The 45,276-nt window shown below is 72.0% G+C and carries 42 protein-coding genes (1 of these 42 cut by a window edge); 33 read left to right on the forward strand and 9 right to left on the reverse strand.

Annotated elements, in window-relative coordinates; genetic code table 11:
• Positions 1-50, reverse strand: partial view of a fibronectin type III domain-containing protein gene (locus AC1DPN_RS18675; protein ID WP_477086277.1) — the start only. Its footprint begins 3,874 nt before the window's first position; 50 of the gene's 3,924 nt are visible here — the first part of the coding sequence; its start codon is at positions 48-50; its stop codon lies off the left edge, out of view.
• A 235-nt stretch (positions 51-285) separates the two neighbouring features.
• On the reverse strand, positions 286-504 hold the full coding sequence (locus AC1DPN_RS18680) for an RNA-binding S4 domain-containing protein (protein WP_477086278.1): 219 nt from the start codon (positions 502-504) through the stop codon (positions 286-288).
• A 79-nt stretch (positions 505-583) separates the two neighbouring features.
• Between AC1DPN_RS18680 and hisD the strand changes: the two genes are divergently transcribed.
• From hisD to AC1DPN_RS18735, 11 genes are all read left to right on the forward strand, one after another.
• Positions 584-1,906: a histidinol dehydrogenase gene (hisD, locus tag AC1DPN_RS18685; protein WP_477086279.1), complete on the forward strand. Its 1,323-nt coding sequence runs from the start codon at positions 584-586 to the stop codon at positions 1,904-1,906.
• Positions 1,907-1,979: 73 nt separating this feature from the next.
• On the forward strand, positions 1,980-3,002 hold the full coding sequence (locus AC1DPN_RS18690) for a 3-oxoacyl-ACP synthase III (RefSeq protein WP_477086280.1): 1,023 nt from the start codon (positions 1,980-1,982) through the stop codon (positions 3,000-3,002).
• Complete coding sequence (locus tag AC1DPN_RS18695) at positions 2,999-5,599, forward strand: alpha/beta fold hydrolase (protein WP_477086281.1); 2,601 nt, start codon at positions 2,999-3,001, stop codon at positions 5,597-5,599. The genes AC1DPN_RS18690 and AC1DPN_RS18695 overlap by 4 nt, the downstream gene beginning before the upstream one ends.
• Positions 5,596-6,585, forward strand: coding sequence for an NAD-dependent epimerase/dehydratase family protein (locus tag AC1DPN_RS18700; protein WP_477086282.1), 990 nt, complete (start codon positions 5,596-5,598; stop codon positions 6,583-6,585). The genes AC1DPN_RS18695 and AC1DPN_RS18700 overlap by 4 nt, the downstream gene beginning before the upstream one ends.
• Positions 6,586-6,594: 9 nt before the next feature.
• Positions 6,595-7,728, forward strand: coding sequence for a histidinol-phosphate transaminase (locus AC1DPN_RS18705; RefSeq protein ID WP_477086283.1), 1,134 nt, complete (start codon positions 6,595-6,597; stop codon positions 7,726-7,728).
• Positions 7,725-8,345 (forward strand): imidazoleglycerol-phosphate dehydratase HisB, encoded by a 621-nt coding sequence (hisB, locus tag AC1DPN_RS18710; RefSeq protein ID WP_477086284.1) that lies wholly within the window; start codon positions 7,725-7,727, stop codon positions 8,343-8,345. The genes AC1DPN_RS18705 and hisB overlap by 4 nt, the downstream gene beginning before the upstream one ends.
• Positions 8,342-8,833, forward strand: a complete 492-nt coding sequence (locus AC1DPN_RS18715) for a hypothetical protein (protein ID WP_477086285.1) — start codon at positions 8,342-8,344, stop codon at positions 8,831-8,833. Before hisB ends, AC1DPN_RS18715 begins: the two co-directional genes overlap by 4 nt.
• A gap of 15 nt (positions 8,834-8,848) precedes the next feature.
• The gene (locus tag AC1DPN_RS18720; protein WP_477086286.1) at positions 8,849-10,555 is read left to right on the forward strand and encodes a cation:proton antiporter; all 1,707 of its coding nucleotides are present in this window, start codon (positions 8,849-8,851) and stop codon (positions 10,553-10,555) included.
• A gap of 281 nt (positions 10,556-10,836) precedes the next feature.
• A complete protein-coding gene (locus AC1DPN_RS18725) occupies positions 10,837-11,463 on the forward strand; it encodes a type 1 glutamine amidotransferase family protein (protein ID WP_477086287.1) in 627 nt (208 codons plus the stop codon).
• A gap of 2 nt (positions 11,464-11,465) precedes the next feature.
• A complete protein-coding gene (gene priA / locus AC1DPN_RS18730; RefSeq protein WP_477086288.1) occupies positions 11,466-12,218 on the forward strand; it encodes a bifunctional 1-(5-phosphoribosyl)-5-((5-phosphoribosylamino)methylideneamino)imidazole-4-carboxamide isomerase/phosphoribosylanthranilate isomerase PriA in 753 nt (250 codons plus the stop codon).
• A gap of 2 nt (positions 12,219-12,220) precedes the next feature.
• Entirely contained in the window at positions 12,221-12,952 is a 732-nt protein-coding gene (locus tag AC1DPN_RS18735; RefSeq protein ID WP_477086289.1) for an SseB family protein, read from the forward strand.
• On the opposite strand, the gene AC1DPN_RS18740 is transcribed toward AC1DPN_RS18735, so the two are convergent.
• The 3 genes from AC1DPN_RS18740 to AC1DPN_RS18750 are packed head-to-tail and all read right to left on the reverse strand — an operon-like array spanning position 12,953 to position 14,732.
• Positions 12,953-13,354: a spore germination protein GerW family protein gene (locus tag AC1DPN_RS18740; RefSeq protein ID WP_477086290.1), complete on the reverse strand. Its 402-nt coding sequence runs from the start codon at positions 13,352-13,354 to the stop codon at positions 12,953-12,955.
• A gap of 17 nt (positions 13,355-13,371) precedes the next feature.
• The gene (locus AC1DPN_RS18745) at positions 13,372-14,097 is read right to left on the reverse strand and encodes a S1C family serine protease (protein ID WP_477086291.1); all 726 of its coding nucleotides are present in this window, start codon (positions 14,095-14,097) and stop codon (positions 13,372-13,374) included.
• A complete protein-coding gene (locus tag AC1DPN_RS18750) occupies positions 14,094-14,732 on the reverse strand; it encodes a hypothetical protein (protein WP_477086292.1) in 639 nt (212 codons plus the stop codon). The genes AC1DPN_RS18745 and AC1DPN_RS18750 overlap by 4 nt, the downstream gene beginning before the upstream one ends.
• 115 nt (positions 14,733-14,847) lie before the next feature.
• On the opposite strand from AC1DPN_RS18750, the gene AC1DPN_RS18755 reads away from it, so the two are divergent.
• Positions 14,848-16,215 carry an MFS transporter gene (locus AC1DPN_RS18755; protein WP_477086293.1) on the forward strand — a complete coding sequence of 456 codons (1,368 nt, stop codon included), beginning with the start codon at positions 14,848-14,850 and terminating at the stop codon, positions 16,213-16,215.
• A 19-nt stretch (positions 16,216-16,234) separates the two neighbouring features.
• Here AC1DPN_RS18755 and AC1DPN_RS18760 read toward each other — a convergent pair whose 3' ends face one another.
• Entirely contained in the window at positions 16,235-16,594 is a 360-nt protein-coding gene (locus tag AC1DPN_RS18760; RefSeq protein WP_477086294.1) for a DUF1844 domain-containing protein, read from the reverse strand.
• Positions 16,595-16,975: 381 nt separating this feature from the next.
• On the opposite strand from AC1DPN_RS18760, the gene infC reads away from it, so the two are divergent.
• The 10 genes from infC (at position 16,976) to AC1DPN_RS18810 (ending at position 30,682) form a co-directional block, all read left to right on the forward strand.
• The gene (gene infC, locus AC1DPN_RS18765; RefSeq protein ID WP_477086320.1) at positions 16,976-18,067 is read left to right on the forward strand and encodes a translation initiation factor IF-3; all 1,092 of its coding nucleotides are present in this window, start codon (positions 16,976-16,978) and stop codon (positions 18,065-18,067) included.
• 94 nt (positions 18,068-18,161) lie between these two features.
• Positions 18,162-18,356 carry a 50S ribosomal protein L35 gene (gene rpmI, locus AC1DPN_RS18770; RefSeq protein WP_477086295.1) on the forward strand — a complete coding sequence of 65 codons (195 nt, stop codon included), beginning with the start codon at positions 18,162-18,164 and terminating at the stop codon, positions 18,354-18,356.
• Between the two features lie 63 nt (positions 18,357-18,419).
• Complete coding sequence (gene rplT / locus AC1DPN_RS18775; RefSeq protein ID WP_477086296.1) at positions 18,420-18,803, forward strand: 50S ribosomal protein L20; 384 nt, start codon at positions 18,420-18,422, stop codon at positions 18,801-18,803.
• A gap of 169 nt (positions 18,804-18,972) precedes the next feature.
• Positions 18,973-19,617 carry a hypothetical protein gene (locus tag AC1DPN_RS18780; RefSeq protein ID WP_477086297.1) on the forward strand — a complete coding sequence of 215 codons (645 nt, stop codon included), beginning with the start codon at positions 18,973-18,975 and terminating at the stop codon, positions 19,615-19,617.
• A gap of 36 nt (positions 19,618-19,653) precedes the next feature.
• Positions 19,654-20,475: a TrmH family RNA methyltransferase gene (locus AC1DPN_RS18785; RefSeq protein ID WP_477086298.1), complete on the forward strand. Its 822-nt coding sequence runs from the start codon at positions 19,654-19,656 to the stop codon at positions 20,473-20,475.
• Entirely contained in the window at positions 20,472-21,113 is a 642-nt protein-coding gene (gene thpR / locus AC1DPN_RS18790; protein WP_477086299.1) for an RNA 2',3'-cyclic phosphodiesterase, read from the forward strand. Before AC1DPN_RS18785 ends, thpR begins: the two co-directional genes overlap by 4 nt.
• Before the next feature lie 196 nt (positions 21,114-21,309).
• Complete coding sequence (gene pheS, locus AC1DPN_RS18795; protein ID WP_477086300.1) at positions 21,310-22,368, forward strand: phenylalanine--tRNA ligase subunit alpha; 1,059 nt, start codon at positions 21,310-21,312, stop codon at positions 22,366-22,368.
• The gene (gene pheT, locus AC1DPN_RS18800) at positions 22,368-24,935 is read left to right on the forward strand and encodes a phenylalanine--tRNA ligase subunit beta (protein ID WP_477086301.1); all 2,568 of its coding nucleotides are present in this window, start codon (positions 22,368-22,370) and stop codon (positions 24,933-24,935) included. Before pheS ends, pheT begins: the two co-directional genes overlap by 1 nt.
• A gap of 217 nt (positions 24,936-25,152) precedes the next feature.
• Complete coding sequence (locus AC1DPN_RS18805; protein WP_477086302.1) at positions 25,153-30,051, forward strand: ExeM/NucH family extracellular endonuclease; 4,899 nt, start codon at positions 25,153-25,155, stop codon at positions 30,049-30,051.
• A 148-nt stretch (positions 30,052-30,199) separates the two neighbouring features.
• Entirely contained in the window at positions 30,200-30,682 is a 483-nt protein-coding gene (locus AC1DPN_RS18810) for an N-acetyltransferase family protein (protein ID WP_477086303.1), read from the forward strand.
• Positions 30,683-30,770: 88 nt separating this feature from the next.
• Here AC1DPN_RS18810 and AC1DPN_RS18815 read toward each other — a convergent pair whose 3' ends face one another.
• From AC1DPN_RS18815 to AC1DPN_RS18825, 3 genes are read right to left on the reverse strand one after another with little or no spacing between them, the layout of a single operon-like run.
• A complete protein-coding gene (locus tag AC1DPN_RS18815) occupies positions 30,771-31,340 on the reverse strand; it encodes a dienelactone hydrolase family protein (RefSeq protein ID WP_477086304.1) in 570 nt (189 codons plus the stop codon).
• A 43-nt stretch (positions 31,341-31,383) separates the two neighbouring features.
• Positions 31,384-32,142: a DsbA family oxidoreductase gene (locus AC1DPN_RS18820; RefSeq protein ID WP_477086305.1), complete on the reverse strand. Its 759-nt coding sequence runs from the start codon at positions 32,140-32,142 to the stop codon at positions 31,384-31,386.
• Positions 32,139-33,122, reverse strand: a complete 984-nt coding sequence (locus AC1DPN_RS18825; protein WP_477086306.1) for a quinone oxidoreductase family protein — start codon at positions 33,120-33,122, stop codon at positions 32,139-32,141. Before AC1DPN_RS18825 ends, AC1DPN_RS18820 begins: the two co-directional genes overlap by 4 nt.
• A gap of 82 nt (positions 33,123-33,204) precedes the next feature.
• Here AC1DPN_RS18825 and argC point away from each other — a divergent pair, with 82 nt between their 5' ends.
• From argC to tyrS, 11 genes are all read left to right on the forward strand, one after another.
• Entirely contained in the window at positions 33,205-34,269 is a 1,065-nt protein-coding gene (argC, locus tag AC1DPN_RS18830; RefSeq protein WP_477086307.1) for an N-acetyl-gamma-glutamyl-phosphate reductase, read from the forward strand.
• On the forward strand, positions 34,266-35,480 hold the full coding sequence (argJ, locus tag AC1DPN_RS18835) for a bifunctional glutamate N-acetyltransferase/amino-acid acetyltransferase ArgJ (RefSeq protein ID WP_477086308.1): 1,215 nt from the start codon (positions 34,266-34,268) through the stop codon (positions 35,478-35,480). Before argC ends, argJ begins: the two co-directional genes overlap by 4 nt.
• Complete coding sequence (gene argB / locus AC1DPN_RS18840; protein WP_477086309.1) at positions 35,477-36,457, forward strand: acetylglutamate kinase; 981 nt, start codon at positions 35,477-35,479, stop codon at positions 36,455-36,457. Before argJ ends, argB begins: the two co-directional genes overlap by 4 nt.
• Positions 36,454-37,731, forward strand: a complete 1,278-nt coding sequence (locus tag AC1DPN_RS18845; RefSeq protein WP_477086310.1) for an acetylornithine transaminase — start codon at positions 36,454-36,456, stop codon at positions 37,729-37,731. The genes argB and AC1DPN_RS18845 overlap by 4 nt, the downstream gene beginning before the upstream one ends.
• Complete coding sequence (gene argF, locus AC1DPN_RS18850) at positions 37,728-38,660, forward strand: ornithine carbamoyltransferase (protein WP_477086311.1); 933 nt, start codon at positions 37,728-37,730, stop codon at positions 38,658-38,660. Before AC1DPN_RS18845 ends, argF begins: the two co-directional genes overlap by 4 nt.
• The gene (locus AC1DPN_RS18855) at positions 38,657-39,229 is read left to right on the forward strand and encodes an arginine repressor (RefSeq protein ID WP_477086312.1); all 573 of its coding nucleotides are present in this window, start codon (positions 38,657-38,659) and stop codon (positions 39,227-39,229) included. The genes argF and AC1DPN_RS18855 overlap by 4 nt, the downstream gene beginning before the upstream one ends.
• A gap of 28 nt (positions 39,230-39,257) precedes the next feature.
• Entirely contained in the window at positions 39,258-40,499 is a 1,242-nt protein-coding gene (locus AC1DPN_RS18860) for an argininosuccinate synthase (RefSeq protein WP_477086313.1), read from the forward strand.
• A gap of 37 nt (positions 40,500-40,536) precedes the next feature.
• Positions 40,537-41,955, forward strand: coding sequence for an argininosuccinate lyase (argH, locus tag AC1DPN_RS18865; protein WP_477086314.1), 1,419 nt, complete (start codon positions 40,537-40,539; stop codon positions 41,953-41,955).
• Between the two features lie 7 nt (positions 41,956-41,962).
• Complete coding sequence (locus tag AC1DPN_RS18870) at positions 41,963-42,562, forward strand: uridine kinase family protein (RefSeq protein ID WP_477086315.1); 600 nt, start codon at positions 41,963-41,965, stop codon at positions 42,560-42,562.
• Positions 42,559-43,263 (forward strand): DNA-3-methyladenine glycosylase, encoded by a 705-nt coding sequence (locus AC1DPN_RS18875; protein ID WP_477086316.1) that lies wholly within the window; start codon positions 42,559-42,561, stop codon positions 43,261-43,263. The genes AC1DPN_RS18870 and AC1DPN_RS18875 overlap by 4 nt, the downstream gene beginning before the upstream one ends.
• A gap of 63 nt (positions 43,264-43,326) precedes the next feature.
• Positions 43,327-44,589 carry a tyrosine--tRNA ligase gene (gene tyrS, locus AC1DPN_RS18880; RefSeq protein ID WP_477086317.1) on the forward strand — a complete coding sequence of 421 codons (1,263 nt, stop codon included), beginning with the start codon at positions 43,327-43,329 and terminating at the stop codon, positions 44,587-44,589.
• Positions 44,590-45,276: the final 687 nt, after the last annotated feature.

The raw sequence follows: 45,276 nt of genomic DNA on the forward strand, positions 1-45,276 counted from the left end.
CCGAGAACCAGGGATCCGGCGGTGAGGGCGGGGATGAGGCGACGAAGCACGAGTCCTCCAGGACCGAGACCTATTGATCTCGGAGGCAATCGGCAGACGCCCGCCACGGATTGAGGGCCGCGGACGGGCGAAGGGTGCTTTCACTCGAATGCTGCGTCGGTGGGCAGACGTCGCTCTCGTGGGTACGGCCAGGATTGCACGTGATGAACCACGCTCGTCGAGTCGATCGGATCTCATCGAGCGGCGCCGCCGCTCCGGTGAACCACCCGAGGTCCCAGCCCGTCCTCAGCCGACGGTGACCTCTTTGTAGCCGGCCGGCAGGTCGACCTCGACGACGTCGCCCTTGACGAGCTGGCGACCGCGACGGTTCTCGTCCTCGCCGTTCACGGTCACCGCGCCGTCGTCGAGCAGCGACCGCGCGTGGGCGCCGGAGTCTGCCAGGTCGGCGAGCTTGAGGAACTGCCCGAGACGGATGGAGTCGTCGGAGATGGGGACGATGGTCATGGGGCCAGTCTGCCGGAGCATGCGACCGCCCGTTGGTCGTGGTCAGGCCCTTGATCGGGGACGGTCCTAGACTCGGCTCGTGATCACCCGCATCGACCTGCGCGGTCGCACGCTGTCGCGCCGCGAGCTCCTCGACGAGCTCCCTCGTGCCGAGGTCGACGTCGAGCACGCCGCCGAGGTCGTCGCCCCGATCCTGGCCGACGTGCGCAAGCGCGGTGCCGCGGAGCTGCGCGACCTTGCCGAGCGTTTCGACGGTGTGCGACCCGTGCACCTGCGCGTCCCCGCGGACGTCGTCGCGGCGTCGGTCGGAGCGCTCGACCCGGACGTCCGGGCGGCCCTCGACGAGACGATCCGACGCGTCCGCCTCGTGCACGCCGCGCAGCGGCCCGCGGACTTCACGGTCGAGGTCGTGCCGGGCGCGCAGGTGCGACAGCGCTGGGTCCCGGTGCGAAGGGTCGGTCTGTACGTCCCGGGCGGCCTCGCGGTGTACCCGTCCTCGGTCGTGATGAACGTGGTCGCGGCCCAGGAGGCAGGAGTCGGCTCGCTCGCGGTGGCGTCACCGCCGCAGAAGAGCGAGAACGGGCTGCCCGATCCCGTGGTCCTCGCCACGTGCGCGCTGCTCGGCGTCGACGAGGTCTATGCCGTGGGCGGTGCCCAGGCGGTCGCGATGTTCGCGTACGGCGCCGACGGCAGCGACGACGTGGACGGCGCGATCCTGTGCGAGCCGGTCGACGTCATCACCGGCCCGGGCAACGTCTACGTCGCGGCGGCGAAGCGGTTGGTGCGTGGTGTCGTCGGGATCGATGCCGAGGCCGGCCCGACCGAGATCGCGATCCTCGCGGACGGCACCGCGGACCCGTCGCACGTGGCCGCGGACCTGGTGTCGCAGGCCGAGCACGACCCGCTCGCCGCCGCGGTCCTGGTGACCCCGTCGGTCGAGCTCGCCGGCGCGGTCGAGGCCAAGCTCGTCGACCGCGTGGACGCGACGCAGCACCGGGCGCGGGTCCTGACCGCGCTGAGCGGTGAGCAGTCCGCGATCGTCCTGGTCGACGACCTGGAGCAGGGCCTCGAAGTGGTCAACGCCTACGGCGCGGAGCACCTCGAGATCCAGACCCTCGGTGCCGCGGAGCTGGCCGAGCGCGTGACGAGCGCCGGCGCGATCTTCGTCGGCGCGTACTCGCCGGTCTCGCTCGGCGACTACATGGCAGGCTCGAACCACGTCCTGCCCACGGGCGGCTGCGCGCACTTCGCCAGCGGCCTGGGTGTGCACTCGTTCCTGCGTGCCGTGCAGGTGATCGAGTACGACGCCGACGCACTGGCCGAGGTGGCGGACCGTATCGTCGCCCTCGCGGACGCCGAGGGGCTGCCCGCGCACGGCGAGGCGGTGCGAGCCCGATTCTGACGACCCCGGGGTGCGCGGCGCGCACCCTCGCCCCTGCCCTGACGAAGAACCCCAGCCGAAACGAGGACCGCCTGTGACAGGCAACGCGACGTTCCGCCACCGTGACGTCGCGCTCCTGGCCGTCGTCGGGATCGAGGCCCCGGTCGTCGTCCCGTCCAAGGTGTTCGACGAGCAGCTGGCGCCCACCCTGAAACGGCTGCGCCTGCCCAAGGGCCTGCTCTCCCGCGTGGCCGGCGTGCACGAGCGTCGTTGGTGGGACGACAAGATGACGTTCGACGACGCCGCGACGGCCGCGGGCGCGAAGGCGCTCGCCGAGGCCGGGATCGACGCCGGCGACGTCGGCCTGCTGATCAACACGTCCGTCACGCGCACGTTCCTCGAGCCGTCGGTCGCGTCGCGCATCCACTCGGGACTGGGCCTGCCGTCCAGCGCGATGGGCTTCGACCTGACCAACGCGTGCCTCGGCTTCGTCAACGGCATGACGCTCGCGGCGCAGCTGATCGACTCCGGCCAGGTGCGGTACGCCGTGATCGTCAACGGTGAGGACCCGCGGCCGACGCAGCTGGCCACCATCGAGCGGCTGTCCCGTCCCGACTCGACGCGCGAGCAGTTCCTCGAGGAGTTCGCGACGCTGACTCTCGGCGCCGGTGCGGCCGCGGCGGTGCTCGGCCCGGCGCACGAGCACCCTGGCGCGCACCGCCTCGTCGGCGGCATCTCGCGGTCGGCCACCCAGCACCACGAGCTGTGCGTCGGCGGCGTCGACGGGATGAAGACCGACCCCGGCGGCCTGCTGGCGGGTGGCCTGGAGCTCGTGGTGGATGCCTGGAACGAGGCGCAGGACGAGTGGAACTGGTCGAGCGTCGACCGTGTGGTCACCCACCAGGTGTCCTCGGTGCACACGCGCTCGATCATCGAGGCGGTCGACCTGGACCCCGAGAAGGTGCCGACGACGTTCCCGCGCTGGGGCAACGTCGGGCCTGCCGCACTGCCGATGACGCTCGCCGAGCAGGCGGACTCGCTGCGCTCGGGCGACCGCGTCCTGTGCATGGGCGTCGGCTCGGGCCTGCACACCGCCATGGCCGAGATCGTCTGGTGACCGGCAGCACCGTCCCCGTCGTCGCGTCGTCGCCCCCGGCGGCACTGCTCGAGGCGGGCGGGATCGACCCGTCCTGGTCCCGCGTGGTCGAGGTTCCGGGCACGCCGACCCGCACCTGGCACGTGCTCGACAACGCCTCGACCCTGTCCGGCGAGCCCGTCGGAACCCTGTTGTGCGTCCACGGCAACCCGACGTGGTCCTACCTGTGGCGCCGGCTGGTCGCGGCCGGTGCGCGCGCGGACCGGCCCTGGCGCGTCGTGGCGGTCGACCAGCTGGAGATGGGCTTCTCGGAGCGCACCGGCGAGTCGCACCGGCTCGCCGACCGCGTCGCGGACCTGGGGCGGCTGACGGACGCCCTGGGGTTGACCGGACCGGTCGTGACCGTCGGGCACGACTGGGGCGGCCTCGTCAGCCTCGGCTGGGCGATCGACCATCCCGACCAGCTGGCGGGCGTCGTCCTCACCAACACGGCCGTCCACCAGCCGGTCGACGAGCGCGTGCCACCCGTGCTTCGGGTCGCGATGGCGCCCGCGATCCTTCCGTTGGGCACCGTCACCACGTCGGCGTTCCTCGAGACCACGCTCGCGATCGCGCACCCGCGCCTGGACCCGACCGTCGCCGACGGGTTCCGCGCGCCGTACCGCTCCGCCGACCGGCGAGCCGGGATCGGCGGGTTCGTCGCGGACATCCCCGCGACCGCCGACCACCCGAGCAGGCCGGAGCTCGAGCGGATCGCCGCTAGCGTCACTCGTCTCGACGTGCCCGCGCTGCTGCTCTGGGGCCCCCGGGACCCCGTGTTCACCGCGCGCTACCTGCGCGACCTGCGCGAGCGGCTCCCGCACGCCGACGTGCACCGCTTCGAGGGGGCGGGTCACCTCGTCGTCGAGGACCGTGACGTCGCCGGAGGCGTGCTGCGCTGGTTGGACGCGCGTGGGGTGGGCGACGGGGGGACGCACGTCCCGGCCCCCACGACCGAGTCCGCCCCGTACAGCCCGCTCGGTGCAGCGCTCGCCGGACGGGCCGAGGACGACGGCACGGCGCTCGTCGAGCTGGGCGCGAAGCCGCGCCGAGCGACCTGGCGTGCGCTCGCCGCGCGGACCGAGGAGCTGGCACGAGGACTCGCGGCGAGCGGGGTGCGTCCCGGTGACAGGGTCGCCCTGCTCGTCCCGCCCGGCGTCGACCTGACGTCCGTCCTGTACGCGTGCCTGCGACTCGGTGCCGTCGTGGTCGTCGCGGACGCGGGTCTCGGGGTGCAGGGCCTCACCAAAGCCGTGCGTGCGGCCGAGCCGAGCGTGGTCATCGGCATCGAACGGGCCCTGGTGGCGGCGCGGTGGCTGCGCTGGGCGCCGACCCTGATCAGTGCCGGCCCGCTGCGCGCGGGCGTCGGTCGGGCGCTCGGGGTGAGCTCGTCGATCGACGAGATCGCCGCGCTCGGACGTACGTCGACCGACGAGCTGCCGTGGCCTGAGCCCGACGAGGACGCCGCGATCCTGTTCACGTCCGGGTCGACCGGACCTGCGAAGGGTGTCGCCTACACGCACCGTCGGCTCGCCGCGATGCGCGACGCGGTCGGCGCCACCTACGGCATCGGACCGGACAGCCCGCTCGTCGCGGCGTTCGCCCCGTTCGTGCTGCTCGGGCCCGCGCTCGGCGCGACGAGCGTGAGCCCCGACATGGACGTCACGTCGCCCGGCACGCTCACGGCCGCCGCCCTCGCGGAAGCGGTCCGCGCGGTCGACGGCTCGGTCGTGTTTGCGTCTCCCGCCGCACTGACGAACGTGGTCCGGACCGCCGACGGGCTGTCGGCCACGGATCGGGACGCGCTGGACGGCGTCCGGCTCTTCCTGTCCGCCGGTGCTCCGGTACGGCCCGAGCTGCTCGAGTCTGCCGTCGACCTCATGCCGAACGCGCAGGCGCACACGCCGTACGGCATGACCGAGTCGTTGCTGGTCAGTGACGTGTCGCTCGACGAGCTGCGTGCGGCGGGCACCGGAAACGGCGTGTGCGTCGGGCGGCCGGTGCACGGTGCACGCGTGGCGATCAGTGCGCTCACCGTGGACGGCGAGGCGACCGGTGAGCCGGGCACCCGCCCCGGTGTCACGGGTGAGGTGCTCGTGTCTGCACCGCACGTCAAGGAGCGCTACGACGGTCTCTGGCTCACGCAGGACGCGTCGGCGCGTGACGCGGGCTGGCACCGGACCGGCGACGTCGGTCACCTGGACGCGGACGGACTGCTCTGGATCGAGGGCCGGCTCGCGCACATCCTGGTCACGGACTCGGGTGTCGTCACGCCTGTGGCTCTGGAGCACCGGGCGCAGACGGTCGACAGGGTGCGTGCCGCGGCCGTCGTCGGCGTCGGCCCGCGGGGCACGCAGCAGGTCGTGGTCGTCGTCGAGAGCGAGTCCCGGGCGCGGCTCGTCGCCGACCCGGTGCTCGCGGCGGACGTCCGCTCGGCCCTCTCGCCGACGACGCGCGTCGCCGCGGTCCTCGTCGTGCCGCAGCTGCCGACCGACGTCCGGCACAACTCGAAGGTCGACCGTAGCCGCGTCGCCGCGTGGGCGGAGAAGGTGCTGGCGGGGGAGCGGGCGAGCCTGTGACGCGCGTCCTGGTCACCGGCGCGAGCGGGATGCTGGGGCGCGGGGTCGCTGCTCGGCTCGTCGCGGACGGGCACGACGTGCGCACCCTGCAGCGCAGCGCCTCGGGCGTCGCCACCGACGTGCGGGGTTCCGTGACCGACGACGGCGCCGTCGCGGAAGCGGTGCGCGACCGGGAGGCCGTGATCCACCTGGCGGCCAAGGTGTCCATCACCGGACCCCTCGCCGACTACGAGGCCGTCAACATCGGCGGCACGGAGCGGCTCCTGAGCGCCGCCCGTGCCGCCGGCGTCGCGCGGTTCGTGCACGTCTCGTCGCCATCGGTCGCGCACCTGGGCGCCTCGCTGTCGGGTGCAGGGGCCGGACCTGCTGACCCCGAGCACGCACGCGGGAGCTACGCGAGGACCAAGGCCGCCGCGGAGCTTGTCGCGCTCGCGGCCGACGACCCGTCGGCGATGCGGGTGGTCGCCGTCCGCCCGCACGTCGTCTGGGGGCCGGGCGACACGCAGCTGGTCGGCCGCATCGTCGACCGCGCTCGTGCGGGGCGCCTGCCCGTGCTCGGCGCCGGCGCGGCGCTGATCGACACCACGTACATCGACAACGCGGTCGACGCCCTGGTCGCGGCGCTCCACGCCGCACCCGAGGCCTACGGCGGGGCGTACGTGGTGACGAACGGTGAGCCGCGACCGGTCCTCGAGCTGCTCGCCGCGATCTGCGCCGCGTCGGGCGTGCCGACGCCACGGCGGCACCTTCCCGCCGTCGTCGCCCGCACGGCGGGTGGTCTGCTCGATGTCGCCTGGGCGAGGTTGCCGCTGCCGGGCGAGCCGCCGCTGACGCGGTTCGTCGCCGAGCAGCTCTCGACGGCGCACTGGTTCGATCAGCGGCGTACGCGCGAGGCGCTCGGCTGGTCGCCGCTGGTCAGCCTCGACGAAGGCCTCGCCCGGCTCGCAGCCTGGACCGCCGACGAGGCGTCCCGGCAGGTTCCCTAGACTCGGCACGTGACCGCACAAGCCCGTCCCGCACCCTCTGCGCCGCTTGCGAAGCTCCCGCTGCGCCCCGAGCTCGAGGGCATCGCGCCGTACGGTGCGCCCCACCCGCACGTGCCGGTCGTGCTGAACGTCAACGAGAACCCGTACGGCCCGTCGGAGCAGGTCGTCGCTGACATCGCGGCCGCGGTCGCCGAGGCCGCCACGGGCCTGAACCGCTACCCGGACCGCGACTTCACCGCGCTGCGAGCCGAGCTCGCCGACTACCTGCTGGTCGAGTCCGGCGTCTCGGTGGCGCCCGAGCAGGTGTGGGCCGCGAACGGGTCCAACGAGGTGATGCTGCACATCCTGCAGGCGTTCGGCGGGCCGGGGCGGACCGCCCTGTCGTTCGCCCCGACGTACTCGATGTACCCCGAGTACGCGCGCGACACCTCGACCGCCTGGGTGGTCGGTCGCCGCGAGGAGGACTTCGGCCTGGACCCCGACGTCGCCGTCACCGCGATCGCCGAGCACCAGCCTTCCGTCATTCTGCTGGCGAGCCCGAACAACCCGACCGGCACCGCGTTGCCTGCGGCGACCGTGCTCGCCGTCCTCGAGGCCGCGGCCCGCGTCCCCGGCGGCTGCGTCGTGATCGTCGACGAGGCCTACGGCGAGTTCCGTCGCACGGGCACACCGTCCGCGCTCGAGCTGCTGGCCGACCACCCGCACCTGGCAGTGAGCCGCACGATGTCCAAGGCGTTCGGCCTGGCCGGTGCCCGCGTCGGCTACCTCGCTGCCTCGACCGCGTTCGTCGACGCGCTCACCGTGGTCCGACTGCCGTACCACCTGTCCGCGGTGACGCAGGCGACGGCCCGCGCCGCCCTGCGGCACGCTCCCGAGCTCATGGCCCAGGTCGGCTCGCTGCGCGACGAGCGCGACGCGCTCGTGACCTGGCTGCGGGACCGTGGTCTGCGGGTCGCCGACTCCGACGCGAACTTCGCGCTCTTCGGGACGTTCGACGACCGGCACGCGATCTGGCAGGGTCTGCTCGACCGAGGGGTCCTGATCCGTGAGGTCGGCCCGGAGGGATGGTTGCGGGTGTCGGTCGGCACACCGCAGGAGATGACGGCGTTCAAGGACGCCCTGGTGGAGGTGGCCTCGCTGTGAGCCCGAGCCCGAAGACGAACGCGCGAACCGCGCGGATCGAGCGCGCGACGAGCGAGTCGAGCGTGCTCGTCGAGCTCGACCTGGACGGGACGGGCCGCACGGACATCTCGACGACGGTGCCGTTCTACGACCACATGCTCACCGCGCTCGGCAAGCACTCGCTCATCGACCTCACGGTCAAGGCGACGGGCGACACCGACATCGACGCGCACCACACCGTCGAGGACGTCGCCATCACGATCGGTCAGGCGCTGCGCCAAGCCCTCGGAGACAAGCGCGGCATCTCGCGGTTCGGCGACGCGACGGTCCCGCTCGACGAGGCGCTGGCGCAGGCCGTCGTCGACGTCTCCGGCCGCCCGTACCTCGTGCACACGGGTGAGCCTCCCGGCCAGGAGTACCACCTCATCGGCGGGCACTTCACCGGCTCGCTCACGCGGCACGTGCTCGAGTCGATCGCGCACCACGCTGCGTTCAGCATCCACGTCCGCGTCCTGGCGGGCCGCGACCCGCACCACATCGTCGAGGCCCAGTTCAAGGCCCTCGCCCGTGCGCTGCGGTTCGCGGTGGAGCTGGACCCGCGGGTGGACGGGATCCCGTCGACCAAGGGGGCACTATGACCGACCTGCCCGACGACTTCGAGGTGCCCGACGACCTCTCGTCGCTGCTCGACGGCGCGACCGAGGAACCGTCCGTTGTCCTGCTCCTGACGCCGGTGGCGCAGGCGGCACCCCTCGCGGCGACGTGCGTGATCGCCAAGGTCGAGGCGGACGTGGTGCTCTCGGACGTGGGCGCGATCGCGGTCCTGCGCCAGGTGGCGGCTGGCCGCGCCGGTGCGTCGGCGGTCTCGCAGCTGCTGCGTCAGGTCCCGATCGTGCTCCTGGAGCGCCGTGAGGGGCAGATCACCGCGACGCGGTGGGTCGGTGGCAGCCAGCAGGGCGACAACCTGCCGCCGGGCCTGGTGCTCTCCGACGCGCCCGCGGTGCTGGAGGACCTGCTGCTCGGCTCGGTCGAGATCGGTTCGCTCGAGGGCGTCGTGTCGACAGCCGGGCTGTCCCGCTGGAAGGCGCTGCGCATGATCACCGGGTCGGGCAAGCCGAAGAAGTAGCGCCGGAGGCGTCCTATGGAGCTCGCACCTGCGCTCGTCCTGGCTGTCGTCGGCATCGTGGCAGTGACCCGGCTCGCGCCGCGGGTCGGTGTCGCCGCGCCGCTGCTGCTCGTGCTCCTCGGCGTCCTGGTGAGCTTCGTGCCGGGCGCGCCCAGCATCGAGATCGAGCCGGAGTGGATCCTCGCGGGCATCCTCCCGCCGCTGCTCTACTCGTCGGCCGTGTCGATGCCGGGCATGGACTTCCGACGCGACTTCGGGGCGATCGGCGGGCTGTCCGTCGTCCTGGTCGTGATCAGTGCCGTGGTGCTCGGCGTCTTCTTCTCGACGGCGCTCGACATCGGGCTGGCCGAGGGGATCGCGCTGGGAGCGGTAGTGAGCCCGACCGACGCCGTGGCCACGTCGATCACCCGACGGCTCGGTGTCTCGCCCCGGCTGGTCACGGTGCTCGAGGGGGAGAGCCTGCTCAACGACGCCTCGGCGCTGGTTCTCCTGAGGTCCGCGATCGCGGCGACGGCCGGCGCGGTGTCGTTGTGGGGCGTGCTCAGCGACTTCGTCTACGCGGTGGTCGTCGCCGCGGTGATCGGCGTGGTCGTGGGCGTGCTCAACCTGCGTGTCCGCTCGGCGATCCCCGACGCCGCGGCCACCACGGCGATCTCGTTCGTCGCTCCGTTCGTCGCGTTCCTGCCCGCCGAGCGACTCGGGGCGTCCGGGCTCGTTGCCGCGGTGGTGGCGGGTCTGGTCACCGGTCAGGGCGCGCCACGGTTCCTGCGGCCGCAGGACCGGATCGCCGAGGAGGCCAACTGGGGAACCGTCGAGCTGTTGCTCGAGGGTGCCGTGTTCCTGGTCATGGGCTACGAGCTCCAGGCTCTGGTCACCGACCTGCAGGACGACGGCGGCACAGCCCTGCCCGCCATCGGGTTCGGTGCGGCGGCGATCGTGCTGACGCTCCTGGTCCGTGGGCTGTACGTCACTCCGCTGATCTGGTCGCTCGTGAAGCGTGCTGCCGACGGCGAGCGCATGAAGGACCGCATCGCCCAGGTGACGGACACGCTCGCCGCCGACGACGTGCGAGGACCGCGCGTCGAGCGGCGCCGCCAGCAGTGGGCGCAGCGCGTCACGCGCGGGCTCGCCGACATCGAGTACCTGAGCGCGCAGCCGCTGCGGGCTCGAGAGGGCGTCGTGCTCGTCTGGGCGGGGATGCGCGGAGCGGTCACGCTCGCCGCAGCCCAGTCCCTCCCCGCGGGTACCGAGCAACGCTCGCTCCTCGTCCTGATCGCCTTCGTCGTCGCGGCCGGGAGCCTCCTCGTGCAAGGCGGGACGTTGCCCTGGGTGGTCCGGCGGCTCGGCGTGGGCTCGTCGGGACCGGCGCAGGACGACCCGGAGCGTGCGCAGCTGATCCAGACGATGTCCGACGCCTCGATCGCGCTTCTCGACGACCCGGACCTCGCGCGTCGCGACGGCACGCCGTACGACCCCCGGGTGGTCGAGGGCATGCGCCGGGCGTCGCAGCGGCGAGCGGTGGACGATGCTGCCGAGGAGCCCAAGGCGATCGGCGACCAGATCCGCGAGCTGCAGCTGGCGATCATCAAGGCACAGCGCGAGACGCTCCTGCAGGCGCGGTCGGACGGCACGTTCAGCTCGGGTGCACTGAACGGCGCGCTCGCGATCCTCGACGCGGACCAGATCAGTGCCGAGCTCAAGGGCGGACCGGTCGACGACTGAGCCGGAGCGCAGCGGAGGGTGGGGGCGCGCCAGCGCACCCGCCCGCAGCGGAGCGCAGGCTCAGTCGGACCATCAGAACCGACGACTGAGCCGGAGCGCAGCGGAGGGTGGGGGCGCGCCAGCGCACCCGCCCGCAGCGGAGCGCAGGCTCAGTCGGACCATCAGAACCGACGACTGAGCCGGAGCGCAGGCTCAGTCGGACCATCAGAACCGACGACTGAGCCGTCTCGCCCAGCGGCGACTGGACCGGGGTCGTCGCCCGCCGCGGGTACCGTTACCGGGTGCCCGCCCCCGTCGTCGTCGTGCTCGACCACGGCACAGGAGACCCCACGAACCTGATCGCCGCGCTGGGGAGCGCCGGAGCGTCGGTCGTCGTCACCGCGGACAAGCCGACGGCCTCGGCGGCCGACGGCCTCGTGATCGTCGGCGATGGTGCCCTGGCCGAGCTGATGGCTGGACTGCGAGCGGTGGGCGCCGACCAGGTGATCGACCGCCGGCTCGCGGGCGGCCGTGCGGTGCTGGCGGTCGACGTCGGCCTGCACGCCATGTTCACCGGTCCTGGGGTCGAGGGGCTCGAGGAGTGGCCGGGCGCGGTCGAGGAGCACGTGCACGACGGCTGGTCGACGCTCGACGTCCCGGACGGCTCGGTGCTGTTCGCGGGGCTCGACCAGGAACCGTTCCGCTTCGACCACGCCTACGCGGCCCGCAGCTTCCCGCTGCTGGACGGCTGGCCCGCCGACACCCGGCTGAACGCGCCCGTCGTCGTCTGGGCGCGGCACGACGAGCCGTTCGTCGCGGCCGTCGAGAACGGCCCCCTGACCGCTCTGCAGCTGCGCCCCGAGCTCTCGGGCGACGCGGGTGCGACCGTCCTGACCCGCTGGGTCGCCTCGTTGAAGATGGAGAACTGAGCATGCCGAACGGCACCACCGATCGCCTCGAGCTGCTGCCTGCCGTCGACGTCGCCGACGGGCAGGCCGTCCGGCTGACCCAGGGCGCCGCCGGCACCGAGACCGGCTACGGGGACCCGCTCTCGGCGGCCCTCGACTGGTACGCGGGCGGCGCGGAGTGGATCCACCTCGTGGACCTCGACGCGGCGTTCGGACGCGGCTCGAACGCACCCCTGCTGGCGGAGGTCACCGCCGAGCTGTCCGGGAAGGGCGTCAAGGTCGAGCTCTCGGGCGGCATCCGCGACGATGCTTCGGTCGAGCGCGCGCTGGCCACCGGTGCCACCCGCATGAACCTCGGCACGGCCGCGCTGGAGAACCCCGAGTGGACCGCCCGGGTGATCGCCGCGTACGGGGACAAGATCGCGGTCGGTCTCGACGTGCGCGGCACGACGCTGGCCGCGCGCGGCTGGACCAAGGACGGGGGCGACATCTGGGAGGTGCTCGCCCGCCTGGAGGACGCCGGCTGCTCGCGCTACGTCGTCACGGACGTGACGAAGGACGGCATGCTGAACGGCCCGAACGTCGAGCTGCTGAAGCAGATGTGCGCCAAGACCGACGCGCCGGTGATCGCCTCGGGTGGTGTCTCGAGCCTCGAGGACATCCGCGTCCTGCGCACCCTGGTGCCGCTCGGTGTCGAGGGCTCGATCGTCGGCAAGGCGCTGTACGCGGGTGCGTTCACGCTTCCCGAGGCCCTGGACGTCGCCGGCAGGCCCTGACCGTGGCGGGTCGTGAGCTGCCGCCGTCGTCGCCGTTCGCGGGCGACGACGGAACGGTCGAACCCGGCGTGGCCGCCGCGCTGGACGCCCTCGGGTCCGGCACCGGCTCGGTGTCCGACGTCGTCAACGCCTTGAACGGGACGAGAGTCCTGGTTCCCGTGCTCGCGGAGCTCGAGGTCGAGGACGTCGTCGTGCATGACGGACACACGCACGCCGTCGACAAGGAGGCGTCGGCCGGCATCGTCGCGTTGCAGGCACCCGACGGCCGAACGGCGCTGCCCGTCTTCACCTCGGTCGCGGCGATGACGGCGTGGCGCCCGGATGCCCGGCCGGTCCCGTCGGACATCGCCCGTGCTGCGCTGTCCGCCGTGACCGAAGGGTGGGAGGTCGTGGTGGTCGACCCCGGCGGGCCGACCACCGTCCTGCTGCCACGACCCGCGGTCTGGGCACTCGCGCAGCAGGAGCGGTGGGTGCCCGCGGTCGGGCCAGGCGGCGTGGACGAGGAGATCCGGGCCGCGGTCGCCGCGGGGGTCTCGCCGGTGCGCGGTGTGGTGGCCGTGGACGTGGTCCCCGGTACCCGCGCCGAGGTCGCGGTCGTCGTGGACCTGGTCGCAGGCCTCGACCGAGCGGGTCTCGACGCCGTCCTGCGGGCGGTCAACGACGCGCTCGCCGCCATCGAGCTGGTGGCCAACCGGGTCGACTCGATCGAGCTGCGGCCGCGCGCCGCGCGCTGATCAGTGACGCCGCTTGACGGCCCACGCGAGCGCGAAGACCGACAGCACCGCGGCCGCGACGAGCTGGCCGCCGAGGATGATGCGGTTCACGTCGAGGGTCGGCTGCCAGTGCGTGCCGGTGTCGTCCACGACGAAGACCCCGACGGCCTTGACGTGCGTCGCGTACCCGCCACCGCCACCGTGCCCCTCGTTGGCTCCGTGCTCCTCGACGCCGTCCTCGCCGTGGTGCGGCATCGCCATCTCGCCGCCGCCCGAGCCCGATCCGGTGGCCCCCCAGACGCGGGCCACGGGGATCACGAGGGTGCCGTCTCTGTCGTAGGCGTCGCCGAACACCCGCCGCACCGTGAACGACTCGTTCGCGGCGTTCGTCAGGGTCGACGGGTCGAATCGCGGTGTCGCCATGGTGGATCCTCCGTCAGTCAGCTCGAGCAGGGCGTGAGCGGCGTGAATGCCGTGTCGTCGTCCAGCATGGACCGCAGAGTGCTGACTGGCACCACAAAGCTGTGCCCGTTCATGTCTTTCGCGTAGACGACCCCGACGACGCGCCCGTCGGCGTCGAGAACGGCCGACCCGGAGCTGCCGGGTTCCACGGGTGCGTCGGTCACGAGGATCTCGCCGAGGGTCTCGTTCAAGGGGTCCGTCTTGCGTGAGACGACGTGTCCCGGTGTCACCGTCAGGGCTCGGCCCAGGGGATAGCCGACGACCGTCACGGCGTCGCCGATCGCGGGGTCTGCGTCGGCGAGCTCGGGGAAGGCGGGCAGCGCCTCGGTGGTGCGGACGACCGCGAGGTCCGCCAGGCCGGCGGTCGACGCCTGGTCCGCGGGCACGTCGCGCCCGTCGTACGTGCTGACCTGGAGGAGCGACGTGTCCTCGACGACGTGCTTGTTGGTGATGACGGTGTGGTCGTCGATCGCGAAGCCGGAACCGGTCGACAGCCTGCCGCAGCCGATGTTGCGGATCCGCACGGCCATCCGCTGTGCGGAGTCGAAGCCGTCGGGGGAGAGGTTGCCCGAGGAGCTGGGCGCGGGAGCCGGGCCGATCGACGGCTCGACGCTCGTCGGCACGGGCTCGGGCATCGCGGGCAGCAGGCTGCACCCGGCGAGCAGCCCGACGGCCACGGCGGCGCCGGCCAGTCGTCGGATCATCGCCTCAGCTCGTCCTGCAGCGCCGTGTTCGCGTCGGTCGCCTGCTCGCACACGGTCTGGACGTCCTGCCCGAACTGGGTCAGCTGGGCCGCGTCGTACTGCGCCGAGTCCTGCAGGTAGCCGATGAGCTTCTGCTGCCCGCTGACGCAGCTCGCGAGTGCCGTCGCGACCTGTCCTGCCGCGAGAGACACCCGGGCCTGGTAGTCGGCGAGCTGCTGCTGCGACGCGCTCGTGTCACCGAGCTGCGCCTTCTCGTCGGCGAGCTCGGTGATGCGCTGCTGGGCGGTGGCCAGCTGGGCGCTCGTCGCCTCGAGCTCGGCGGTGGCGGTCGCGAGGTCGTTCTGCGTGCTGGCCAGCTCGTTGGCGGTGTCGTTCGCGAGCTTCTCCCAGTCGGCGCTCGAGTCCTCCCACGCCTGGGTCGTCGAGAACATCCGGGCGAGCAGCAGGCCGGAGACGACGAGCACGAGCACCAGCACCGAAGACAGGACCACGACGGCGGTGCGAGGCCGACGCGCCGGAGGTGTCGCAGCCGGTGCCGCGTCGACGGCGGCGCTCTCGTGGCCGACATCGTCCGGCGCGTCCGGCTCGGCGCCCAGGGGCGTCTCGTCGCTCGCGTGCGGGTCTTCGGGCGGCATCGACCCAGGATAGGAGGGCCGGTTGTGTGTGGTTGGACACACCGGTCGCACGGATGTCCGGGTCGTACCGAAATCAGGGCGAGGACGCGCTGCAGGACCCCGCACAATCGTGGACATGCCCACCACGACCTACGCAGATGTGCTGCGCCTTCATGGCGTCGCGCGTCTCTTCGTCGTGTCCTTCATCGCTCGGATCCCGGCCGCGATGATCGGGGTCGTCCTGACGTTGCACGTCGTCACGGGCCTCGACCGCGGCTACGCGCAGGCCGGCATCGTGGTGGGTGCGGCGACGATCGGGATGGCCCTGGGTGCGCCGTGGCGCGGCCGTCTCGTCGACAGGTTCGGCCTGCGTCGCGCGATCGCGCCGTCGGTGATCGTCGAGTCGGCGGTCTGGTTCGCGGCGCCGCACCTGTCCTACGAGGCTCTGATCGTTGCGGTGTTCGTCGGCGGGCTGTTCCTCGTGCCGGTGTTCTCGGTCTCGCGGCAGTCGCTCTCCGTGCTCGTGCCGCTCCAGCACCAACGCCGGGCGTTCGCGCTCGACTCGGTCGCCGTCGAGCTGACCTTCATGCTCTCCCCGGTCGTCGGGGTGCTCCTCGCGACGCAGGTGTCGACGTCCTTCGCGCTGACCGTCGTCGGTGCGCTCACCGTCCTCGCAGGTCTCCTGCTCATGTGGGCCAACCCGCCGACGCGGTCGACGGCCACGACGCACGTCGCCGACGACGTCGTGCCGGGCCGGCTGCTGACGCCCGGCCTGATCGTCGTGCTTCTCGCCGGGGTCGCCGCGGCCTTCGTGCTCGTCGGCACGGACGTGTCGCTCGTGGCGACGCTCAACGACGCGGGCCACTCGGCCGACGTGGGCTGGATGATCGCGCTCTGGGCCGGGGGCTCCGTGATCGGCGGCCTGATCCACGGGAGCGTGCGTCGTTCGCCGTCCCCGCTCGTGCTCGTCGCGATCCTCGCGCTGGCCACGGTGCCGGCCGCGTTCGCGCAGGGTCAGCTCTGGCTCGCGGTCGCCGTGGTCGTCGCGGGCCTGCCCTGCGCGCCCGCGCTCTCGTCGATCAACGCCACGCTCGTTCGGCTCGTGCCCGAGGGGCGACGAGGCGAGGTCATGGGGTGGAGCGGGACGATGTCGACCGTCGGCAACGCGCTCGGAGCGCCCCTGTGCGGAGCGGTGATCGACCGTGCGGCACCGGGTGCGGGCTTCCTGACCGCCGCGGTCGTGGGCGGCGGCATCGCCGTCAGCGGGCTCGTCGTGCTGTGGTTCGGGCGGCGACGCGCGACCGTCGCACCGGATCCGGCGCCCGAGTCCGCGCGCGTCGAGGTCCGTGCCGTGGAGCTTCCGCCCCTGCCGCGTCCGGAGCCCCGCTCCGTCTCTGCCGACCCTCGTCGGCACTCGGTCCGGCACGGGATGCGCGTCCGCGCGGCCGGCCGCCGTGCGCGTGACACCGCCCGGACCACGACCACCAGCCGGCCCGGCCGCTGACGGCCGGGTGCCGGTCCGGTCAGACGACCGAGCCGGTGAACTTCTCGCCGGGCCCGTCGCCCGGCGCGTCCGGGAACGCCGACGCCTCGCGGAACGCGAGCTGCAGCGAGCGCAGACCGTCCCGCAGCGAGCGGGCGTGCTGGTTGCCGATGTCGGGCGCCGAGGCGGTGACCAGTGCGGCCAGGGCGGTGATGAGCTTGCGGGCCTCGTCCAGGTCGAGGTACTCGGCGCCGGCGCCGTCGGGTCCGTCCTCGGCGAGGCCGCACTTCACGGCGGCAGCGCTCATGAGGTGGACGGCGGCGGTCGTGATGACCTCGACCGCGGCGACGTCCGCGATGTCGCGCGTCGCCTCGGCGGTCGGGTCGGGGGAGATGCTCATGGGGTCGATCCTCTCATTGCCCGCGCGGCCGCCGGAGAGCTCTCGGGTCGGGCCCGTTCGGGGCGAGGCTTCGACTCTGGTAGAGTTGGCGGTCGACTGACCTGGGTGGTGCCTTTCCGGCTGCTCAGGCGCACAAGTGGAGTTCCTCCCACCTGGGCCTCAACCGCACGGTTCACGCCGACAACAGAGACCGGGTCACAGTCCGCACCGGACGGCCTCGACGCCGCCTGGTGGCGCAAGCGCGGCCGCGAGGCTGGGCTGAGCCGTGCGGACTCCCGAGGCCTCCACCTGTGACCAGGATGGGGGCCTTCCTCGTTCCTGGCGGTCCACCACCACGAACCTGAGGAGCACCACATCAGCGAGCCCCGCATCAACGATCGGATCCGCGTAGCCGAGGTCCGCCTTGTCGGTCCCAACGGTGAGCAGGTCGGGATCGTCCGCGTGGAGGACGCCCTGCGCCTGGCCCAGGACGCTGACCTCGACCTCGTCGAGGTGGCCCCTGACGCTCGTCCGCCCGTCTGCAAGATCATGGACTACGGCAAGTTCAAGTACGAAGCAGACATGAAGGCCCGTGAGGCCCGGCGGAACCAGACCAACACGGTCCTCAAGGAGATTCGTTTCCGGCTGAAGATCGACCCGCACGACTACGGCACCAAGAAGGGCCACGTCGAGCGGTTCCTCACGGCTGGCGACAAGGTCAAGGTCATGATCATGTTCCGTGGCCGCGAGCAGTCGCGCCCGGAGATGGGCGTGCGCCTGCTGCAGCGGCTTGCCGACGACGTCTCGGAGCTCGGCTTCATCGAGAGCATGCCGAAGCAGGACGGCCGCAACATGATCATGGTGCTCGGCCCGAACAAGAAGAAGGCCGACCAGAAGCAGGAGCAGCGTCGTGCGGCGCAGGCTGCTGCGCAGCGTGAGCAGAACGCCGCCGCAGCTGCGCAGAAGGCCGCCGCTGTCGACGCTCCGCCTGTCGAGGCACCCGTCGTCGAGGCTCCGGCTGCCGTCGAGGCGCCCGTCGTGACGCCCGCTCCGCCGGTCGTCGAGCCGGTCGAGACCGTCGAGGCCGTCGAGACCGTCGAGGTGGCGGCCCCCGCTGCCGTCGAGACCCCGGCAGCACCCGCTGCACCTGCTGCCGCACCTCGCCCCGCCGCGGCGCCCCGTCCGGCCGCAGCGCCTCGTCCGGCTGCAGCCCCTCGTCCCGCGGCAGCAGCCGCGCGTCCGGCCGCTGCACCTCGTGCGGCTGCTGCACCGCGTCCCGCGTCCGCGGCACGTCCGAGCACCTCGGCCCCCAAGCCGACCACGACCGCCGCTCCGAAGCCCGCCACCAGCCCGAGCCCGTCCGCGGGCTCGACGGCGGCTGCGAAGTCGGCCACGCCGAAGCCGACCGGTACACCGCGCCCCGCGCCGCGTCCCGGCCCGGCCGCACCGGCAAAGACACAGACCAGCACGACGGCCTCGGAAGAGGCCAGCTGAACCCGAACGAACGGACGGTCTGACCCACCGGTCGGACCGCACCAGACGAGTCGCACGATCCCGTGCGATGAAACGACAAGGAGACACGGCAGCCATGCCGAAGAACAAGACGCACTCCGGTACCAAGAAGCGCTTCCGGGTCACCGGGACCGGCAAGGTCATGCGCGAGCAGGCCGGCGGTCGCCACCTGCTCGAGCACAAGTCGAGCCGTCGCACCCGCCGCATCGCCGGCGACCTCGTCGTCTCTCCTGCCGACGCCCCGCGTATCAAGAAGCTGCTCGGTAAGTGATCCCTGGGGCGCACCAGCGCCCCGGTCACCCATCCCGAGCCCGAGACCAGCAAGGAGCATCACGTGGCACGCGTGAAGCGGGCAGTAAACGCCCAGAAGAAGCGCCGGACAACCCTCGAGCGCGCCGCCGGTTACCGCGGCCAGCGTTCGCGCCTGTACCGGAAGGCGAAGGAGCAGGTCACCCACTCCCTCGTCTACTCCTACCGTGACCGCAAGGTCCGCAAGCAGGACTTCCGCAAGCTGTGGATCCAGCGCATCAACGCTGCGTCCCGCGAGCAGGGCCTGACGTACAACCGCCTCATCCAGGGCCTCAAGGCCGCGGGCATCGAGGTGGACCGCCGTGTGCTGGCCGACCTCGCCGTGAACGACGCCGCGACTTTCAACACGCTCGTGGCCGCCGCCAAGGCTGCTCTGCCCGAGGACGTCAACGCGCCGAAGGCTGCGTGACCCTCGACCGCTGAACCCGACCGCCTGTGCTCCCTCGCCGGAGCCGGGTGGCGGGTCGGTGCGCCCGAAGCCCCCGTGGACCCGCTCGTGCGAGCGGGACCTACCGTGGGCTTCGTCGTGCTCGCTAGGCTCCGGTTCGTGCGGTTGCCGACGGTCCGTCTCTGAGCCTGTGGATCCCGCGCGTCGCTCGTCCGGCGAGCCGATCATCACTGCCCGGAACGCGTGGCATCGAGCCGTCGAGGCGCACGAGATGCTCAGCCACGACGGCGAGCCGATGCACCCGGGGTTGACGGGTGACGAGGTGGAGCGGGTCGAGGCGCTGTTCGGCTTCCGCTTCGCACCCGTGCACCGGGCGTTCGTCAGCCTCGGCCTGCCCCGGGGTCCGCAGTGGCCGAACTGGCGTTCCGGGTCCGTCCGCGACCTTCGCGCACGTGTCGAGGCACCCGTCGAGGGCGTGGTCGCCGATGTCCTCGAGCACGACTTCTGGCCGGCCCGCTGGGGCCGGCGGCCGACCGACCTCGCCGAGCGAGAGTCAGTGGCGAGAGACCAGCTGTCTCGCGTCCCGAGGCTGGTCCCGGTGTACGCCAGGTGCTACCTCCCGGCGGCCGACGGCGGGGCGCAGTACCCCGTGCTCGACGTCGACCGGACCTTCGTCGCCGTCGTGGGTCGTGACCTCCTGCACTACGTCATGCGGGTGTTCCTGGCGCACGAGGAACCCGGACCGGCACCACGGCCCGACCGCGTCCCGTTCTGGTCCGAGCTGGTCGACCTGCTCGATCCCGATCGGGTCGGCCCGGGAATCATGGAGCCGTGAGCGGGCGCTGCCCCTCACGCACGGGATGATGGCACCGTGTCGACACCCACGCTGACGAACCCCCGCGCCGAACGCGTCAAGGCCGTGCGTGCCCTGAGCGACCGGTCTGTGCGCAGGCGGGCCGGGCGGTTCGTCGTCGAGGGGCCGCAGTCCGTCCGCGAGGCGGTGCTGGCGGGCGCCGACGTGCACGACCTCTACGTCACGGTCGAGTCCGCGCAGCGGTACCCCGAGATTGTCGTGGGCGCGCAGGACCGGGGCATCCGGGTGTCGGTCGGGACGGCCGAGGTCCTCGACGCCATGAGCCCGGACGGGCAGCACGTCGTCGCGGTCGCGGAGCTCACCGCTCACAGGCTCGCCGACCTCGTGAGCCCCCGGCTGGTCGCGATCCTGGCGAACGTGCGCGACCCCGGCAACGCGGGCACCGTGATCCGGGCCGCGGACGCAGCTGGTGCGGACGCCGCCGTGCTGACCGGCGAGAGCGTCGACGTGCACAACCCGAAGGTCGTCCGGTCGACGGCCGGCTCGCTGTTCCACGTGCCGGTGGTCACCGGCGCGGACCTTGCGACGACGATCGCCGAGCTGCATGCGCTGGGCGTGCTCGTCCTGGCGGCGGACGGCGCGGGTCCGTTCGACCTGGACGACCTGCAGGACGTCGCGGGATCGGCCGAGGACGGCGTCCCCGACCTGGCGCGCCCGACCGCCTGGCTGTTCGGCAACGAGGCGTGGGGGCTTCGCGACGAGGACCGGGCGCTGGCCGACGCGGTCGTGCGCGTGCCGATCCGCGGCCGCGCCGAGTCGCTCAACCTGGCGACGGCCGCGACGGTCTGTCTCTATGCGAGCTCCCGAGCGCACCGGTGAGGCTGTTCGCGGCGGTGTGGCCCCCCGAGCACGTGCTCGACCACCTGGACGTCGCGCTCGGAGCCGTGCGGGGTGCACCGTCCGGACTGTCCCAGGCGGTCCGCTGGTCGGCCCGGGAGACGTGGCACCTGACTGCCGCGTTCTACGGCGACCAGCCCGACGGTGCGGTCCCGGGGCTGGTCTCCGAGCTCGCCGAGGTGGCTCGGGGCATCGAGCCGTACGAGCTGGCCCTGCGTGGTGCCGGCGTCTTCTCGCACCGGACGCTGTGGGTCGGCGTGGGCGGCGACGTCGAGCGACAGCACGCGCTGAGCGTCGGGTGCGTCGACGCGGGCGACATCCCGGACCGGCGCCCACGCGAGCGGGCGCACCTGACGGTCGGCCGGGTGCGACCCGGCAGCGGGCCGCCGCGACGTGCGCCGTCGAAGAACGAACGGGGTCGGCAGGGCGCCGACCCGGAGCGTGAGGTGGACGTCGCAGCCGGGATCGTGCGCGCGCTCGCGGTGTACGAGGGGCCGCGGTGGGAGGTCGGTGAGGTGCTCCTTATGTCGTCCCAGCCGGGTTCCGGGCGGGGCGGAGGACCCTTGTACGAGGTGATCGAGCGGTTCGGCCTCGGCTCACGTGGCAGGATGGAGCCATGACAGAGCGTGCGCAGGCGGCCGGTGGTCGCCGATTTCCCGGGCCCGTTCCCGGGCCGCGCCACTGACGCGCAACTGAGCTGGCCGTCCATCGGACAGGCCGGCCACCCCCGGATCGGGCGCCTCTAGACTTGTCCGCCGGTCCGGACGCGCCCGCGCCCCGGCCGAGAGCTCTGCTCACTTTCCTTGGAAGGTCCCGATGTCCGACGACACCGCCCTGTCCCCGCTCGACGCCCCGGGAATCGACGTAGCCGTCGAGGCCGCGATCAAGGCCCTCGACGCCGCACCGGACCTCGACGCCCTGAAGACCGCACGCCTCGAGCACGTGGGGGAGCGCAGCCCGGTCGCGCTTGCCAACCGTGCCATCGGCGGCCTGGCGCCCGCCGACAAGGCCACGGCCGGCAAGCTGCTCGGTCAGGCCAAGGCACGCCTCGGCCGGGCGCTGGCCGAACGGCAGGCCGAGCTCGAGGCCGAGCGCGACGCCCGGGTCCTGGTCGAGGAGACCGTGGACGTCACGCTGCCCACCGACCGCCACCCGCGCGGCTCGCGACACCCGCTGGAGGCCCTCTCCGAGCGGATCGCGGACATCTTCGTCGCGATGGGGTGGGAGATCGCCGAGGGTCCTGAGCTCGAGGCCGAGTGGTTCAACTTCGACGCGCTGAACTTCGGTGTCGACCACCCGGCGCGCCAGATGCAGGACACGTTCTTCGTCGATGGGCAGAGCGGTGCGTCGTCCGGCCTCGTGCTGCGCACGCACACGTCGCCGGTGCAGGCTCGGACGCTGCTGGAGCGAGGCGTACCCGTCTACATCGCGTGCCCCGGCAAGGTGTTCCGCACCGACGAGCTCGATGCGACGCACACGCCGGTGTTCCACCAGGTCGAGGGTCTCGCGATCGACAAGGGCCTGACCATGGCGAACCTCAAGGGCACGCTCGACCACTTCGCGCAGGCGATCTTCGGGCCCGACGCACGTACCCGGCTGCGCCCGTCGTTCTTCCCGTTCACCGAGCCCAGTGCCGAGATGGACCTCTGGTTCCCGCAGAAGAAGGGCGGCGCCGGCTGGATCGAGTGGGGCGGCTGCGGGATGGTCAACCCCAACGTGCTGCGCGCGTGCGGCGTCGACCCCGAGGTCTACTCAGGCTTCGCGTTCGGGATGGGAATCGAGCGGACCCTCATGCTGCGGCACGGGATCGCTGACATGCACGACATGGTGGAGGGCGACATCCGCTTCTCCACCCAGTTCGGGACGGAGATCTGATGCCGCGCATCCCCCTGTCGTGGCTCGCCGAGCACGTCGAGACCCCGGCGGACCTCACCGCGGAGCAGCTCGCGGCGGACCTGGTCCGCGTCGGGCTCGAGGAGGAGGCCATCCTCCCGGCTGCGGTCTCCGGTCCGCTGGTCGTCGGGCTCGTCGTCGAGCGCACGGCCGAGGAGCAGAAGAACGGCAAGACCATCAACTGGTGCCGCGTCGAGGTCGGGCCCGAGCACAACGAGCCCGGTGGCGCTCCCCGGGGCATCGTCTGCGGCGCGCACAACTTCGACGTCGGTGACTCGGTCGTCGTCGCGCTGCCGGGTGCCGTCCTGCCCGGACCGTTCCCGATCGCGTCCCGCAAGACGTACGGGCACGTGTCCGACGGCATGATCTGCTCCCAGCGCGAGCTCGGGCTGGGCGAGGACCACGCCGGCATCATCGTGCTGTCGACCCTGGGCATCGAGGCCGCGCCCGGGACCGACGCGCGTGAGCTGCTGGGCCTCGGCGAGGAGGTCCTCGAGATCAACGTGACGCCCGATCGCGGGTACTGCTTCTCGATGCGCGGCGTCGCCCGGGAGTACAGCCTGTCCACGGGCGCGCACTTCACGGACCACGGACTGCCGACGAGCCCGCTGCCAGCCGCGTCCACGACGGGTCGTGGTTTCGCCGTCGAGATCGACGACGCCCGGCCGATCCACGGGGTGCCCGGCGCCGACCGGTTCGTCGCCCAGGTGGTCCGGGGCGTTCGGGCGAACGACCCGTCGCCGCGCTGGATGCAGACCCGTCTGCAGCAGGCAGGCATGCGTCCGATCAGCCTCGCGGTCGACGTCACCAACTACGTCATGCTCGACCTCGGCCAGCCGCTGCACGCGTACGACCTCACCAAGGTCGCCGCGCCCATCGTCGTGCGGCGTTCGGAGCCGGGAGAGAAGCTCCGGACCCTCGACGACGTCGTGCGGGTGCTCGATCCCGAGGACCTGCTCATCACCGACAGCCCCGGCGGCGAGCGCGCGTCGCGGATCCTCGGGCTCGCCGGCGTCATGGGCGGCGGCGACAGCGAGGTCGGACCGGAGACCACGGACCTGCTGATCGAGGCCGCGCACTTCGACCCGATCACGGTGGCCCGCACGGCGCGCCGTCACAAGCTGCCGAGCGAGGCCGCCAAGCGGTTCGAGCGCGGGGCCGACCCGCAGCTCCAGCGCGTCGCGGTCGCCCGCGCGGTCGAGATGCTCGTCGAGCACGGTGGCGGCGTTCCCGACGCAGAGGTCACCGACCTCGACAACGTGGTGCCGGCCTCGACGTTCGTCCTGCCGCTCGACCTGCCGGCACGCCTGGTCGGCGTGGACTACACGGCCGACGAGGTGCGCGACGTCCTCACGTCGATCGGCTGCGTCGTCGTCGACGAGGGCGACGTGGCCGTGCGTGTCACACCGCCGTCGTGGCGACCCGACCTCGTCGTGCCCGTGGACCTCGTCGAGGAGGTCGCGCGCCTGCGCGGGTACGACGCGATCCCGTCGATCCTGCCCGCGGCTCCGGGTGGTGTCGGCCTCACCGAGAAGCAGCGCTCGCGTCGTTCGGTCGCGCGTGCGCTGGCCGAGTCCGGGCTGGTCGAGGTGCTCACCTACCCGTTCGTCGGGGCCGACCAGCTCGATGCGCTCGGGCTTCCTTCCGACGACGAGCGTCGGCGCGCGGTCCGGCTCGTCAACCCGCTGTCCGACGAGCAGCCGTTCCTGCGGACCAACCTGCTGGTCACGCTCCTCGACGCCGCACGCCGCAACGTCAGCCGCGGCGCGACCGACGTGGCCATCTTCGAGGTCGGCCTGGTCACTCGACCGCTGCCCGATGCCCCTGCCGCCCCGCGGCTGCCCGGCGGTGTCCGGCCGTCCGACGAGGATCTCGCGGCGATCGACGCGGCCGTGCCGCCGCAGCCGCGTCGCGTCGCCGGTGTCCTGGCGGGCACGCGCGAGCCCGGGGGGTGGTGGGGCGCAGGTCGCCGCGTCGACCACACGGATGCGATCGCGTCGGCCAGGCTGGTGGCGGAGGTCCTCCGCGTCGAGCTCGCTCTCAGCGCGGACGCGGACCACGCACCGTGGCACCCCGGTCGGTGCGCGCGCCTGACGGTGGACGGCGTTCTCGTCGGCCACGCCGGTGAGCTGCACCCCAACGTCGTCGCCGCGCACGGGCTCCCGCCCCGAGCGGTCGCGTTCGAGCTGGACCTCGACGGGCTGGTCGCCGCGGCTCCGACCGAGCCGTACCAGGCCTGGGCGGTGTCGACGTTCCCGGTGGCCAAGGAGGACATCGCCCTGGTGGTCGACGCCTCGGTCCCGGCGGCCGACGTGCTCGACGCGGTCCGGGTCGGCGCGAGCGCCTCGCCGGCTGGCGACGTCGTCGAGGACGTCCGGCTCTTCGACGTGTACGAGGGCGACCAGGTCGGCGAAGGCCATCGGTCCCTCGCGTTCGCGCTGCGGCTGCGGGCCGACGACCGGACGCTGACGGCGCAGGAGACCGCGGCCGTCCGCGACGCGGTCGTCGCCGAGGCTGGTCGGAGGTTCGGCGCGACTCTGCGCGCCTGAGACCTGGCGTCCGCCACCTGAACGGGCCTCGAGCGAGCACGACCGTCGCTCGGGGCCCGTTCGCGCACCGGCGCAGGTCACAGGCCGTTCGGGCCAAGTCATCGGACGAGTTCACCCAAAAGTTACCCGCCAGTAGTTGCGGCGTTTCGGACATTCCTCCAGGGTGGGGCCCGGTCGGCGCGTGACGCCGAAGTCCTCGATCAAGGAGACGTAGCACGTGCGCCCTCGCCTGAAGTCATTGACCGGGGGCGCCGCCGCCCTCGCCCTAGCAGTCACGGGGGCGGTGGTCGGACTCTCGACCTCGGCGTCCGCGGTCTCGTCGACGGTCGTCGTCAACGAGGTCTACGGAGGGGGCGGGAACTCCGGCGCGGTGTTCGACCGGGACTTCGTCGAGCTGGCCAACCGCTCGGCATCGCCGGTCGACCTGGCGGGTTGGCGGGTGGAGTACGCGTCCGCGACTGGGGCGACCTGGGCGGGCACGCCGCTGACCGGGACGATTCCCGCGGGCGGGCGCTTCCTGGTCGGTGAGGCGTTCGGCGGCAACCTCGACCTCCCGGACCTGCCGACGGTCGACGTGCCCGGGACGCTCGCGATGTCGGGCACCTCGGGCAAGGTGCGGCTCGTCGACGCGGGCGCCGCCACGATCGACCTCGTCGCGTGGGGAACCACCGCGACCCCGTTCGAGGGCACGGGACCCGCTGGCGGGACCACGAACGCGACCTCGGTCTCGCGCAACGCGACGTTCGTCGACACCGACCAGAACGTCACCGACTTCACGGTCGGCGCACCGACCCCGCAGAACTCCGGCACGGTGCCACCGCCTCCGGGCGACACGGTCGATGCGACCATCGCCGCGATCCAGGGCACCGGGACGGCGTCGCCCCTGGTCGGGCAGACGGTGCGTACCGACGGCGTGGTCACCGCGGCGTACCCGACCGGCGGTCTGAACGGCTACGTGATCCAGACCGCGGGCACCGGGGGAGCGATCGACGCGTCGCACACCGCGTCGGACGCGGTCTTCGTGTTCTCCTCGGCCACGGCCGGCTCCGTCGCGATCGGCGACCACGTGCAGGTCACCGGCCTGGTCAGCGAGTTCTTCGGCCTGACCGAGGTCACCGTCGCCACCGCGAGCGGCCTCGTCAAGCTCGACCCCGCTGCCGCGGTCACCCCGGTGACGGGCACGTGGCCGGCCACCAACGCCGCCCGTGAGGCGCTCGAGTCGATGCTGTTCCAGCCGACGGGCGACCTGACGATCTCGAACACCTTCGGCACGAACCAGTACGGCGAGGTCGGCCTGGCCGCCGGGACCACCCCGCTGCTGCAGACCACCGAGGTCGCCCGGCCCAGCACCCCGCAGGCAGCCGCGGTCGCCGCGGACAACGCCGCGCGTGCGGTCACGCTGGACGACGGCTCGTCGATCAACTTCCTCTCGGCCGCCAACACCGGTTTGACGCCGCCCTACGTCTCGTTGACCAACCCGGTCCGCGTCGGCGCGGCAGCCACGATCGACGCCCCGGTGATCCTCGACTACCGGAACGACGTCTGGAAGCTCAACCCGACCTCTGCCGGAGCGGCGGACGTCACGTTCGAGAACGACCGCACGGTCGCTCCCGAGCCCGTCGGCGGTGACCTGACCGTCGCGTCGTTCAACGTGCTCAACTACTTCACCACGCTGGGCGCCGGCACGATCGGCTGCACCTCGTTCAACGACCGGCTCGGCGACCCCGTGACCGTGTCGGGGGGCTGCCCTCCACGCGGCGCGTGGGACCCGGCTGACCTGCAGCGTCAGCAGGACAAGATCGTCGCGGCGATCAACTCCCTCGACGCCGACGTCGTCGGCCTCCTGGAGATCGAGAACTCCGCAGCCCTCGGTGAGGTGGCGGACGAGGCTCTCGGCACGCTGGTCGACGCGCTCAACGCGGCCGCCGGCTCGGAGGTCTGGGCCTTCGTCCCGTCGTCGAGCGAGCTGCCACCGGCCGCCGAGATGGACGTGATCAACAACGCGATCATCTACCGCACGGCCGCGGTCGAGCGGACCGGCCCGTCGCACGCGCTGGGCACCCTGAGCGGTGACAACCAGGCCTTCGGGAACGCCCGCGAGCCCATCGCGCAGGCGTTCACCCCGGTCGGCGGCGGGACCCCGTTCCTCGTCGTGGTGAACCACTTCAAGTCCAAGGGCTCGGCAGGTCCGCTGCCCGGCGACGCCGACACCGGCGACGGCCAGGGCGCGTCCAACGCCTCGCGGGTCGCCCAGGCCACCGCGCTGCGCGACTGGGTGCCCACGATCCAGGGCGACGCCCAGTCGGTCGCGCTCGTCGGCGACTTCAACTCGTACACCAAGGAGGACCCGCTCCAGGTCCTGTACGACGCCGGCTACACGGATGCCGCCTCTGCGCTCGCGCCCGGGCAGTACTCGTACTCGTTCGGTGGCACCTCGGGTTCGCTCGACCACGTCCTGCTCAACGGCCCCGCGCTCGAGCGCGCGACCGGCGCGGACATCTGGGAGATCAACGCCGAGGAGTCCATCGCGCTCGAGTACGACCGGTACAACTACCACGGCACGCTGTTCTACGCGGCGGACGAGTACCGCTCGTCCGACCACGACCCGGTGCTCGTCGGGCTCTCCGGACGCGCTCCGGGCGACCAGCCGGTCAACCTCACGCTGCTCGACATCAACGACTTCCACGGACGCATCGACGCCAACACGGTGAAGTTCGCGGGCACGGTCGAGCAGCAGAAGGCAGCCGCGATCGCCGCGGGCCGCAAGGTCGCGTTCGTCTCGGCCGGTGACAACGTCAGCGCCTCGCTCTTCGCCTCGGCGGTGCAGAACGACCAGCCGACGATCGACGTGCTCAACGCGCTGGAGCTCAACGCCTCCGCGGTGGGCAACCACGAGCTCGACAAGGGGTTCGCGGACCTCACGGACCGGATCATCGCCGGCGGCGCGAACGCGACGTGGGACTACCTCGGGGCGAACGTCTACCTCAAGGGCACGACCACGCCGGCGTTGCTCGAGTACACGATCATCGACATGGGCGGTGTCAAGGTCGGCGTGATCGGCGCGGTCACGGAGGAGACCCCGACGCTCGTCAGCCCCGGTGGCATCCAGCAGATCGACGTGGGCAACCCGGTCGAGGCGATGAACCGTGTCGCTGGCGAGCTCAGCGACGGCGACCCCGCGAACGGTGAGGCCGACGTGCTCGTGGCGAGCTACCACGAGGGTGCCGGAGCCGGCACGCCGGACGGTGCGACGCTCGAGCAGGAGGTCGCGGCCGGCGGTGCGTTCGCCGACATCGTCACCAAGACGTCTGCCGACGTCGACGCCATCTTCACGGGCCACACCCACAAGCAGTACGCGTGGGCGGCACCTGTGCCCGGCGTGGCCGGCAAGACGCGGCCCATCCTGCAGACCGGGAGCTACGGAGAGTTCATCGGCAAGATCGAGCTGACGTTCGACCCGCTGACCGGCGAGGTGACGACGTCCACCCAGAGCAACGTCGCGCGCACCACGGTCGCGGACACCCAGCTCGTCGCCACCTACCCGCGTGTCGCCCAGGTCAAGACGATCGTCGACTCGGCGCTGGCGTACGCGAACACGGTCGGCTCGGTGCCGGTCGGCTCCGTCGTCGACGACATCACCACGGCCTACTCGGGCGGCTCCTACGGGCCTGACGGGTACGTCGGTCCCGGGCCGAACGACATCTCGGGTCGCGACGACCGGGCGAACGAGTCGTCTCTCGGTGACCTCGTCGCCAACGCCCTGCGCGACACGCTGAAGCCCGCCAACCTCGGTGGCGCACAGATCGGCGTCGTCAACCCGGGTGGCATGCGGGCCGAGCTGTTCTACGCACCGGACGGCGTCGTCACGACCGCCGACGCCAACGGTGTCCTGCCGTTCGTCAACAACCTCTGGACCACGACGCTCACGGGCGCCCAGGTCAAGACGATGCTCGAGCAGCAGTGGCAGACCAGTCTCACTCCCACGCCACCGTCGCGGCCGTACCTGCAGCTCGGACTGTCGGACAACGTGACCTACACCTACGACGCCGCGGCGCCGCAGGGGTCGCACATCACCTCGGTCATCGTCGACGGCGTCCCGCTCGACCCGGCAGCGAGCTACCGGATCGGCACGTTCTCGTTCCTCACCACGGGCGGCGACAACTTCCGCGTCATGGCGCAGGGCTCGAACGCGCGGGACTCCGGCCTGATCGACCGCGACGGCTGGATCGCGTACCTGCAGGCGCACCCGGGCCTCGCCCCGGACTTCGCCCGTCAGGCGGTCGGTGTCCCCACGGTCCCGACCGAGGTCACGGCCGGCGACGTTCTCGCGTTCCCGGTCACGAAGCTGGACCTGACCAGCCTCGGTGCACCTCAGAACACGACGCTGGATGTCCTGCTCGACGGCGCCGTGATCGGCACCGCGCCGGTCACGGGCGGAAACGCGAACGTGTCGGTGACGGTCCCGGCGGCGACTCCGGGGGGTGCCCACGTGCTCAAGCTGGTTGCCAACCCGAGCAAGACCACGGTGACGCTGCCGCTGACCGTCACGCCGGGCATCCCGACGTCGACCACGACCCTGACCGCCGTACCGGCGAGCCAGGTGTACGGGTCGTCGAGCCGGGTGCTGCTCACCGCGACCGTCACCTCCGACGCGGCGGTCACGGGCAACGTGCAGTTCGTCTCCGGATCGACCGTGCTCGCCACGGTGGCGCTCTCGGGCGGGAAGGCGACGTACCGGCTGCCGGCGAGCACCCCGGCGGGGGTCTACCCGGTGGTGGCGAAGTTCGCCGGTGGACCCACCGTGACCGGCTCGGAGTCGGCCCAAGTGAACGTCACCGTCGCGAAGGTCACCACGAAGACGAGCCTGTCGGTCACGAACGGCTTCCTCTTCGTCCCGGCCGTCGCTGCGGCGACCGTCTCGACGAACAACGGCAGCGTGCCGTCGGGCACGATCGAGATCCGTGAGGGCACCACGGTGGTCAAGCGGCTCAACGTCGTCCTCGGCGTGGCGCTCGGCACGGTTCCGCCCGGCCGCCACACGTACACGGCGACGTTCGTCCCGAACGACACCGCCAACGTGAGCCCGAGCACCAGCGCACCCGTCACGACGCGCTGACGCACAGCCTGAGGCCCGCGTCCTTCCGTGGACGCGGGCCTCAGGCGTGCCGGGAGGTTGAGTCAGACAGTCCGACGACGAGTGGGCAGACTGGTGGAGTCGAGTCCAGCCAGTGGCCGCCGTCCGCACACAGCGAAGGGGCACGTCCATGCTTCTCCGGCCCTTCACAGAATCGGATCTCGAGGCTCTCATCGACCTCACCATCGCGACGTTTCGCCCCTTCTTCGAGGACTACGTCCGCCCGCTGCTGGGCGACGAGCTGTTCCGGCACCAGCATGGCCAGTGGGAACTGGACTACCGAGTCGAGGTAGCGGGCTTGCACGATCCCACCGTGGGGCGCCACGTCGTGGTCGCCCAGATCGGGTCGGCCATCGTCGGGTACGTCGCGTGGAAGCCCGGCGAGCGACCCAGCAGCGGCCAGATCGACATGCTTGCGGTGTCATCGGACCACCGACGCCACGACATCGGCGCGCAGCTGTGCCGACACGCCATCCGCGAGATGAAGGCGGAGGGGGTCCACGTCGTCGGAATCGGAACGGGTGATGACGCGTTCCACGCGGCTGCTCGAGGGCTCTACGAAAGTCTCGGCTTCACCAAGATCCCCATCGCGGGCTACCTCAAGCAGATCTGATTGGCAGGGACGGTCGCTCGGCGGCCGTCCCTGTCCCATCGCAACGTCTCCGCGGGCGGCGACCGACGCCTGCTCTGCTCCCCGGGCGCTATCTCGCCAGGAACGCGAGCACCCTGGCGGTCAGCTCCTCCGTGGCCGCCTCGTCGTACCCCGGCAGGCTGCTGTCCAGGAACAGGTGCTGGTCGCCCGGGTAGAGGAACAGCTCGGCCGTGTCCACGGAAGCGACGAGCGCACGGGCCGCGTCGAGGTCTCCCTCGTCGACGAAGATCGGGTCGGCATCCGCGCCGTGCACCTGCACCGGCACACCGTCCGGCCAGCCGCCGAACTCGGAGGCGGGCACGCACGACGCGATGAGCACCGCACCCGCCGCCCCGGGGCGCGTCTGCGCCAGCTGTTGCGCAGCCATCACGCCGAGCGAGATGCCGATGTAGACCGTGCTGTCGGGCAGCCCCTCGGCCGCCGCGACCCCGCGTTGCATGACGTTCCCGAAGCCGGTCTCGCCGGCGTAGGCGATTCCTGAGCCGAGGTCGTCGAACGTGCGGCCGTCGTACACGTCAGGTGCGTGCACGGTGTGGCCCGCCGCTCGGAGGGAGTCTGCGAAGGCGAGGACGCCCGGCGTCAGACCCTGCGCGTGGTGCAGGAGCAGGATGGTGGACATGCGTCGATCCTTGCCCAAGGGTCTGACACTCCGCCCAGACGACTCAGATCGCGCAGGAGTCGTCCACGCACGCGGCGGCGTCGGGGTCCGCGACTGCGAGCGTGGCCAGCGGGTTGGCGGTCTTCCAGCCCTCCTCGAGCAGCTGCGTGAACACGTCGGCCGGCTGTGCGCCGGAGACGCCGATGCGGCGGTCGACGACGAAGAAGGGCACACCGGTCACGCCGATCGCACGGGCCTCCGCCTCGTCGTGGCGCACGGCCTCCGCGTGGTCGTTCCCCGCGAGGGTGGCGCGTGCGGCGTCGGCGTCGAGTCCGGCCTCGCTCACGATGCGCACGAGCGTCTCGTCGTCACCGAGGTCGGCGCCGTGCTCGAAGTGCGCGGAGTACAGGGCCTCGAGCACACGGTCGGCGAGCGTCGGCCCACCGGCGGACGCCGCCAGGTGCACGAGGCGGTGCCCGTCGAACGTGTTCGCGGACAGGGTCCGGTCGAAGTCGTAGGTGAGCCCCTCCGCGGCGGCGACCGCGGTGACCTGCGCGAACATCCGCTCGACCTGCGGCCGCGGGATGCCCTTGTGCTCGGCGAGCGCGTCGACCTCGGGCCGTCCGGGACCGGCTGGGGTGTCCGGCGAGAGCTCGAACGAGCGCCAGGTCACCCGCACGTCGTCACGGAACGGGAAGGCGTCGAGCGCCGTCTCGAACCGTTTCTTGCCGATGTAGCACCACGGGCAGGCGATGTCCGACCAGATCTCGACGTGGAGCGTGCGGGTCTGGTTGAGGGTAGGGAGGGCAACGGGCGCTGTCACGGGAGGAGCAGGACCTTTCCGGTCGTGTCACGCGACTCGAGCGCGCGGTGGGCGTCGGCCGCGTCGGCCAACGAGAAGGTGGCGCCGACGCGCACGTCGAGCTCGCCGGCGAGGACCGCGTCGAACAGCTCGCGGGACCGCCACACGAGCTCGTCGCGGGTGGCGGTGAAGTCACCGAGCGTCGGCCGGGTCAGGAACAGGGAGCCGCCGCTGTTGAGGCGCTGGGGGTCGACCGGCGGGACCGGCCCGGACGACGCACCGAACAGCACCAGGGTGCCGCGGCGGCGCAGCGAGGCGAGCGACGCGTCGAAGGTGTCCTTGCCCACGGAGTCGTACACGACGTGCACGCCGTACCCGTCGGTCAGCGCGCGCACCTGAGCAGGGAGGTCGTGCGTCAGGTCGTCGAGCTCGCGGTACCGGATGACCTCCGCCGCGCCGGCCTCGCGCGCGAGCCTCTCCTTGTCGGCGCTGCCCACGGTCGCGATCACGCGCGCGCCCCGTGCCGCTGCCAGCTGGGTCAGCAGCAGGCCGACGCCGCCGGCGGCCGCGTGCACGAGGACGTCATGGCCGGCCGCGAGGGGGAACACCGAGGTCACGAGGTAGTGCGCCGTCATCCCCTGGAGAGGGAGCGCGGCTGCGACCTGGAGATCGACCCCCACCGGGACCGGCAGCACCTGTGACTCGCGCACACGCACCAGCTCCGCGTAGGAGGACGGCGCCGACGACCACGCGACGTGGTCTCCGATGGCCACCTCGGTGACGTCGGAGCCGACCGCCACCACCTCACCCGCGCCCTCGGAGCCGACCACGTGCGGGAAAGGCACCTGGTAGACGCCCGCGCGGCGGTACGTGTCGATGAAGTTGACGCCCGCCGCCGCGACCCGCACGACGACCTCGTCGGGGCCGGGCGTGGGATCGGGAAGGTCGACGAGCTCGAGGACGTCGGGTCCGCCCGCAGCGGAGGCCTGGATTGCGCGCACGTTGGGGGAACACGTCGACGCGACGTGATCATCCCTGTCGAGGCGTTCGTATCTTCGTACATGTGCATGTATGTTCATGCACATGACATTCACGGTCGCGGTCGCGGGAGCCAGCGGGTACGCGGGCGGCGAGATGCTGCGCGTGCTGCTCGGCCATCCCGAGGCCGAGATCGGCGCGCTCACGGCCCACTCCAACGCCGGAACCGTGCTCGGTGCCCACCAGCCGCACCTGCGGTCGCTCGCGCAGCGGGTGCTCGCGCCCACGGACGTCGACGCACTGGTCGGGCACGACGTCGTCGTGCTCGCGCTCCCGCACGGCGCCAGCGGTGCCGTCGCGGCCGAGCTCGCCGCCCGTGGCGACACCGCGATCGTCGTCGACCTGGGAGCCGACCACCGGCTGGTCGACGCGGCCGACTGGGAGGCCTACTACGGCAGCGCCCACGCCGGCACCTGGCCGTACGGCCTGCCCGAGCTGCTGCACGCGGGGGAGCAGAGGGCCTCCGCCCAGCGCACCATCCTGCGGGGCGCGACGAGGATCGCGGTGCCGGGCTGCAACGTCACCGCGGTCTCGCTCGGCCTGCAACCGGGGATCGCGGCCGGTCTGATCGAGCCGACCGACATCGTCGCTGTCCTCGCCAACGGTTACTCCGGCGCCGGCAAGTCGCTCAAGACGCACCTGCTCGCGAGCGAGGCGCTCGGTTCGGCGCAGCCGTACGCGGTGGGCGGCACGCACCGGCACATCCCGGAGATCGGCCAGAACCTGCGGTCCGCCGGGGCGTCCGACGTGACCATCTCGTTCACGCCGACGCTCGTCCCGATGGCCCGCGGGATCCTCGCGACGGCGACGGCGCGGCTGGTCCCCGGCACGGACCCGGCCTCGGTGCGCGCCGCCTGGGAGCAGACGTACGCCGACGAGCCGTTCGTGCACGTGCTGCCGGAAGGCCAGTGGCCGACGACTGCCGCCACGCTGGGGGCGAACACCGCGCTCGTCCAGGTCGCGGTCGACGAGCGTGCCGGCCGCGTCGTCACGGTCACCGCGATCGACAACCTGGTCAAGGGCACCGCCGGCGGCGCCCTGCAGTCGCTCAACCTCGCACTGGGTCTCGACGAGACTCTCGGACTTCCCCTGGATGGAGTAGCCCCATGACTGTCGAGACGTTCGCTGCACCCACGCAGCCCTCCCCGGGCGTCACCGCGGCCGCCGGCTTCCGTGCGTCCGGTGTCGTCGCGGGCCTGAAGTCCTCGGGCCGACCGGACCTCGCGCTCGTCGTCAACGAGGGGCCCTCGCGGGTCGGCGCGGCGGTCTTCACGACGAACCGGGTGGTCGGTGCTCCGGTGGTGTGGTCCCGCCAGGTCGTGGCGGACGGGGTCGTCAGCGCGGTCGTCCTGAACTCCGGCGGCGCCAACGTGAGCACCGGACCGGACGGCTTCCTCGACACGCACCGGACCGCCGAGAAGGTCGGTTCGGTCCTCGACGTCTCGCCTGGCGACGTGGTGGTCTGCTCGACCGGCATCATCGGCGTGCCCCTGCCCATCGGCAAGCTGCTCGCCGGTGTCGACGACGCTGCGGCCGCCCTGTCCCGCACGGGTGGCCCGGACGCGGCGGTCGCGATCATGACGACCGACAGCGTCCCCAAGACGGCGCACACGACGATCAACGGCGACCGGGGCGAGTGGACCGTCGGCGGTATGGCCAAGGGCGCCGGCATGCTCGCGCCCGGGCTGGCGACGATGCTCTGCGTGATCACCACGGACGCCGACATCGACGCCGAGACGGCCGACGCGGCGCTGCGGGCAGCGACCAGCCAGACGTTCGACCGGGTGGACTCCGACGGCTGCATGTCGACGTCGGACACCGTGACCCTGATGGTCTCGGGCGCGAGCGGCGCGGTCCCGGAGCCCGCCGGCTTCACCGCCGCCCTCACGCAGGTATGCGCCGAGCTGGCTCGGGCACTGGTCGCCGATGCCGAGGGAGCCTCCCACGACATCGCGGTGACGGTCATGGGCGCCTCGAGCGAGGCGGCGGGACTCGCCGTCGCACGGGCCGTCACGCGCTCCAATCTCTTCAAGGCCGCGATGTTCGGCAACGACCCGAACTGGGGCAGGGTGCTCGCGCAGGTGGGGACCGTGCCGGAGAGCGTCGCGCCGTTCGACCCTGACCAGCTCGACGTCACGATCAACGGCGTCATGGTCTGCAAGGCGGGCGGCGCCTACCGACCGCGGACCGAGGTCGACCTCGCCGCGCACCGCGAGGTGCACGTCCTGATCGACCTGCACGCTGGGTCCGAGGTGGTCACGGTGTGGACCAACGACCTGACGCACGACTACATCCACGAGAACAGCGCGTACTCGACGTGACCGACGAGTTCGTCTTCAACACGCGCACCGACCTCCGGCCCGAGCAGAAGGCCGAGGTGCTCATCGAGGCGCTCCCGTGGCTGCAGAAGTTCGCGGGTGCGCTCGTCGTCGTGAAGTACGGCGGCAACGCCATGATCGACGAGAACCTCAAGCGCGCGTTCGCGCAGGACATGGTGTTCCTGCGCCAGGTCGGGCTGCGACCCGTCGTGGTGCACGGCGGCGGACCGCAGATCAACACGATGCTGGACCGGCTCGGCATCGAGTCGGAGTTCCGCGGCGGCCTGCGCGTCACCACGCCCGAGGCGATGGACGTCGTGCGGATGGTGCTCACCGGGCAGGTCTCGCGCGAGCTCGTCGGGCTGCTCAACGCCCACGGCCCGCACGCGGTCGGATTGTCGGGAGAGGACGGTGGCCTGTTCCAGGCTCGGCGCCGCTCGGTGGTCGTGGACGGCGAGGCCGTCGACGTCGGGCTGGTCGGCGACGTCGTGCAGGTCAACCCCGGCGCGGTGCTCGACCTGCTCGACGCGGGCCGGATCCCCGTCGTCTCGACCGTCGCGCCCGATCTCGACGACCCGACGCAGGTGCTCAACGTCAACGCGGACACGGCAGCGGCCGCGCTCGCGGTCGCGCTCGGCGCGCGCAAGCTCATCGTGCTGACGGACGTCGAGGGCCTCTACACGAGCTGGCCGGACAAGGGGTCGCTCGTGCGCCGCCTGCGGGCCGCCGAGCTCGCCACGCTCCTGCCGACGCTCGACTCCGGCATGCGGCCCAAGATGGAGGCCTGCTGGCGGGCCGTCGAGGGAGGCGTCGGCCGTGCGCACGTCATCGACGGCCGCGAACCACACTCGATCCTCGTGGAGATCTTCACCTCGGAGGGCATCGGCACCATGGTGCTTCCCGACGAGGAGCCTGCGGACGCTCCGTTCACGGCGCCCATCCCGGTCGTCGCCCGCACCCCGAAGGGCCAGGACCTGTGACCGAGATCCTCAACCGCGCCCGCCACCGGGCCGACGCGACGCCCGACGCCACGCTGCCCGTTCCCGCCGTCGACGGTTCGGTCGCCGACTGGACCGACCGCTACACGCACGCCGTGATGGACACCTTCGGCGCGCCACAGCGTGTGCTCGTGCGCGGCGAGGGCCCGTACGTGTGGGACGCGGACGGAAACCGGTACCTCGACCTGCTCGGTGGCATCGCGGTCAACTCGCTCGGGCACGCGCACCCGACGCTGACCGCAGCCATCAGCGCGCAGCTCGGAACGCTCGGTCACGTCTCGAACTTCTTCGGCAGCCCGACGCAGATCGCGTTCGCGGAGCGGCTCATCGCGCTCGCCGGCGCGCCTGAGGGCTCCCGCGTCTTCCTCACGAACTCGGGGACGGAGGCGAACGAGGCGGCGTTCAAGCTGGCCCGCCGCACCGGTCGTCCGCGCATCCTCGCGCTCGAGGGCTCGTTCCACGGCCGGTCGATGGGAGCTCTCGCTCTGACGCACAAGGCGGCCTACCGCGAGCCGTTCGAGCCGCTCCCGGGTGGTGTCGAGTTCGTGCCGTTCGGCGACTCGGAAGCGCTCGAGGCCGCCTTCGCCGAGGGTGGCGACCAGGTGGCGGCGCTCTTCGTCGAGCCCATCCAGGGCGAGGTGGGCGTCCGACCGCTGCCGCCGGGCTACCTGGCGCTCGCGCGCCGGCTGACCGCCGAGCACGGTGCCCTGCTGATCCTCGACGAGGTGCAGTCCGGCATGGGCCGCACGGGCGCCTGGATGGCGCACCACCACCCGCACATCGGGGGCGGCGTCGTGCCCGACGCGGTCACCGTGGCCAAGGGGCTCGGAGGCGGCTTCCCGGTCGGCGCACTCATCGCGTACGGCCCGGACACCGCGGCCCTTCTCGGGCGCGGCCAGCACGGCTCGACGTTCGGCGGGAACCCGGTCGCGTCGGCGGCCGCCCTGGCGACCATCGGCGTGATCGAGCGGGACGACCTGCTGGCCCACGTCCGCGAGCTGGGGGAGCGGTTCCGGACCGGCCTCATGGACACCAGCAACGGGCTCGTCGTGTCGGTGCGGGGCGAGGGGCTGCTGATCGGCATCGAGCTGTCGGGCCCGGTCGCGGCGGAGGTCGCCGCCCGAGCGCTCGCCGCCGGCTTCATCGTGAACGCCTGCACGCCGACGACGATCCGGCTCGCACCCCCGTTCGTCCTCACCGACGAGCAGGCGACGCAGTTCGTCGACTTCATGGCCGGGCTCGAGGTGTCGTCGTGACCCGTTCCTTCCTGCGCGACGACGACCTGTCACCCGCAGAGCAGCGCGAGGTGCTCCGACTTGCTCTCGCGTTCCGCGAGGACCACTTCCTGCGCAGTCCGCTCGCCGGGCCGAAGCCGGTCGCGGTCATCTTCGACAAGCCGACGCTGCGCACCCAGGTGTCGTTCACGGCCGGAATCTCGGAGCTCGGCGGCTTCCCGCTGAGCGTCGACGGCAACCTCGCCAAGATCGGCCAGCGCGAGTCCATCGCGGACACGGCGCGTGTCCTGGGCCGGCAGGTCGCGGCGATCGTGTGGCGGACGCACGCGCAGGAGCGGCTCGACCAGATGGCCGCGATGTCCGGGGTCCCGGTCGTCAACGCGCTGACCGACGAGTTCCACCCGTGCCAGATCCTCGCCGACCTCATGACGATCGCGCAGCACCGCGGGGGCGTGGACGCGCTCGCGGGCCAGACGCTCGCCTTCGTCGGCGACGGCGCGAACAACATGGCCCACTCGTACCTGCTGGGGGGCGCGACGGCTGGTCTCCACGTGCGCGTGGGGACTCCACCCGGGTTCTTGCCCGACGCGGCGATCCTCGCCGACGCCGAGGCCGTCGCTGCGACGACCGGCGGCTCCGTGACCGTCACGCACGACCTGGCGACGGCCGTGTCCGGCGCCGACGTCGTCGCCACCGACACCTGGGTGTCGATGGGGCAGGAGGACCAGGCTGCCGAGCGGGAGACACCGTTCGTGCCGTACCGCGTCGACGCGACCGCGATGGCACTGGCCGCACCGGACGCGATCGTCCTGCACTGCCTGCCTGCCTACCGTGGCAAGGAGATCACCGCCGAGGTCCTCGACGGACCGCAGTCGGTGGTGTGGGACGAGGCCGAGAACCGGCTGCACGCGCAGAAGGCGCTGCTCACGTGGCTGCTGGAGCAGGCATGAGCGTCACGTCGTCCGTCCCGCACACCAAGGCCGCCCGCCACGCGCTGGTGACGTCCCTGCTCACCCGCGGCCTGGTGCACTCCCAGCAGCAGCTCGCCGAGCTGCTCGCGGCGGAGGGCGTCTCGGTCACGCAGGCGACGCTGAGCCGCGACCTCGTCGAGCTGCGTGCGGTCAAGATCCGCACGCCCTCGGGGGCGCTCGCCTACGCAGTGCCCGTCGAGGGCGGCGGTCGCAGCACGCCGGCCGCGGGTCCCGACGAGGAGATGCTCGCCTCCCGCCTCGCGCGCCTGTGCGCGGAGCTGCTGGTCACCGCCGAGGCGTCGGGCAACCTCGTCGTCCTGCGCACCCCGCCCGGCGCCGCGCAGTTCCTCGCGTCGGCGATCGACCACTCGATCCTGCCGGCCGTGCTGGGCACGATCGCGGGCGACGACACGGTCCTCGTGATCGCCCGCGAGGGCGACGAGGGACCGCAGGCGACGGGCGCGGCCCTCGCCGCGCGCTTCCTCGCGCTGGCCACGGATGCACGACCGGACGCCGCCCTCGCGCGCGCCCGGCAGACTGACCTCTGAAGAACGAACCCGAGAAGAGAGACTTTTCATGACTGAGCGCGTCGTCCTCGCCTACTCCGGCGGCCTGGACACCTCTGTCGGCATCGGCTGGATCGCGGAGGCGACCGGCGCCGAGGTGATCGCCGTCGCCGTCGACGTCGGCCAGGGCGGCGAGGACCTCAACGTCATCCGCCAGCGTGCTCTGGACTGCGGCGCGGTCGAGGCCTACGTGGCCGACGCCCGCGACGAGTTCGCGGAGGAGTACTGCATGCCGGCGCTCAAGGCGAACGCGCTGTACCTCGACCGCTACCCGCTGGTCTCGGCCCTGTCCCGCCCCGTCATCGTCAAGCACCTCGTGCGGGCCGCCCGCCAGTTCGGTGCGACGACGGTGGCGCACGGCTGCACCGGCAAGGGCAACGACCAGGTCCGCTTCGAGGTCGGCATCACGTCGTTGGCGCCCGACCTGACCTGCCTGGCGCCCGTGCGCGACCTCGCGCTGACCCGCGACAAGGCCATCGAGTTCGCGACGCGCAACGCGCTGCCGATCGAGACCACCAAGCACAACCCGTTCTCGATCGACCAGAACGTCTGGGGTCGTGCGGTGGAGACCGGCTTCCTCGAGGACATCTGGAACGGGCCCACCAAGGACGTCTACACCTACACCGACGACCCGACGTTCCCGCCGGTCGCCGACGAGGTCGTCATCACGTTCGAGGCCGGCGTGCCGGTCGCGCTCGACGGCGTGCCCGTCACCCCGCTGCAGGCCATCCAGGAGATGAACCGCCGCGCGGGCGCCCAGGGGATCGGCCGGATCGACATCGTCGAGGACCGCCTGGTGGGCATCAAGTCGCGCGAGGTGTACGAGGCGCCCGGCGCCATCGCGCTCATCGCCGCTCACCAGGAGCTCGAGAACGTCACGGTCGAGCGCGAGCAGGCGCGGTTCAAGCGTGGCGTCGAGCAGCGCTGGACCGAGCTGGTCTACGACGGCCAGTGGTTCTCGCCGCTCAAGAAGTCGCTCGACGTCTTCGTCGACGACACGCAGCGCTATGTCTCCGGCGACGTGCGGATCGTCCTGCACGGCGGGCGCGCGACCGTCACCGGCCGTCGCTCGGACGCGAGCCTCTACGACTTCAACCTGGCCACGTACGACACCGGCGACACGTTCGACCAGGCCGCGGCCAAGGGCTTCATCGAGATCTACGGCCTGTCCTCGAAGCTCGCCGCGGCGCGCGACGTGCGTTTCGGCAACGGTGTGGACCTCGGTTCGCAGGGCGGGATCGCGGGTGTCTGACGAAGTCACGCAGCCACCTGCTCGATCGGCGGAGACCGTGTCGACGCCGCCCTCGTCGGCCCTCTGGGGCGGCCGGTTCGCCGGCGGGCCGTCGGAGGCGCTCCAGGCGCTGTCGCAGTCGACGCACTTCGACTGGCGGCTCGCCGGGCACGACATCTCAGGCTCCGTCGCGCACGCCCGCGTCCTGCACGCAGCAGGTCTGCTGACGGACGACGAGCTGACGGGGATGGTCGACGCCCTCGAGCGGCTGCGGGCCGACGTGGACAGCGGCGACTTCCTGCCGGTGCTCGCCGACGAGGACGTGCACACCGCGCTGGAGCGTGGCCTGATCGACCGTGCGGGCGCCGACCTGGGCGGCAAGCTCCGTGCGGGCCGCTCGCGCAACGACCAGATCGCCACGCTCGTGCGGATGTACCTGCGCGAGCAGGCACGACTCGTCGGTGGGCTCCTGCTCGACGTCGCCGACGCGCTCACCGACCAGGCCGCGGCCGCCGGCGACGCCCCGATGCCCGGCCGCACGCACCTGCAGCACGCCCAGCCGGTCCTCCTGGCCCACCACCTGCTCGCACACGTCTGGCCGCTGCTGCGGGACGTCGAGCGCTGGCAGGACTGGGACGCCCGGGCGGCGCGCTCGCCGTACGGCTCCGGGGCGCTGGCGGGCTCGTCGCTCGGCCTCGACCCGGCCGCCGTCGCTGCGGACCTGGGCTTCGACGGCCCGGTCGAGAACTCGATCGACGGCACGGCCTCGCGGGACGTCGTCGCCGAGTTCGCGTTCGTCGCCGCGATGGCTGCTGTGGACATCTCGCGGCTCGCGGAGGAGGTCATCCTCTGGGCGACCAAGGAGTTCGGCTTCGTCAAGCTGCACGACGCCTACTCCACGGGGTCGAGCATCATGCCGCAGAAGAAGAACCCGGACATCGCCGAGCTCGCCCGGGGCAAGGCGGGGCGTCTCGTCGGCGACCTGACCGGCCTGCTCACGACGCTCAAGGGTCTGCCGCTCGCGTACAACCGTGACCTGCAGGAGGACAAGGAACCGGTCTTCGACCAGATCGACCAGCTCACGATCCTGCTGCCCGCGTTCGCCGGCATGGTCGCGACGCTCGAGTTCGACACCTCTCGCCTCGCCTCGCTCGCGCCGCAGGGCTTCTCGCTCGCGACTGACATCGCGGAGTGGCTCGTGCGCAACGGCGTGCCGTTCCGCGTTGCTCACGAGGTTGCCGGCGCGTGCGTCCGGGCCTGCGAAGAGCACGAGCCGTCGATCGAGCTGTGGGACCTGTCCGACGACGAGCTGGCCGCGATCAGCCCGCACCTGACTCCCGAGGTGCGGACCGTGCTGACGGTCGAGGGCTCGCTGGCCTCGAGGAACGCGGTCGGCGGCACCGCGCCGGTGCGGGTGGCCGAGCAGCTGGTCCGTGCTCGTGCGCGCACGGCAGAGCTGCGGACCTGGACGTCCTGACCGCCGGATGAGCATCGCGTCCCGTGCACTCGCCGCACCGGCCCGCCTCGGCCCGGTGAGGCTGGTGTCCATCGACGGACCGGCGGGCTCCGGCAAGACGACGACCGCGTCGCTGGTCGCCCGAGAAGCCGCAGAGCTGGGCGCCACAGCCGCCGTCCTGCACCTCGACGACCTCTACGAAGGATGGGCGGGTCTCGAGGGCTCGCTGTGGCCGCGGCTGTCCGCTCAGGTCCTCGAGCCGCTGCGTCGCGGCCGCCCGGGCCGCTACCAGCGGTACGACTGGCCGTCGGGAGCGTTCGCCGAGTGGGTCGACCTCGAGGTGCCCGAGCTGCTCGTCCTGGAGGGGTGCGGTTCCGGCCGCCGCGAGGTCGACCCGCTCGCCGTCCTGCGCGTGTGGGTCGAGGCGCCCGCCGACCTGCGGCTCGAACGCGGGCTCGCCCGGGACGGCGCGGACGCGCGCGAGCACTGGGTCACCTGGATGTCGGGCGAGGCCGAGCACTTCGCGCGGGAGCGCACACGCGAGCGCGCCGACGTCCGGCTGGACGCGTTCGGCAGTGTGGTGACCGACGACGCGAGCCCGACGACGTACGGCAAGATGGGCGTGTGAGCACGTCGCCCGAGAACCGATTCGAGCTGCCGGACGTCGCGGATCCGCGCACGTTCGTGGTTCCGGCGCGGGTCTGGTTCAGCCGCGAGGTGCACGCCGTGGCACGCGACCTGCTCGGCGCCTACCTCACCTCACGTTCGGCTGAAGGTGACGTGACGCTGCGCATCACCGAGGTCGAGGCGTACGCGGGAGCCGACGACCCGGGCTCGCACGCGTACCGCGGCCGCACGTCCCGCAACGCGGTGATGTTCGCTGAGCCCGGTCGCCTCTACGTCTACCGCCACCTGGGGCTGCACCACTGCCTCAACATCGTCACCGAGCCGACAGGCAGCCCGTCCGCCGTCCTGCTCCGTGCCGGCGAGGTGGTCGACGGCGTCGACCTCGCGTGGAGTCGCCGTGAAGCGGTCGGCGTCGTGGACTCGGAGCGCCAGCTCGCCCGCGGACCCGCCCGCCTGGCCGTCGCACTCGGTCTCGACATGCGCGCCAACGGGGCGGACGTCACGGAGGCCGGCGGCGACGTCGTCCTGCATCGCCAGCAGGTGGTCGTCCAGCCGACCCACAAGTCCGGCCCGCGCGTCGGCGTCTCCGGATCGGGCGGCGAGGGCAACAGGTTCCCCTGGCGCTACTGGCTCACCGACGAGCGCACCGTCTCCGCATACCGCCCGGCGTATCGGTCGCCGACGTCGACAGACGCCCCCTGAGGGCGACGACGTCGGCCGCCTGACGCCGCCCCTTCCTCTTCTCGTCTCTTCCCAGGAGCTTCCATGAACCACGTTCTCGACGAGCTCGAGTGGCGCGGGCTGATCGCCCAGACCACGGACCTGGACGCGCTGCGTTCCGCACTGACTGCGGGCCCCGTGTCGCTGTACTGCGGCTTCGACCCGACGGCGCCCAGCCTGCACATCGGCAACCTCGTGCAGATCCTCACCGTCCGCCGGCTGCAGGACGCCGGCCACGTGCCGTTCGCGCTGGTGGGTGGCGCGACGGGCCTCATCGGTGACCCGAAGATGGCGGGGGAGCGGACGCTCAATTCCCCCGACCTCGTCGCTGGGTGGGTCGAGCGCATCCGCAAGCAGATCGAGCCGCTCCTGCGGTTCGACGGCCCGCACGCGGCCACCATGGTCAACAACCTCGACTGGACGGCACCGCTGTCGGCCATCGACTTCCTGCGCGACGTCGGCAAGCACTACCGACTGGGGACGATGCTCGCCAAGGACACCGTGGCCCGACGCCTGAACAGCGAGCAGGGCATCAGCTTCACCGAGTTCAGCTACCAGATCCTGCAGGGGATGGACTTCCTGGAGCTGTACCGCCGGCACGGGATCGCCCTGCAGACCGGCGGCAACGATCAGTGGGGCAACCTGCTCTCGGGCGTCGAGCTCATCCGCAAGGCAGAGGGGGTCGCGGTCCACGCCCTGGCCACACCGCTGATCACGAAGGCGGACGGCACCAAGTTCGGCAAGACCGAGACCGGGACCGTCTGGCTCGACCCGGAGATGACCAGCCCCTACGCGTTCTTCCAGTTCTGGCTGAACGCCGAGGACGCGAACGTCGTGAACTACCTCTCTGTCTTCACGTTCCTGTCGCGTGAACGCATCGACGAGCTGGCGGCTGCGGTGGCTGCTGCACCGGCTGCCCGCGAGGCCCAGCGCACGCTCGCGTACGAGGTCACGTCGCTCGTGCACGGCGCGGACGCGGCCGACCAGGTCGTGGCCGCGAGCCAGGCGCTCTTCGGTCGGGGTTCGCTGAGCGACCTGTCGCTCGCGACCCTCACCGCGGCCGTCGCCGAGCTGCCGTCCGCACCTGGGAAGGCCGGCGACTCGATCGCCGACCTGCTCGCCGCGACCGGAGTGGTCGCCAGCAAGGGAGCCGCGCGTCGGGCGATCGCCGAGGGAGGAGCGTCGGTCAACAACGTCCGCGTCGCCGCCGAGGACGCCGTGCTGTCCGCCGACGATCTGCTGCACGGTCGGTTTGCCGTACTTCGCCGCGGAAAGCGCACCCTCGCGGTGGTCGACGCCGAGGCGTGACCTGTCGTGACGAGAGGCCCGCGAGACGCTCCCGCGGGCCTCTTGTCGCCTCTGACCTGCAGGTACGTCCCCTGAAGGGCCCTGGTGACCGGCGTCACCGCAGGGCGATTGGACACCTGCCGCAACACGCGCGTAATGTTCTCGATGTCGCCCGAGAGGGAGGAACGGACACCGCGGATCGAACCACGGTGGCTGGTCCCCAAGGGTGGCCACCCCTCGAACGATGTACAGCGCGCTTCGTGCGCCCTGAACACGACTGAGGGACGGGCTCCAGGCCCGCAGGAGCTGCCCGAGAGGGTGGCGGAATGCGGCCGAAAAGCCAGGTAAGATTCAGAACGACAAAGCCTCTCGGACGGGTCGAAAGATCCTGAGGAGATGCGCGTCTGTTCCTTGAGAACTCAACAGTGTGCCAAATAGTCGATGCCATATGGCTCGCTATCTGAGATGTTCTGGGCCGGTGGTCTGGGGTGTTGATGGTGGTGGGTCTTGGTTGAGATGGGTGTCGTTTCTTTCACCTCCGTGGAAGGGCGGTGCCCGAACAGCCGAATCTGATTGGTCGGCCGGGTTGAACCGGTTGGCTGTTTCGTTTTGTCGGTTGCCATGCTGCTTTGGTGGTGTGGTGCCAGTTGACATTTACGGAGAGTTTGATTCTGGCTCAGGACGAACGCTGGCGGCGTGCTTAACACA

This window comes from Cellulomonas sp. P4_H4 (assembly GCF_056400865.1).

Coding starts and splice junctions, on each gene's coding strand:
- AC1DPN_RS18810 (WP_477086303.1), top strand. CDS start 30,200: ATGCTTCTCCGGCCCTTCACAGAATCGGATCTCGAGGCTCTCATCGAC.
- AC1DPN_RS18815 (WP_477086304.1), bottom strand. CDS start 31,340: ATGTCCACCATCCTGCTCCTGCACCACGCGCAGGGTCTGACGCCGGGC.
- AC1DPN_RS18860 (WP_477086313.1), top strand. CDS start 39,258: ATGACTGAGCGCGTCGTCCTCGCCTACTCCGGCGGCCTGGACACCTCT.
- AC1DPN_RS18715 (WP_477086285.1), top strand. CDS start 8,342: ATGACCGACCTGCCCGACGACTTCGAGGTGCCCGACGACCTCTCGTCG.
- AC1DPN_RS18720 (WP_477086286.1), top strand. CDS start 8,849: ATGGAGCTCGCACCTGCGCTCGTCCTGGCTGTCGTCGGCATCGTGGCA.
- rpmI (WP_477086295.1), top strand. CDS start 18,162: ATGCCGAAGAACAAGACGCACTCCGGTACCAAGAAGCGCTTCCGGGTC.
- AC1DPN_RS18870 (WP_477086315.1), top strand. CDS start 41,963: ATGAGCATCGCGTCCCGTGCACTCGCCGCACCGGCCCGCCTCGGCCCG.
- priA (WP_477086288.1), top strand. CDS start 11,466: ATGCCGAACGGCACCACCGATCGCCTCGAGCTGCTGCCTGCCGTCGAC.
- pheS (WP_477086300.1), top strand. CDS start 21,310: ATGTCCGACGACACCGCCCTGTCCCCGCTCGACGCCCCGGGAATCGAC.
- AC1DPN_RS18755 (WP_477086293.1), top strand. CDS start 14,848: ATGCCCACCACGACCTACGCAGATGTGCTGCGCCTTCATGGCGTCGCG.
- AC1DPN_RS18740 (WP_477086290.1), bottom strand. CDS start 13,354: ATGGCGACACCGCGATTCGACCCGTCGACCCTGACGAACGCCGCGAAC.
- tyrS (WP_477086317.1), top strand. CDS start 43,327: ATGAACCACGTTCTCGACGAGCTCGAGTGGCGCGGGCTGATCGCCCAG.
- argJ (WP_477086308.1), top strand. CDS start 34,266: ATGACTGTCGAGACGTTCGCTGCACCCACGCAGCCCTCCCCGGGCGTC.
- argC (WP_477086307.1), top strand. CDS start 33,205: ATGACATTCACGGTCGCGGTCGCGGGAGCCAGCGGGTACGCGGGCGGC.
- AC1DPN_RS18680 (WP_477086278.1), bottom strand. CDS start 504: ATGACCATCGTCCCCATCTCCGACGACTCCATCCGTCTCGGGCAGTTC.
- AC1DPN_RS18745 (WP_477086291.1), bottom strand. CDS start 14,097: ATGATCCGACGACTGGCCGGCGCCGCCGTGGCCGTCGGGCTGCTCGCC.
- AC1DPN_RS18855 (WP_477086312.1), top strand. CDS start 38,657: ATGAGCGTCACGTCGTCCGTCCCGCACACCAAGGCCGCCCGCCACGCG.
- AC1DPN_RS18760 (WP_477086294.1), bottom strand. CDS start 16,594: ATGAGCATCTCCCCCGACCCGACCGCCGAGGCGACGCGCGACATCGCG.
- pheT (WP_477086301.1), top strand. CDS start 22,368: ATGCCGCGCATCCCCCTGTCGTGGCTCGCCGAGCACGTCGAGACCCCG.
- AC1DPN_RS18750 (WP_477086292.1), bottom strand. CDS start 14,732: ATGCCGCCCGAAGACCCGCACGCGAGCGACGAGACGCCCCTGGGCGCC.